The organism is Mycobacterium sp., assembly GCF_035623875.1.
In the GTDB taxonomy this organism is placed as follows: domain Bacteria; phylum Actinomycetota; class Actinomycetes; order Mycobacteriales; family Mycobacteriaceae; genus Mycobacterium.
This window is the reverse complement of the sequence record NZ_DASPSP010000212.1, coordinates 1-50,167: the sequence shown is the minus strand read 5'-3', so window position 1 is coordinate 50,167 and position 50,167 is coordinate 1. Positions and strand designations below refer to the sequence as shown.

44 protein-coding genes and 1 pseudogene are annotated in these 50,167 nt (G+C 64.2%); 26 read left to right on the top strand and 19 right to left on the bottom strand.

Features of this window, described 5'->3' with window-relative positions; translation table 11 throughout:
• Nucleotides 1–1,502: 3-oxoacyl-[acyl-carrier-protein] synthase III C-terminal domain-containing protein (locus VEI45_RS17730; protein WP_324855527.1), on the top strand; the 1,502-nt coding region annotated here is incomplete at its 5' end.
• 82 nt (nucleotides 1,503–1,584) lie between these two features.
• A complete protein-coding gene (locus VEI45_RS17725; RefSeq protein WP_324855525.1) occupies nucleotides 1,585–2,952 on the top strand; it encodes an FAD-binding oxidoreductase in 1,368 nt (455 codons plus the stop codon).
• A gap of 54 nt (nucleotides 2,953–3,006) precedes the next feature.
• Here the strand turns inward: VEI45_RS17725 and VEI45_RS17720 are convergent, their stop codons facing one another.
• Nucleotides 3,007–4,014: an NAD-dependent epimerase/dehydratase family protein gene (locus VEI45_RS17720; RefSeq protein WP_324855524.1), complete on the bottom strand. Its 1,008-nt coding sequence runs from the start codon at nucleotides 4,012–4,014 to the stop codon at nucleotides 3,007–3,009.
• 266 nt (nucleotides 4,015–4,280) lie between these two features.
• Between VEI45_RS17720 and VEI45_RS17715 the strand changes: the two genes are divergently transcribed.
• On the top strand, nucleotides 4,281–5,330 hold the full coding sequence (locus VEI45_RS17715; RefSeq protein ID WP_324855533.1) for an ABC transporter permease: 1,050 nt from the start codon (nucleotides 4,281–4,283) through the stop codon (nucleotides 5,328–5,330).
• A 2-nt stretch (nucleotides 5,331–5,332) separates the two neighbouring features.
• Entirely contained in the window at nucleotides 5,333–6,325 is a 993-nt protein-coding gene (locus VEI45_RS17710; protein ID WP_324855522.1) for an ATP-binding cassette domain-containing protein, read from the top strand.
• A gap of 205 nt (nucleotides 6,326–6,530) precedes the next feature.
• On the opposite strand, the gene fadD6 is transcribed toward VEI45_RS17710, so the two are convergent.
• The gene (fadD6, locus tag VEI45_RS17705; protein WP_324855520.1) at nucleotides 6,531–8,312 is read right to left on the bottom strand and encodes a long-chain-acyl-CoA synthetase FadD6; all 1,782 of its coding nucleotides are present in this window, start codon (nucleotides 8,310–8,312) and stop codon (nucleotides 6,531–6,533) included.
• Between the two features lie 63 nt (nucleotides 8,313–8,375).
• A complete protein-coding gene (locus tag VEI45_RS17700; protein WP_324855518.1) occupies nucleotides 8,376–8,939 on the bottom strand; it encodes a TIGR00730 family Rossman fold protein in 564 nt (187 codons plus the stop codon).
• Between the two features lie 96 nt (nucleotides 8,940–9,035).
• Here VEI45_RS17700 and VEI45_RS17695 point away from each other — a divergent pair, with 96 nt between their 5' ends.
• Nucleotides 9,036–11,321, top strand: coding sequence for an AAA family ATPase (locus VEI45_RS17695; RefSeq protein WP_324855516.1), 2,286 nt, complete (start codon nucleotides 9,036–9,038; stop codon nucleotides 11,319–11,321).
• Here the strand turns inward: VEI45_RS17695 and dapE are convergent.
• Entirely contained in the window at nucleotides 11,318–12,391 is a 1,074-nt protein-coding gene (gene dapE, locus VEI45_RS17690; RefSeq protein ID WP_324855514.1) for a succinyl-diaminopimelate desuccinylase, read from the bottom strand. The two genes, VEI45_RS17695 and dapE, sit on opposite strands and share 4 nt — an antisense overlap.
• A gap of 25 nt (nucleotides 12,392–12,416) precedes the next feature.
• Here dapE and dapD point away from each other — a divergent pair, with 25 nt between their 5' ends.
• Nucleotides 12,417–13,370, top strand: a complete 954-nt coding sequence (gene dapD, locus VEI45_RS17685) for a 2,3,4,5-tetrahydropyridine-2,6-dicarboxylate N-succinyltransferase (protein WP_324855512.1) — start codon at nucleotides 12,417–12,419, stop codon at nucleotides 13,368–13,370.
• Between the two features lies 1 nt (nucleotide 13,371).
• Here dapD and VEI45_RS17680 read toward each other — a convergent pair whose 3' ends face one another.
• Together VEI45_RS17680 and VEI45_RS17675 are read right to left on the bottom strand one after the other, a co-directional pair.
• A complete protein-coding gene (locus VEI45_RS17680; protein WP_324855531.1) occupies nucleotides 13,372–14,694 on the bottom strand; it encodes an MFS transporter in 1,323 nt (440 codons plus the stop codon).
• A gap of 299 nt (nucleotides 14,695–14,993) precedes the next feature.
• A complete protein-coding gene (locus tag VEI45_RS17675) occupies nucleotides 14,994–16,409 on the bottom strand; it encodes an acyl-CoA synthetase (protein ID WP_324855510.1) in 1,416 nt (471 codons plus the stop codon).
• Nucleotides 16,410–16,669: 260 nt separating this feature from the next.
• Between VEI45_RS17675 and VEI45_RS17670 the strand changes: the two genes are divergently transcribed.
• From VEI45_RS17670 to VEI45_RS17640, 7 genes are all read left to right on the top strand, one after another.
• Nucleotides 16,670–17,656: an Acg family FMN-binding oxidoreductase gene (locus VEI45_RS17670; protein ID WP_324855508.1), complete on the top strand. Its 987-nt coding sequence runs from the start codon at nucleotides 16,670–16,672 to the stop codon at nucleotides 17,654–17,656.
• A gap of 43 nt (nucleotides 17,657–17,699) precedes the next feature.
• Nucleotides 17,700–18,068, top strand: a complete 369-nt coding sequence (locus tag VEI45_RS17665) for an STAS/SEC14 domain-containing protein (RefSeq protein WP_324855506.1) — start codon at nucleotides 17,700–17,702, stop codon at nucleotides 18,066–18,068.
• Nucleotides 18,069–18,272: 204 nt separating this feature from the next.
• Complete coding sequence (locus tag VEI45_RS17660; protein WP_324855504.1) at nucleotides 18,273–19,535, top strand: phosphatidylserine decarboxylase family protein; 1,263 nt, start codon at nucleotides 18,273–18,275, stop codon at nucleotides 19,533–19,535.
• Entirely contained in the window at nucleotides 19,532–20,428 is an 897-nt protein-coding gene (locus VEI45_RS17655) for a GNAT family N-acetyltransferase (RefSeq protein ID WP_324855502.1), read from the top strand. Before VEI45_RS17660 ends, VEI45_RS17655 begins: the two co-directional genes overlap by 4 nt.
• Nucleotides 20,429–20,560: 132 nt before the next feature.
• Nucleotides 20,561–21,604: an N-acetyl-gamma-glutamyl-phosphate reductase gene (gene argC / locus VEI45_RS17650; protein ID WP_324855499.1), complete on the top strand. Its 1,044-nt coding sequence runs from the start codon at nucleotides 20,561–20,563 to the stop codon at nucleotides 21,602–21,604.
• On the top strand, nucleotides 21,601–22,521 hold the full coding sequence (argB, locus tag VEI45_RS17645) for an acetylglutamate kinase (RefSeq protein WP_324855497.1): 921 nt from the start codon (nucleotides 21,601–21,603) through the stop codon (nucleotides 22,519–22,521). The genes argC and argB overlap by 4 nt, the downstream gene beginning before the upstream one ends.
• Before the next feature lie 47 nt (nucleotides 22,522–22,568).
• Entirely contained in the window at nucleotides 22,569–23,765 is a 1,197-nt protein-coding gene (locus VEI45_RS17640; protein ID WP_324855495.1) for an acetylornithine transaminase, read from the top strand.
• On the opposite strand, the gene VEI45_RS17635 is transcribed toward VEI45_RS17640, so the two are convergent.
• Nucleotides 23,740–24,570: a universal stress protein gene (locus VEI45_RS17635; protein ID WP_324855493.1), complete on the bottom strand. Its 831-nt coding sequence runs from the start codon at nucleotides 24,568–24,570 to the stop codon at nucleotides 23,740–23,742. The genes VEI45_RS17640 and VEI45_RS17635 overlap by 26 nt on opposite strands.
• A gap of 163 nt (nucleotides 24,571–24,733) precedes the next feature.
• Here VEI45_RS17635 and VEI45_RS17630 point away from each other — a divergent pair, with 163 nt between their 5' ends.
• The gene (locus VEI45_RS17630; protein ID WP_324855491.1) at nucleotides 24,734–25,330 is read left to right on the top strand and encodes a hypothetical protein; all 597 of its coding nucleotides are present in this window, start codon (nucleotides 24,734–24,736) and stop codon (nucleotides 25,328–25,330) included.
• A 54-nt stretch (nucleotides 25,331–25,384) separates the two neighbouring features.
• Nucleotides 25,385–26,272: a universal stress protein gene (locus VEI45_RS17625; RefSeq protein ID WP_324855489.1), complete on the top strand. Its 888-nt coding sequence runs from the start codon at nucleotides 25,385–25,387 to the stop codon at nucleotides 26,270–26,272.
• Between the two features lie 31 nt (nucleotides 26,273–26,303).
• Here the strand turns inward: VEI45_RS17625 and VEI45_RS17620 are convergent, their stop codons facing one another.
• Complete coding sequence (locus VEI45_RS17620) at nucleotides 26,304–28,025, bottom strand: GAF domain-containing sensor histidine kinase (RefSeq protein ID WP_324855487.1); 1,722 nt, start codon at nucleotides 28,023–28,025, stop codon at nucleotides 26,304–26,306.
• A gap of 168 nt (nucleotides 28,026–28,193) precedes the next feature.
• On the opposite strand from VEI45_RS17620, the gene VEI45_RS17615 reads away from it, so the two are divergent.
• Nucleotides 28,194–29,294, top strand: coding sequence for a 3-oxoacyl-ACP synthase III family protein (locus VEI45_RS17615; protein WP_324855485.1), 1,101 nt, complete (start codon nucleotides 28,194–28,196; stop codon nucleotides 29,292–29,294).
• Nucleotides 29,278–30,156 (top strand): 3-oxoacyl-[acyl-carrier-protein] synthase III C-terminal domain-containing protein, encoded by an 879-nt coding sequence (locus VEI45_RS17610; protein ID WP_324855483.1) that lies wholly within the window; start codon nucleotides 29,278–29,280, stop codon nucleotides 30,154–30,156. The genes VEI45_RS17615 and VEI45_RS17610 overlap by 17 nt, the downstream gene beginning before the upstream one ends.
• Before the next feature lie 33 nt (nucleotides 30,157–30,189).
• Here the strand turns inward: VEI45_RS17610 and VEI45_RS17605 are convergent, their stop codons facing one another.
• The 7 genes from VEI45_RS17605 to VEI45_RS17575 all read right to left on the bottom strand — a co-directional run bounded on the left by VEI45_RS17605 (nucleotide 30,190) and on the right by VEI45_RS17575 (nucleotide 37,631).
• Nucleotides 30,190–30,558 (bottom strand): STAS/SEC14 domain-containing protein, encoded by a 369-nt coding sequence (locus VEI45_RS17605; RefSeq protein ID WP_324855481.1) that lies wholly within the window; start codon nucleotides 30,556–30,558, stop codon nucleotides 30,190–30,192.
• Between the two features lie 66 nt (nucleotides 30,559–30,624).
• Nucleotides 30,625–31,608, bottom strand: a complete 984-nt coding sequence (locus VEI45_RS17600) for a 1-phosphofructokinase family hexose kinase (RefSeq protein WP_324855479.1) — start codon at nucleotides 31,606–31,608, stop codon at nucleotides 30,625–30,627.
• A 26-nt stretch (nucleotides 31,609–31,634) separates the two neighbouring features.
• Nucleotides 31,635–33,671: an erythromycin esterase family protein gene (locus VEI45_RS17595; RefSeq protein ID WP_324855477.1), complete on the bottom strand. Its 2,037-nt coding sequence runs from the start codon at nucleotides 33,669–33,671 to the stop codon at nucleotides 31,635–31,637.
• Between the two features lie 109 nt (nucleotides 33,672–33,780).
• A complete protein-coding gene (locus VEI45_RS17590) occupies nucleotides 33,781–34,212 on the bottom strand; it encodes an HSP20 family small heat-shock protein (protein WP_324855475.1) in 432 nt (143 codons plus the stop codon).
• A 399-nt stretch (nucleotides 34,213–34,611) separates the two neighbouring features.
• A complete protein-coding gene (locus tag VEI45_RS17585) occupies nucleotides 34,612–34,896 on the bottom strand; it encodes a hypothetical protein (RefSeq protein ID WP_324855473.1) in 285 nt (94 codons plus the stop codon).
• Between the two features lie 404 nt (nucleotides 34,897–35,300).
• Nucleotides 35,301–36,353 carry a non-homologous end-joining DNA ligase gene (gene ligD, locus VEI45_RS17580; RefSeq protein ID WP_414687517.1) on the bottom strand — a complete coding sequence of 351 codons (1,053 nt, stop codon included), beginning with the start codon at nucleotides 36,351–36,353 and terminating at the stop codon, nucleotides 35,301–35,303.
• A gap of 159 nt (nucleotides 36,354–36,512) precedes the next feature.
• Nucleotides 36,513–37,631 (bottom strand): hypothetical protein, encoded by a 1,119-nt coding sequence (locus VEI45_RS17575; RefSeq protein ID WP_324855471.1) that lies wholly within the window; start codon nucleotides 37,629–37,631, stop codon nucleotides 36,513–36,515.
• Nucleotides 37,632–38,187: 556 nt separating this feature from the next.
• On the opposite strand from VEI45_RS17575, the gene VEI45_RS17570 reads away from it, so the two are divergent.
• Genes VEI45_RS17570 through VEI45_RS17560 form a run of 3 tightly spaced genes read left to right on the top strand, consistent with a single transcriptional unit; the run spans nucleotide 38,188 to nucleotide 41,131 of the window.
• Nucleotides 38,188–39,090, top strand: coding sequence for a universal stress protein (locus tag VEI45_RS17570; protein ID WP_324855470.1), 903 nt, complete (start codon nucleotides 38,188–38,190; stop codon nucleotides 39,088–39,090).
• Nucleotides 39,091–39,137: 47 nt separating this feature from the next.
• Nucleotides 39,138–40,322, top strand: a complete 1,185-nt coding sequence (locus VEI45_RS17565; protein WP_324855467.1) for a site-2 protease family protein — start codon at nucleotides 39,138–39,140, stop codon at nucleotides 40,320–40,322.
• Nucleotides 40,319–41,131 carry a universal stress protein gene (locus VEI45_RS17560; protein ID WP_324855465.1) on the top strand — a complete coding sequence of 271 codons (813 nt, stop codon included), beginning with the start codon at nucleotides 40,319–40,321 and terminating at the stop codon, nucleotides 41,129–41,131. Before VEI45_RS17565 ends, VEI45_RS17560 begins: the two co-directional genes overlap by 4 nt.
• Before the next feature lie 37 nt (nucleotides 41,132–41,168).
• Here VEI45_RS17560 and VEI45_RS17555 read toward each other — a convergent pair whose 3' ends face one another.
• The 4 genes from VEI45_RS17555 to VEI45_RS17540 all read right to left on the bottom strand — a co-directional run bounded on the left by VEI45_RS17555 (nucleotide 41,169) and on the right by VEI45_RS17540 (nucleotide 44,517).
• Nucleotides 41,169–41,762, bottom strand: a complete 594-nt coding sequence (locus VEI45_RS17555; protein ID WP_324855463.1) for a hypothetical protein — start codon at nucleotides 41,760–41,762, stop codon at nucleotides 41,169–41,171.
• A 187-nt stretch (nucleotides 41,763–41,949) separates the two neighbouring features.
• Nucleotides 41,950–42,381 (bottom strand): hypothetical protein, encoded by a 432-nt coding sequence (locus VEI45_RS17550; RefSeq protein ID WP_324855462.1) that lies wholly within the window; start codon nucleotides 42,379–42,381, stop codon nucleotides 41,950–41,952.
• A 220-nt stretch (nucleotides 42,382–42,601) separates the two neighbouring features.
• The gene (locus tag VEI45_RS17545; RefSeq protein WP_324855459.1) at nucleotides 42,602–43,489 is read right to left on the bottom strand and encodes a universal stress protein; all 888 of its coding nucleotides are present in this window, start codon (nucleotides 43,487–43,489) and stop codon (nucleotides 42,602–42,604) included.
• 44 nt (nucleotides 43,490–43,533) lie between these two features.
• Nucleotides 43,534–44,517: an Acg family FMN-binding oxidoreductase gene (locus VEI45_RS17540; RefSeq protein ID WP_324855456.1), complete on the bottom strand. Its 984-nt coding sequence runs from the start codon at nucleotides 44,515–44,517 to the stop codon at nucleotides 43,534–43,536.
• A 151-nt stretch (nucleotides 44,518–44,668) separates the two neighbouring features.
• Here VEI45_RS17540 and VEI45_RS17535 point away from each other — a divergent pair, with 151 nt between their 5' ends.
• The 6 genes and pseudogenes from VEI45_RS17535 to VEI45_RS17510 all read left to right on the top strand — a co-directional run.
• Nucleotides 44,669–46,162 (top strand): AAA family ATPase, encoded by a 1,494-nt coding sequence (locus tag VEI45_RS17535; protein WP_324855454.1) that lies wholly within the window; start codon nucleotides 44,669–44,671, stop codon nucleotides 46,160–46,162.
• Nucleotides 46,163–46,276: 114 nt separating this feature from the next.
• A pseudogene (locus VEI45_RS17530) lies at nucleotides 46,277–46,474 on the top strand (PEP/pyruvate-binding domain-containing protein); the annotation flags it as partial.
• A 37-nt stretch (nucleotides 46,475–46,511) separates the two neighbouring features.
• The gene (locus VEI45_RS17525) at nucleotides 46,512–46,760 is read left to right on the top strand and encodes a hypothetical protein (RefSeq protein WP_324855453.1); all 249 of its coding nucleotides are present in this window, start codon (nucleotides 46,512–46,514) and stop codon (nucleotides 46,758–46,760) included.
• A 7-nt stretch (nucleotides 46,761–46,767) separates the two neighbouring features.
• Entirely contained in the window at nucleotides 46,768–48,549 is a 1,782-nt protein-coding gene (acsA, locus tag VEI45_RS17520; RefSeq protein WP_324855451.1) for an acetate--CoA ligase, read from the top strand.
• Nucleotides 48,546–49,520: a pyruvate dehydrogenase (acetyl-transferring) E1 component subunit alpha gene (gene pdhA / locus VEI45_RS17515; RefSeq protein WP_324855449.1), complete on the top strand. Its 975-nt coding sequence runs from the start codon at nucleotides 48,546–48,548 to the stop codon at nucleotides 49,518–49,520. The genes acsA and pdhA overlap by 4 nt, the downstream gene beginning before the upstream one ends.
• A partial coding sequence (locus VEI45_RS17510; protein ID WP_324855447.1) for an alpha-ketoacid dehydrogenase subunit beta occupies nucleotides 49,520–50,167 on the top strand: 648 nt, incomplete at its 3' end. The genes pdhA and VEI45_RS17510, both read left to right, overlap by 1 nt.

Genomic DNA, 50,167 nt, shown 5'->3' with positions numbered 1-50,167 from the left:
CACGGCTTGCCTGCCTGACTCTCGGTGATGCCGGTGCGGCGGTGATCCTGGAGCGCGGTCCCAACAACCGGGTCGGCTTCCGAGACATCGACATGACCACATTGAGCCGGTACAGCAAGCTGTGCATCGCCAAGGTGACCGACAGCCCGCACGGCGGTGCCATCATGGTCGCCGACTCGGTCACGCAGACCGCGGTCGCGGTCAAGCATTCGGTGCCCTACGTCGCTGCCGTCATGCAGCGGCACGGGTGGCGACCGGAGTACTGCGACCACCTGCTCATGCACCAGACGTCGGCGGCGTCGATCAATGACGCCGTTACCGCCATCAACCGGATGTTCGGGCACACCGCGGTAGGCGGCGGCAACGTCATCAACAACCTGTCTGAGCGGGGCAACACCGCCACCACGACACACTTCGTCGCCCTGATGGACAATATCCGAAGCGGCCGGATCAATTCGGGCGACAACATGGTCTTCTCCATCACCGGATCCGGTCAGACGGTGGGCGCCGCGCTGTACACCTTCGACGACCTGCCCGACCGGATGCGCCGGGGGACCGACGGAGGTCACCGCCACGTCGTGCGGGCCGGCAGCCACCGCAAAAGCGTGCCGGCGACCCCTCGGGTGTGCATCGACAGCGTCGGCGTCGCTCCTGCTTCGCAATCTTCTCCGCCGCGCTCGCTGGAGCTTGCGGTGCAAGCGGCAGCGGCCTGCCTCGACCGCAGCGGTCTGGATCGGACCGAGCTTGGTCTGATCATCCACGCCGGCGTCTATCGCGACGAATTTCTCAGCGAGCCGGCGGTGGCCGCGCTTGTCGCCGGTGAACTCGGGATCAACGACGAAGTGGAGTCCGCGCACGGGCCCAAGACCTTCACCTTCGACGTCCTTAACGGCGCGGTCGGCTTCCTCACCGCCTGCCATGTCGCCGCCGGAATGATCGGGGCGGGAACGACCGACCATGCGATGGTGCTGGCCTCGGAGATCGAAAACAACACCCCGGAAAGCGGCTATCCGTTGAACGGCATCAGCCAGACCGGCTCGGCGGTGTTGCTCGGCAGCAGCGAGGGCTCGACGGGGTTCGGCCGGTTCGTCTTCCAGCACCATCCCGAATACGGCGGGGCACTGGCCAGCTACACCCAGCACCGGGACGGGCGGACCTGGCTGCAGATCGACCGCGATCCCAGCCTGGACGCCATCTACGTCGACTGCATCCCCTCCAGCGTCAAGGAACTTTTGACGCTCGAGGGACTCGACCCCGCCGACATCGCAATTGTGTTCCCGCCGTATCTGTCCCCGCCGGCGCGGCGCGAACTGGCCGCCCGGATCGGTATCCCGAGAGCACGATTCGTCAACGTCGCAGTCGACACTGACCCCTTCACCTCGTCGCTGCCGTATGCGCTGGAGCACGCCCGCCGACACGGGCTGTCACGGCCCGGTGACCTCGCGCTCATCGTGGCCGTCGGCTCGGGTGTCGAGGTCGGTTGCACCACCTACCGCTTCTGATTCCCATGCGTGCACTGGTCACCGGAGGAACCGGGTTCGTCGGGTCGAACCTGGTGGCTGCCTTGATCGATCGGAGACAGCTTTGACATTCACAATCCACGCGGTGCCCGACTTCACCGGCGACGTGGTCCTTCCCGACAGCGCCGCCTACGACTCGGCGCGGGAGGTCTTCAACGGCCTGATCGACAAGCGGCCGAGCGTTGTACTCCGCTGCCGCTCGCGCGCCGACATCGTCGCCGCCATCCGCTACGCCGTCGGCTCCGGAGCCGAGATCGCGGTGCGTTGCAGCGGGCACAGCGTGGCAGGACACTCCTCGACCGATGGCGGTATCGTCATCGACCTCTCGTTGATGCGCGGCGTCGTTGTCGACCCCGAACACCGAATCGCGGTCGTCGAGCCCGGTGCGACCTGGCGCGACATCGACCAGGCCACCTCCCGCTACGGACTCGCCTGCCCCGGCGGGGTGGTGTCAACGACGGGCGTCGGCGGGTTCACGCTCGGCGGCGGCGTCGGCTGGTTGTCCCGGACATACGGGTTGACCTGCGACAATCTAACCGCCGCGGAGCTGGTGCTGGCCAGCGGGGAGGTGCTGTACGTCAGCGAGTCGCAGAACCCGGAGGTGCTGTGGGGACTGCGCGGTGGCGGCGGCAACTTCGGGGTGGTCGCACACTTCGTGCTCGACCTGCACCCGGTCGATCACGTCATCACCGGCGTGCGAGCTTACGACGACTCCGACGCCGACGCCGTGCTTGAACACTTCCGCGCCCAGATGGACAACGCCGGCGACCATCTCGCGTCGATCGTGGACTTCGGGACCGAGGAGAGTTCAGGACGCCGCCTGGTCACGATCCTCGGCTGTTCGACCGGATCCGATGAGGTCGGTCAGGCCGGTATCGGTGCACTGCTGGATGTGGGCGGGGCTACCACCGAACCGGTGACGGCACTGCAGCGCAAACTCTCCTATCCCACCTGGCAGCAGGTACTCGACCACACTGCCCCATTCGGTCGGCTGAACTATTGGAAGTCGGTCTTCCTGACGGAGTTATCCGATGAGGCCATCCGACGCATCGCGCTGCTCGGACGAACTCGCCCCGCGCCGCAAACACGTCTACACCTGATCGGGCTCGGCGGCTTTTCCAGCCGGGTTCCGCCCCAGGCGACAGCCTTTTCGGCCCGCAACCATCCCTACATCGTCCATCTGATCACCACGTGGACCGACCCCGCCGACACCCAACGATGCACGTCGTGGACCAACGAAGCGTACGAAACCTTGCGTCCCCTCGGCCCGGCAAGCGCGTATCTCAACTTCGTCGGCGATGAAGGGCAGGCCCGCATCAGGGCCAGCTTCGGTGAAGTCACCTACCGGCGCCTCGCCAGGCTGAAGGCTCGCCTCGACCCGGACAACCGCTTCGCCCTCAACCAAAACATCGAACCCGCAACGCATACGTGAACCCGGACGCCGAAGCCGGCACCGATGACCACTACCTCGCTCTCTGCTGTGGCATCATGGAATCTCCCCAGACGGGATCATCCCTCGAGTGCGAAACCATATGACCGCGTTGCGGATTGCAGGCTCGATGGGTCCCACTACATAGCGCAGTTCTCGCGCCGCCTTATCGCACCGGTACCGGTAGCGGTCGGTGAACGCGTATCCGACGGATATCGAGTTCACTGTGGTTTCCCGACCGGTGACGACCTCGAACAGGTCGCCGGCCTTACCCGCGATCCATGCGACTGGATAGGGCAGCCGCCTACGCGGCGGGTCGACCCCGACCACCCGTGCCACTAGCTCCAGGTAGTCGCGATACGTCAGCTCCTGGCCGCCCAGGATGTAGCGTTCGCCGCGTTTCCCGTGCAACCAGGCGGCGATCATCCCACGCGCCACCTCGCAGACATCCGCGAAGTTGTTGTATCCCGGTGTCCAATAAGGAATTCTGCGGTTGGCGACCTCGACGATGAGACGGCCGGAACTGGGTCTGGCATCGAGCGGGCCTACCAGATAGGTGGGGTTTACGATGACTGCATCCAACTTGTCGCAGGCCCGCTGCACGAGGATTTCACCACGCCGTTTGGTGACTGGGTAGGCCGATGCCAGCCCGGCCCTGTCCCACGCCCATGGGGTCTGCTCGTCAGCGGGTGTGCCATCGGATGTGGGTCCGATCGTGTTCGCGGTCGAGGTATGGACGACCCGCGGCGTGCTGACGGCAATCGCGGCTTCGACGACAGCTCGCGTCGCATCAACATTGACGGCCGAGATCGCAGGTGTGATCGTTCGCGTGGTCGAAACGCATGCAGCGCAATGGAAGACAACGTCAGCGCCGGCGAACACATTGCGGAGTTCTGCTACCGAACCGAGGTCCGCGCATACCCACTTGATCGGGAGGTCGGCCAGCGAACTCGTATCGGTGCTCGGGCGTCGCGTCGCGGTCACGGTGTGCCCCTGCGCGATCAGTTCGACGGCCAGGTTGGCCCCCAGCAGCCCGCTTGCTCCCGTTACCACGGCGTGTGCCATCGGGTTTTCCGTTCAAAAGAGCATCGCAGTAGTGGATGTCGGCTGCCGCATCCAGCTGTCGACCCAGTTCGGTGGCACAGTCCGGAAGTACGCCATGGTCGACGCCGCATGACCACACTCAACCACCGGAATCACCACGTGACCCCGCCTTCCGTGCTACAAAGAATTGAATACCCGATCCCAGATCTCGCCGCCGCCGAACAAGCGGCGGCGTTCCTTCGAATACTGGGTACATCGGTGAACTGCGAGAGCCGGCGCGCATGCGAATGTTGATCACCGCGTTGCGGGACCTGCAGTGGCGGCGGCGACGCTTCATCACCGCGGCTATCGGCACCGGAATGGTATTCGCGCTGACCTTCATCATCACCGGGCTGACGCACGGTTTTCGTGTCGAGGCCCAGCATGTGGTCGACTCGCTGGGCATTGACACCTACATCATCGAGGCGGGCGCAGTAGGTCCGTTCATGGGCTCGTCGAGGTTCCCGGAGGCAGAAACGGGGGTGGTCGCCCGGCTCCCGGGCGTCGAATCGGCGATTCCGGTGGTCTACGGCAACACGATCCTGCAAGATCGTCGCTCGCCGCAAAACGTGAACGTGTACGGAGTGCCCGAACGCGGATCCGGGATGCCGCCGATCGCAGCGGGACGGGCACCGTCGAGCCCCGGCGAGGTTGCCATGTCGAGCACCCTGGGGCGATCCATTGGCGACGAAGTCGAGATCGGTGCGAGCATGCTGCGGATCGTCGGGCTCGTCGGCAAATCCACTACGCTCGCGGGCCAAGCCAACGCGTTCCTTACCGTCGCGGGGGCGCAGCGGTTGATGTTTTCCGGCCAGCCGGTGATTTCCGCCATCGGCTTGCACGGCACACCCCGCCAGATACCCAACGGCTACCGCATCGTGGATCGCCACGCTGCGGTAGATGACATGGTGCGCCCGCTGCAGGGGGCCCGACTGGCGATGTCGTACATGGCGATTCTGCTGTGGGCAGTGGCGGGCCTGATCGTGGGATCGCTGATCTATCTCTCTGCGTTGGAGCGCACCCGCGACTTTGCGGTGTTCAAAGCTCTCGGCGTCACTACTCAGTCGGTGCTCGCCGGGCTAGCGCTACAGGCGGTGCTCGTCGCGTTGGTCGCCTCGGTGCTCGGTGGGCTGCTCGCGATGGTGCTCGGTCCGCTGTTTCCGATGCTCGTGGTGGTGACCACCTCGGCGTTCCTGTCGTTGGTCGTGACGGCGGTGGTGATCGGTCTGTTGGCGAGCCTGGCAGGCCTGCGCCACGCGGTGGCTGTCGACCCGGCGCTGGCGTTTGGAGGTCCATAGTCGTGGATGATCTCCGCATCAAAGATCTCGTCGTCGAGTACTCCGACGGCGGCGACGCGATCCGCCCGATCGACGGTCTGGATCTGAAGATCACGGCTGGATCGCTGGTGATCGTGTTGGGCCCCAGTGGATGTGGAAAGACGACGTTATTGTCGTGCCTGGGCGGCATCCTCAGCCCGACTAGCGGTTGCATCGAATTCGGCGATGTCGAGGTAACCGCGCTAGACCGCCGCGAGCTGATCGCCTACCGACGCCACACCGTAGGCATCGTCTTTCAGATGTTCAATCTGGTGCCAAGTCTCACCGCGCTCGAGAACGTGATGGTGCCGATGTGGGCAGCTGGGTGGTCGCAGCGGGTGGCGCGCGAACGCGCCCACGAATTGCTGACACGCGTCGGACTGCAGGACCGCATGACACACCGGCCGGGTGACCTAAGCGGCGGTCAGCAACAACGCGTGGCGTTTGCCCGCGCGATCGCCTTGGATCCAAGGCTGATCTTGGCCGACGAACCCACGGCACACTTGGACTTTGTCCAGGTGGAAGACGTGCTGCGGCTACTCCGGGAATTGGCGACAGGTGAGCGCATCGTCGTGGTAGCGACCCACGACACCCGGATCCTGGCACTTGCTGACCGCGTGGTCGCGCTCGTGCCGCCTTTCACCTCGACCGACCGAGAGCCGGAAACCGTCCGTCTCACACCCGGCTCCGTACTGTTTGAACAGGGCAGCATTGGAGACTTGATCTACGTCGTCTCCGAAGGCGAACTGGAAATCGTGCGTGAACCCGCAGGCGGAGGCGAAGAACTCCTCAAGGTCGCCACCCCCGGCGACTACTTCGGCGAGATCGGACCGTTGTTCCGCATGCCCCGCTCGGCCACCGTGCGCGCCCGCACCGACGCAACAGTGGTTGGCTACACCGTGGAGGCATTCCGCGAGCGACTCGGGACGTCCACCGAGCGTCATCTCATCGAGCACCACGAGATCGAGATAAAGTAGGAAACGCCGAGGACGACCACCTCGATCTCGGGATGCACCGCTAGACGAAGCCGCGCCGATGTCACTAGTCGCGATGGTCGCCGGAGTCAGCCGGGGTATCGGTGCAGCTAATGCGGTGATGCTTACCGGGGCCGGGTATCGGGTCGTCGTTAAGCATCGCGCCGGTGCCTCCCCGGCGGACGAGATGGTCGCGCCCTGGCCTGCACTAGCCCTGTGGTCGCTTGCCGGCCGCGACCTCGTCCGGATATGCGTCGTAGAACGGCACATATCCCTCGTCGCGGCCGGCTAACACATACAGCGGGTCCTCGATGTCAGGGCCGTAAGCCTGCTCGCGCAGATCCACCTTGCGGCTCTTGAACGTGGTGGTGTGCTCCATCGAATCAACCACCCGCAGAAACAGCGGCAACGCATACGCCGGCAGCTGGTCATACACGGTGTGGGCGAGTGCCTTTCCGTCGAACTCGGCGCCTTCGCGCAGTTTGACTGCGGCCATCCCCGCGCGACCGCCGGTGCGGGGAATCTCGACACCGAAAACCGCACACTCCTCGATGGACTTGTCGGCCGCCAGCGCCCGTTCCACTTGCGTGGTGGCGACGTTTTCGCCCTTCCAGCGGAAGGTGTCGCCGAGCCGGTCCACGAACGCCGCGTGGCCCATGCCCTGCGGGCTCATCACGTCGCCGGTGTTGAACCAGCAGTCTCCCTCACGAAAGGCGTTGCGCACCAGCTTCTTTTCACTCGCGCCCGGGTCGGTGTAACCGTCGAACGGTTGTAGCCGGTTCACCGGGCTGAGCAACAGGCCCGGCTCGCCGGCGGGCACCCGCTGCACCCGGCCATCCTCGCCGCGCAGCGGCTCGCCGGTGTCGGGGTCGTAGTGCACGTAGGCCAACGGCGCCGGTGAAATGCCCGTCGACTTGGGCACATTGAAGATGTTGATGAACGCGGTGTTGCCCTCACTGGCCGCGTAGAACTCGCAGACCCGCGCGATGCCGAACCGAGTGGTGAACTCGTCCCAGATCTCCGGACGCAGCCCGTTGCCAGCGATCAACCGCACCCTGTGGGCGCGATCGGTCGGCTTGGCCGGCTGGTTAAGCAGGTAGCGGCACACCTCACCGATGTAGATGAACGCCGTTGCGTCGCCGGCGATCACCTCCTCCCAAAACCGCGACGCCGAGAAGGACTTACCCAGGGCCAGCGTTGCCCCCGAGTTGATCACCGATCCGACCGCGACCGTCAGTGCGTTGTTGTGGTACAGCGGCAGGCAGCTGTACAACGTGTCAGAACCCTTCAGCCGCAAGCCCAGCCCGCCGAACGCGGCCAGCGCGGACAACCATCGACGATGCGTCATCACGCTGGCCTTGGGATGACCCGTCGTCCCCGAGGTGAATATGTAGAACGCGGTGTCCTTGGCCAGCACCGCCGACACCGACGCCGGGTTGGTGGTGGGCGCGGTGGCCGCCAGGCGCTCCACCTCCTCGATCGTTACCGGCGCAACACCGGCCCCGCCAGAGTCGTCGACCGCATCGACCAGGTCGGATTCAACGACGAGCACGTTGGCGTCCAGCAACCCCAGGCTGTGCGCCAGCACGTCGCCGCGCTGGTGGTAATTGAGCATCCCGGCGACGGCACCGCATTTGACCACGGCCAGCATCATCAGCACCGCATTGGGTGAGTTCCGCAGCATGATCCCGACGACGTCGCCGCGACCGACACCGCGCGCCGCCAGCACCGCGGCGTAGCGGTTGGCAGTCGCGTTGGCCTCGCGGTAGGTCAATTGCTGTTCGCCGAACCGGATGAACGGCCGGTCACCGAAACGGGCGGCGCGCTCCTGGAACACTTTGCCGATCGAGGTCTTGGAGGTCGGCCGGGCCAGCAGTCCGGTGAGGACGCCGCGGACGATCACCGGAACGTCGGCCAGCACCCCGGGCACCCGGGTTGCGATGTCGAACAGCCCCACCGATGAGCGGGTCCCGGAGTCGTGTTCGGACACTGTTATCCCTCACTTCGCGCAACGGCAGATGGCGGCCAGCCTAGCTTTGCTCGGCGGGCAGGCTTAGCCGGGTCTGCACGCCGCCAGTGCCGCGCTCACTTGGTCGACTACCACCAACCGGTCCAGCGCGACTTGCGAGACATAACCGCTGTCGATCAGTCCGTATAGCCATGCGCGCAGCCCGTCGAAGTGTCCGCCCGGGTCCAGCATCACGACCGGTTTGTTGTGTATACCGAGATACCCGCCGGTCCAGGCCTCAAACAGCTCCTCCAGGGTGCCGATGCCGCCCGGCAGCGCGATGAACGCATCGGCGCGGTCCTCCATGATCTGTTTGCGCTCGCGCATGGTGTCGGTCACGACCAGCTCGTCGGCGTCGGTGTCGGCGACCTCGCGGCGTACCAGCATCTTGGGGATGACGCCGACGGTCCACCCGCCGCGGACCCGCGCGGCGGTGGCCAGCGCGCCCATCGCGGAGACGTTGCCGCCGCCCCAGATCAGGGTCCAACCCCGGTCGGCGATCGCCTCGCCGAGTTCGGCGGCCAACGCCAACAACTCGGGGTCAGTGGGCCCGGACGCGCAATACACACAGACCGCCCACTGATGGGGTGCGTCGCGTTTGGGTTGCACAGTCGAAACCCTAGTAGACGTAGTAGACCACCTTGCCGCGGAGTGCATTTGGGCCTATTGGCATGCCGGCAACACTGCGCGCCATAAAATCCGGCAGTGCCGACTGCTTGGGTTGCCGCGCTGGCGGCCGACGTACTGGACCGGGTCGCGGCCACGTTGGACGATCCCGAGCGATCCGGCGTGGTGCTGGTCGGAGCCGACGGCGTCGGCAAGACGCTGCTCGCGCGCAGCGTCGCCGAAAGGTTCGCCGCGGGTGAGCCGTCGACTGCGGTGCGCTGGGTGGCGGGCACTGCGACGGGACGAAGCGTGCCGTTCGGCGCGTTCGGCGACCTGCTGGAGCTCACCGACGTCGCGGAGACCGGCAGGCCCGCGGAGCTGCTGCGCGCCGCCCACGAGTCGCTGACCGGTGCCGGCGGCGAGCCGCTGTTCGTGTTCGACGACGCACACGATCTGGACCACCTGTCGGCCACCCTGGTGTACCAACTGGCGCTGAGTCGCTCGGCACGATTGGTCGTCACGGTCCGTACCGACACCGAGTTGCCCGACGCGGTCGCGGCGCTGTCCGCCGATGAGCTGCTGACCCCGGTCGAGGTTGCGCCGCTGGACAGGCCGGCGACGGCGGCACTGCTGGAATCGGCCCTCGGCGCGCCGCTGAATACCGCGGCCACCGATGAGGTGTTTCAACGCAGTCAGGGCAACCCGCTGTATTTGCGTCATCTGGTCCGAGACGGTGGCCTGGTGCAGGTCGACGGCGACTGGCGATGCCGCGACGAGAAGCGCGTGTCGCTCGCAGCCCTGATCGACGGCTACCTGTCCGGTCTGCCCGCGCCGGTCCGCACGGTGCTGGACTACCTGGCGGTGGCCGAGCCCCTGCGCCGTGCCGACCTGACGGCGCTGGCCGACGAGCAGGCCGTCGACGAAGCAGAAGCCGCCGGCGCGGTCGCTTCCGATGACCACGAAATGGTGTACGCGGCCCATCCGCTCTACGCCGACCGCGTCCGCGCCGCGCTGGCACCGGCGACCGCGCGGGCATTGCGCGCATCGCTGGTCGAACAGTTGGCTGCTCGACCACTCGGCCACATCGGCGAACAGCTGCGACGGTCGGCGCTGGCCGTCGACAGCGACGCTGCCAGCGCAGTCGCCGACATCGTGACCGCGGCCCAACACGCGCTGCGGCTCGGTGAGCTCGAACTCGCCGAACAGCTTGCGCGCGCCGCACTGGACCGGTCGGGTGGTCTTGCCGCGCGGCTATCGCTGGCCTACGCGCTGGCCTGGCAGGGCCGCGGACGAGAAGCCGGCGCGGTGCTGGAGGCGGTGGATTCCGAGCAGTTGTCGCAGTCCGAGCTGATCGAGTGGGCACTGCCGCGGGCCGCCAACCAGTTCTGGATGCTCAGCGAGCCGGAGCGGGCCACGGCGTTTCTGCAGACCACACGGCACCGGATCTCGGCGCCGAAGGCGTTGGCCACCCTCGACGCGCTCGCGGCGACCTTCGCGATGAACGCAGGCACTCCGCTGCGCGCGTTGCGCATCGCGGACGAGGTGCTGGCCTCGCCGCACGCCGACCAGGTTGCGGTGGGCTGGGCGGCGTCAGCGGCGGCGCTCAGCTCGGCGCGCACCGGCCGGTTCCACGACGTCGAGTCGCTGGCCGGGCGTGCGTTGGCCGCCGACCATCCCGGTTTGCTGAGATTCACCAGCGGCTTCGGCCGGATCACCACCCTGCTGATGGCGGGTCGGCTGGCCGAGGCCCGCACGTTGGCGCAGCGCTACACCGATTTCGCCGAGTTGCAGCAGCCGGGGCGGGCGATCGGTGAGACGTTGGTGGGCTATGTGGCGATCGCCCAGGGTGATTTCGACGCCGCCGTCACGCTGCTGAGCCGGGCCGCCGATCCGCTGGCGCGAACCGGCTATTCCTGGGGTCCGCTGTCGCTGACACTGCTCGCTCAGGCGCTTGGCCAGCAAGGTGAACAACTCGAAGCTGCAAAAGTTTTCAGTCGAGCAGAGTCTCGGCACGGCATGAAATCGACGCTGTTCGCCCCGGAGTTGGCCTTGTCCAAGGCGTGGTCGAAGGCGGCGCGCGGCGACACGACGGGCGCGATCGAAGCCGCCCGTGAGGCCGTGCAGGCCGCAGAACGCGGCGGGCAGTCGGCCATCGCGCTGCGCGCGCTGCAGGACGCGGCACGGCTGGGAGACACCCGTGCGGTGTTCAAGGCCGAACGCTTGTCGATCGAGGTGGACTGCGTGCTCGGCAGGCTCACGCTGGCGCATGCCCGCGCGTTGGCCAACGGTGATGCCGCAGCGCTGGCCGACGTCGCCACCGACTTGGCCGATCGAGGGCTGCAGCCTGCGGCCGCCGACGCGTCGGCGCAAGCGCAGCGCGCTTAGCTGCTCAGATACGCCCTCAGCATCGCCACGGCGGCGGTGATCTGATCGACCGGCACCCGCTCGTCGCGGGTATGCGCCAGGTTGGGGTCGCCCGGCCCGTAGTTGACCGCCGCAATTCCCCGGGCAGCGAACCGCGACACGTCGGTCCACCCGTATTTCGCTCGCACCTGCCCGTCGGCGGCCTCGATCAGCGCCTTGGCCGCGGGCCTGGACAGCCCGGGCAGCGCTCCGGCGGCGAGGTCGGTCTGCTCGATCCGTACGTCGAGGCGAGCGAAAACCTCATGAACGTGGCGCAGCGCGGCGTCCGGCGAGCGGTCGGGCGCGAAGCGAAAGTTCACCGTCACCGACGCCGCATCGGGGATGACGTTGCCCGCAACGCCGCCGTCGATGCGTACCGCCGACAACCCTTCGCGGTAGGTGCACCCGTCGATCTCGACACTGCGGGCCCGATAGTCCGCCAGCCGGTCCAGCACAGCGCCCAGCTTGTGAATAGCGTTGTCACCCAACCACGATCGAGCCGAATGCGCCCGGGTTCCGGTCGCGTGGATGACGGCGCGCAGCGTGCCCTGACAGCCTGCTTCGATGAAGCCGCCGGTTGGCTCGCCTAATATCGCCACGTCGGCCGACAGCCAATCGGGCAACTCGCGTTCTATTCGCCCCAAACCGTTTGCCGCTGAATCGATTTCCTCGCAGTCGTAGAACACCAACGTCAGATCGTGCGCCAGCGTTGAGACCGTCGCGGCCAGATGAAGGAATACCGCGTCACCGGACTTCATGTCGGTGCTGCCGCAGCCGTGCAGCGAATCTGCGTCGCGGCGGCTCGGCAGGTTGCCTGCTGCCGGGACGGTATCGAGATGCCCGGCCAGCAGCACCCGCGTTGGCCGGCCGAGCATTGTGCGCGCCAGCACGGCATTGCCGTTGCGGATGATCTCGTACCCCAAAGCCCGGGGAGTTTGCGCCCGCAGCGCGGCTTCCACCTCGTCGGCGATGCCCTTTTCCTGCCGCGATTCGCTCGGAATGTCGACCAGAGCTGCCGTCAGCTCGATCGGGTCGCCGCGTAGGTCCAGCACGATCCCAGCGTAGTGGGTGAGTAGCGTGGGGCAGGTGACTGCAGCTTCGGGTATTGGGCTGGCGACTTTGGCCGGCAACGGGTCGGTCCTCGACACCTGGTTCCCCGCACCAGAACTGATCGAATCGGGCAACAGTGGCACGGTCCGGCTATCGCTGGCTGAAGTTCCCGACGAGTTGGCGGCGCTGGCCGGACGCGACGATGACCGCGGCACCGAGACCGTCGTGGTACGCACCGTGATCGGCTCGCTGGACGACAAGGCCGTCGACGCCTACGACGCCTACCTGCGACTGCATTTACTCTCGCATCGACTGGTCGCGCCGCACGCGCTCAACGCCGACGGCTTGTTCGGCGTCTTGACCAACGTGGTGTGGACCAGCCACGGACCCTGCGCGGTCGAGGGTTTCGAGAAGGTGCGGGCCCGACTGCGCCGCCGCGGACCGGTCGCGGTGTACGGCGTGGACAAGTTTCCCCGGATGGTCGACTACGTTGTGCCGACCGGGGTGCGTATCGCCGATGCAGACCGGGTGCGGTTGGGCGCGCATCTGGCTTCGGGCACGACGGTGATGCACGAGGGGTTCGTCAACTACAACGCGGGCACATTGGGCGCCTCGATGGTGGAGGGCCGCATCTCGGCGGGCGTGGTAGTCGGCGATGGCTCCGACATCGGCGGTGGCGCGTCGATCATGGGCACCCTGTCCGGCGGTGGCACCGAGGTGATCTCGATCGGCAAGCATTGCCTGCTCGGCGCCAACGCCGGGCTGGGGATTTCACTGGGTGACGACTGCGTCGTCGAAGCTGGCCTCTATGTCACCGCGGGCACTAAAGTCGCTCTGCCCGACGGGACTTCGGTCAAGGCCCGTGAGCTCTCCGGCGGCACCAACATGCTGTTCCGCCGCAACTCGGTGACCGGTGCGGTCGAGGTGGTGTCCCGTGACGGCCGGGGCATCGCCCTCAACGAGGATCTGCACGCCAACTGAGCTAACAGCCGCTGCCGGGCAGCTCCAGCTCGGGAGGCACTCCTGCGACATCAGCACCTCGAGTGGATTGAAGTGCCGTTCGGTTGGTTTCCGGGAGTAGATAGGTGCACGCCAGGCTGGCCAGCAGCAGGATGGCCATCATGAGACCGACCGCCCAGCTGCCGGAGGTTGCCAGCAGCGTGTCGGCGATCAGCGGCGGCAGAGCTCCGCCTGCGATGCCGGCGAGGTTCACCGCCAGCGCTGTACCTGTGTAGCGGTAGCGGGTAGCCAACAGTTCGGGGATGAATGCTGCCGTAGGTCCGGAGCCGATCGCGACGGTGGCGTACATGCCGACGATAGCCACCGCGTACAAAATGGGTTTGCCGGTATCCATCAGCGGGATCACCACAAGCGACCACGGTAGACATGCCGACCATCCCACCAACATCATGCGGCGGCGCCCGACTCGATCGCTCAGACTGGCCGAGAGCGCAACGAACGCGATGCTCGCTAGCCCGCCCAGCACGCCGACGGACAAGATGAGGTTCCGGGAATGCCCCAGGTGGGTGTGGGCGTAGGTGGTCAGATAGGTGCCGGCCATGTAGAAGAAGCTGACGCCGCCGACGACGCTGCCTGCGGCCAGGGTGATCTCACGGCGCTGGAGGCGCAACAGTTCGGTGATCGGCGCTTTGGGTGAGGCGTTGCGGGCTTTTTCCTCGGCGAACACCGGGGTTTCGTCGATGTTGAGCAGCACGTATAAGGCGATGGCGATCAGCGCCGCGCTGATCAGGAATGGTAGGCGCCACCCCCACTGCATGAACGCGGGGCTGTTTTCACCGATGGTGACGTTCACCCCTAGAAAGGTCAAGCTGGTCAGTACCAGCGCGGTGCCGCCACCGAGCGGGGTGAACATGCCGTATAGACCGCGTCTGGCAGCCGGTGCGTGTTCGGTGCTCAACAGCGTCGATCCGGCCCATTCGCCGCCGACGGCAAACCCTTGCAGCAGCCGCAGGGCGATCAGGATCAGTGGGGCTGCCACACCAATCGCCGCCGTGCTGGGAACCAGGCCCACCATCACGGTTGACACGGCCATGATCAGCAGCGTGGCGACCAGGGTCTTTTTCCGGCCCAGCCGGTCCCCGAGGTGCCCTAAGACGGCCGCGCCTACCGGCCGGGACAGAAACGCTGCGGCAAATGTCCCCATCGAGGCGACCGTGGCCATCGTGGGGCCCAGGTTCGGGAAGAACACGGTGGGAAATACCAGCGCCGCCGCGGTGCCGAAAATAAGGAAGTCGTAGAACTCGATTGCCGAGCCGACAAGACAGGCGACCGCCACCCGCTTCATCGGTGTGACGCCAGGGCCGGCTTCAATCCCCGCAGCAGATCCGCCTAGGCGATTCAACTCACCCATGGTGGCTACCCTAACCAGCACCGGGCATATGGCGACGGGTATCCCGTCGCTGTTCGGCTGCATCTGTACACGGTGATGACGGTATGCGAAGGTGCGCCGCCTTGCTCGCTGAAAACGACGCTGTCGTGTCCGCCGCTGCGCCGCTCTCCGCGATGCGGACCAATACGACAGAGAGTTCTGATCGGACGAGTTAGTGCGACCTCGCTTTTGCGAGGACCCAACGCCATCGAATCTTAGCCGCGGGCCAGCAGTTCCTTCTTGATCACCTTACCCATTGCATTGCGCGGCAGCGTGTCCACGATCCTCACCTCACGCGGACGCTTGTGCAGCGAAAGCTGCTGGGCGACATAGTCGATCAACGCATCCGGCTCGGCGTCACCGACGACGAACGCGACGATTCGCTGGCCCAGGTCATCGTCGGGCAGCCCGACAACTGCGACCTCGGCAACGTCGGGATGCCCGAGCAGCGCGGTTTCGATTTCGCCGGCGCCGACACGGTATCCGCCGGACTTGATCAGGTCGACCGATTCGCGACCCACAATGCGATGCATACCGTCGCCGTCCACGACGGCGGCGTCGCCGGTGCGATACCAGCCATCGGTGTCAAACGCCTCGGCGGTGGCGTCCGGCCGATTCAGGTAGCCGTCGAACAAGGTAGGGCCGCGAACTTGCAGCCGCCCAATGGTTTCCGCGTCGTGCGGTACCGGGCCGCTTGCGTCGTCGACCAACCGGGTCTGTACGCCGGACAGCGGCAGGCCGACCCAGCCGGGGCGGCGCGCGCCGTCGGCGCGGGTGGACAGTGTGATCAGCGATTCGGTACTTCCGTATCGTTCGACCGGCGCATGCCCGTGTCGGACCAACTGGTCGAACACCGGCACCGGCAGCGGGGCGCTGCCGGACACCAGCAGCCGCGCCGGTCTTAGCGCCTCGGCGGCCGCCGTGTCGGCCACCACGCGTGACCATACCGTCGGCACACCGAAGTACAGCGTGCCGCCGGCTTCGGAACAGGCCTGCGCATAGGCTTCGGGCGTGGGTTTTCCGGTGTGCACGAAGCGGTTTCCGACTCGCAGCGACCCGAGTAGACCCAGCACCAGACCGTGCACGTGAAAAAGCGGCAATCCGTGCACCAGTGTGTCGTCGGGTGTCCACTGCCAGGCCTGGGCGAGCGCGTCCAGGTCGGCGGCGATCGCCTGACCGCTCAGCTGCACGCCTTTGGGCGGGCCAGTGGTGCCCGAGGTGTAGATGATCAGCACAGTGTCCTGCGGGGACGGCTCGGGATGGCGGTGCCAGGACCGCGCGTGTGTCCGCACCGGGATGTGCGGCAGACCCTCCGGCTCGTCCGGCACCGGGCCGAGCCATGCTTGCGCACCGGAGTCGGTGAGGATGTGGCGCCGCTCGGCCTGCCCGACGTCGGCGGGCACCGGAACGACCGGCACGCCGGCGATCAGGCATCCGGCGATGGCCAACGCGGTCGCGGCGGTCGGCGTGGCCAGGACCGCGATCCGGTCCGCCCCGCCGACGCGTTCGGCCACGGACGTCGCGGCGCCGACGACATCACTGCGGCTCAGCGTGACGTCGCCGATGCGGACGGCGTCACCGATATCGCGGCCGCCGGTAACCGCGGCGGGATCCAGCGAGGTCAGCAGCACGTGTGCAGGCTACCCGCCTTGGTCCAGGGACGTCGCCGCTGCCGCCTGCTGGTGTGCCGCGGTCACAAAAGCGTTGGGCGTGCGGGCCCTTCGTCACGACGCAATGCGTCGTGGAACCCCACTCACGCTGTGCGGCGAATGCCTCGGGCATGGATCGGGACATGGCCGGATGGGCCATGGGTTCGGGGACCTATGGCCCTGGCAGTGCCGACGTCGTCGGACCAGCCTTAGGAGCAACACAAAGATCGGGAGGTCGAGATATGGCTGCCACTTTGGTAGAAGCCGGAGTGATCGAGGATGCGGTGGGGTCGGCGTGCCGCGCCCCATCACAGCACAACAGCCAGCCCTGGCAGTGGGTGTTCAGCGATGGCCGACTCCGGTTATTCCTCGATCCAAGTCGAGTCATGGACACCGACCAGTCCGCGCGACAAGCGCTGATCGGTTGCGGCGCGGCCCTCGATCATCTTCGGGTAGCTATGGCCGCCGCCGGGTGGCGGGCGCACATCGATCGGTTCCCCAATCCCGACAGCCCAAACCACCTGGCATCGATCGACTTCACCCCGATCGAATTTATGACCGAACGAGATCGGCGTCGCGCCGGCGCCATCTGGGAACGTCGTACCGACCGGCTGCCTTTCAGCACACCAACGGACTGGATGTCTTTCGAAACGGTGATGACCAGCAGCATCGACGGCAGCGCCGTCCACGCCGAGATCATTCCCGAAAATTTGCGTCCGCAACTCCTGGAGGCGGCCCAGATGGCGGAGTCCTTGCGGCTGCACGATAGCTCCTACCACGACGAGTTGCATTGGTGGACTGCACCATTCGAGGCAGAAGAGGGCATCCCGCACAGCTCTTTGGTTTCGGCGGCGGAGAGCGACCGGGTTGGTGTCGGACGGGTCTTCCCCGTCATCAGTGGGCCGGAAAGGCGCACTGAAGTTTCCGAAGATCACTCGATGATCCTGGTGTTGTCCACCGACCACGCGAATCGGGCCGACGCTTTGGCTTCCGGCGAAGCGCTTTCCGCGACCTTGCTGGAATGCACGATGGCCGGCCTCGCCACCTGCCCGGTAACACACATTACCGAGCTTCCCGCCACCCGCGACCTGATCCGATCGCTCATGCATCACGACGCCGTACCACAAGTCCTCGTCCGCGTGGGCGTGGTGCCGCTTGCCGAAAAACCGCCGCGGCCCACACCGCGCCGACCGCTGTCCGAAGTCTTGCGGCTGAGGGCTTTCGACTGATACTGCCACTCCTCCATCGACAAAGACCGTTTAGGAGCAAACCATGATCGAGTACGATCTCGATACCGCACATTCCATCCTGTTGGTGCGACCCAAATCCGCGCTCGACACAACAGATTTCGTCGAACTGGCAAAGGCGGTCGATCCCCATATCGAGGCGACCGGCGATCTGGCCGGCCTCATTATCAACGCCCCGGCCTTCCCCGGCTGGGATAGTTTCGGAGCGATGGTCAACCACTTTCGGTTCGTCAGGGATCATCACAAGCACGTTAAGAAGGTGGCGCTGGTAACCGACTCGCACCTCGGGGATGTCGCCGAGCATCTCGCATCCCACTTTGTGTCAGCGGAGATCCGGCACTTCCCCGGTGAGCAGCTTGACCAAGCACGACAATGGATCATCAACAACACTTAACCTGTTGAGCCGCAGTCTGATTCACTAGCCAGCTCGGAACGTGACAGCCGCGGTGAGGCCGTCAGCCCGCGGCTAGTTCCGGCGTACCCGCGAATGGAGTTGGAGTTAAGTGGTGGCGCCATGGCGAGGAATGGAGGACATGACGGCGCCGCACATTGGACGGAATCGCGGTCACGTCAAGGCTGACGCCAGTAGGTTTAGCTTGTGAACGGTTCAACCGACGGCGTGGACGTACGCCGCCGCGCCGGCTGGTTACCGGATAGCCAGGAAGAGTTGGAGTCGTGGCTTTCCGGTCACCGCAGGCGGGTCGAGGCCAAAGGCGAGCACGTCACGCTGCATCCTGTGATCGCCGAGTTTCAGCAGCTGATCGAGTCTGATCCGGTGGTGCGCATGTACCTGCACCGGATGGTCGCCGAGGTGCCCCACCGGAAGCACTACCGCAAATGCCACCTGGACAGCGTTGAGCAGATGCTGCGGCTGATCAACGAGGTGCTCACCATGGCGCCGGAGTTCGGCAAGAACGCGGTGATCACGCCCCTCTGCGCGATTCTCGACTGGACGATGGGCACGCCGGCCGGTTTTGCGGCCTTTCGCGACCCGCGAATCAACGCGATGCTCGAGAAAATCCTGACCGTCTGGTGTGAATTCCTCGACAGCGCGGCGTCGCTCTACGTGCTCAACGATTCGCCGTCGGGTTGGAAGTGTGCCGCGGCGCAGCGTGCCATCGGCATCGAGCAGTTCGAGCACGATCCCCGAGATGCGCACTGGGGCTTCAGGTCTTGGAACGACTTTTTCACCCGGCGCTTCAAGGCGGACGCTCGTCCGCTGGCCTCGCCCGATGACGACGCAGTGATCGTCAACGCCTGCGAGTCGGTGCCCTACCGCTTGGCCACCGGCGTCAAGCGCCAGGATCGCTTCTGGATCAAGAGGCAGCCGTACTCGCTGCAGGACATGCTGGCCAACGATGAGTCGGTTGAGCAGTTCGTCGGCGGAACCGTCTATCAGGCGTATCTGAGTGCGATGAACTACCACCGGTGGCACAGCCCCGTGGCGGGGACGATTGTCAGCGCCTTCCGCCGCGGGGGTACCTACTTCTCCGAGGTCGTTTCGGAAGATTGGGACGCGGTACCCCCGCCGGTTTCGCAGTCCTATCTCGCCCATGTGGCGGTGCGGGCGATCATCCTCATCGACGCCGACAATCCGGTCATCGGGCGGGTGGCTTTCGTCGCAGTCGGCATGGACGAGGTCTCGTCCTGCATGATCGGCGACAATGTGAAACCCGGCTGCCACGTCGCAAAAGGTGAGGAATTGGGTTACTTCCAATTCGGCGGCTCGACGCACTGCCTTGTTTTTCGCCCGGGCGCCATCGCCGACTTCGCACTCGCGGCCGTGCCGCGGTTGCACGACCCCAATGCACCGCTGGTGCTTGTCCGATCCAAGCTGGCGACCGCCAACACGACAGCATGAGCGCTTACAGTTTGCAGCGACAACGGGAGGTCGCTGTGCCTTTGACGCTACGTCCGGCGAGTAAAGCGGACGTGCCGGAGTGCGGCCGGGTCTGCTATGACGCATTCAACACGATCGCCGCCAGACACGGATTTCCGCCCGAATATCCGTCGGTCGAAGTCGCCACCACGCTGGTTTCCGAGTTGATCGAACATCCGGGCTTTTTCGCGCTCGTCGCTGAATGCGACGGACGGTTCGTGGGAAGCGGTTTCCTTGACGAGCGATCGGCAATTGTCGGGGTCGGCCATGTCACGGTCGCACCAGACATGCAGGGCCGTGGGGTGGGCCGCACACTGATGACTGCGCTGTTGCGGCGGTGCGCGGAGCGGCGGGTACCGGGCGTGCGACTGCTGGAGGCTGCCTACAAGAACCGATCGATATGCCTGTACACCAAGCTGGGTTTTGACTTCCGCGAGCCGATCGCGGTCATGCAGGGCGACCCCATGGGCCTGCGTATCCCGGGATACGGTGTCCGGGCCGCCATGGTGGCTGACTTCGAGATGTGCAACGCTCTGTGTTTGCGCGTGCATGGTCACGACCGCCGCGGCGAGTTGAGCGAGGCGCTCGCACACGGCACCGCCAGGGTGGTCGAACGCGGCGGGCGGATAACGGGATATACGACGGGCATTGGCTTTTACGCGCACTCGGTGGCCGAGACCAACGACGACCTGCAGGCGCTGATCGGTGCGGCTGAGGCATTTCCGGGCCCCGGATTCCTTGTCCCGATGCGCAACCCCGAGCTGCTCCGTTGGTGCCTGGCCCACGGGCTGCGACCGGTTCTCGTATTAAATCTGATGACGATCGGGCTGTATTCGGAGCCTCGCGGCGCGTTTCTCGCATCGGTGTGGTACTGATCGCAGGCGTTTGCTTCCGACACCTGTGGTCAAACGTCCGGCTGTATCAGGGTCAAACGGCCCTATGTCGCGCGTCGGGGCCGACTTTAACGTTGGCAAGAAATAAGCGACACAAGACATTAGGGAACCCGAATGGGCGCTACTACGACGATCGCGGTGGCCGGGGCCAGTGGCTATGCCGGCGGAGAAATCCTGCGTCTGCTTTTGGGCCATCCGGCATTCACCCAGGGGCGGATGACCATTGGTGCGCTGACCGCGGCGGGCAGCGCAGGCACCACGCTGGCCGAGCACCACCCGAACCTGCTGCCACTCGGCGATCGAGTGCTGCAATCCACCAATCCAGACGTGTTAGCCGGTCACGATGTGGTGTTCATGGCGTTGCCGCCCGGCAATTCGGCCGCCTTGGCGCAACGGCTCAGCGCAGACACGGTGATCATCGATTGCGGCGGCGACTTTCGGCTGCGCGATTCTGCTGCCTGGGAGCGGTTTTACGGCACGCCGCACGCGGGCAGCTGGCCCTACGGGCTGCCAGAGCTGCCCGGTGCCCGCGACCAGTTGCGTGGCGCCAGCCGGATCGCGGTCCCAGGCTGTTACCCCACCGCCGCGTTGCTCGCGCTGGTACCGGCGGTGGCCGAGGGGCTGGCCGAACCCGCCGTGACCGTCGTCGCGGTCAGCGGCACCTCGGGCGCAGGCCGAACAGCTAAGACCGAGCTGCTCGGCTCCGAGACCATGGGGTCAGCACGCGCTTATAACATCGGTGGTGTCCACCGCCATACTCCCGAGATAGCCCAAGGCCTGCAGTCCGTGACCGAACGGGATGTGTCGGTGAGTTTCACCCCAGTGCTCATCCCGATGACCCGCGGCATCCTGGCAACTTGCACGGCCCGCTGTGTGACGCCGGTGTCGCGCGTGCGCGCTGCCTACGAAAAGCACTACAGTGGTGAGCCTTTCGTGCACCTGCTGCCAGAGGGTCGACTGCCCCATACCAACGCCGTAAGCGGCAGCAATGCCGCCCAGATAGCCGTAGCCGTCGACGAGGACGCCGAAACACTGGTGGCGGTCAGCGCGATCGACAACCTCGTCAAGGGCACCGGCGGTGCGGCGGTGCAGTCGATGAACCTGGCGCTGGGCTGGCCAGAGACTGAGGGCCTCTCGGTGGTCGGGGTGACGCCATGACCAGCGTCACGGCCGAAACCGCACCGCCGGTCGACGGACGGGCAGCCACGTTTACCCGCGACATCAGGGCGCAGGTGCTGGCCGAGGCGCTGCCGTGGCTCAAGCACCTGCACAACAAGATCGTCGTCGTCAAGTACGGAGGCCACGCGATGGCCGACGAGACATTGCGGCGCGCGTTCGCCGCCGACATGGTGTTCCTACGCAACTGCGGCATTCGGCCGGTTGTCGTCCACGGCGGCGGACCGCAGATCAGCGAAATGCTCAAACGGCTCGGCATCGCAAGCGAATTCAAGGGCGGATTCCGAGTCACCACGCCGGAAGTGCTCGATGTCGCGCGGATGGTGCTGTTCGGCCACGTCGGCCGGGAACTAGTGAACCTGATCAACACGCACGGACCGTACGCGGTCGGTATCACCGGTGAGGATGCGCAGCTGTTTACCGCGGCTCGGCGCAGCGTCATGGTTGACGGAGTGCCCACCGATATCGGTCTGGTCGGCGACGTCCAAAGCGTCAATACCGACGCGATAACGGATCTCATGGCGGCAGGGCGCATTCCGGTGGTTTCGTCCATTGCACCGGACGCTGCGGGTGTGGTGTATGACATCAACGCCGATGGCGCCGCCGCAGCCCTGGCGGAGGCGCTGCAAGCCGAGAAGCTGCTCATGCTGACCGACGTCGAAGGAATCTACACGCGGTGGCCCGACCCGGACTCGCTGGTCAACGAGATAGACACGGTGGCGCTGCGCGAGCTGCTGCCATCGTTGCAATCCGGCATGGTGCCCAAGGTCGAGGCCTGCCTGCGCGCGGTCGAGGGCGGGGTGCCGGGTGCGCACGTCATCGACGGGCGGGTCGCGCACTGCGTGCTGGTAGAGCTTTTCACCATCGTCGGCGCCGGAACTACGGTGGTGCGTGCGTGATGCACAAGCGACGATGCAGAACGAAGTGATGCTGAGGAGCGGCGCTTATGACCAGCACTGACGCCCTGTTGAAGCGGTGGGACGCCGTGATGATGCGCTGCTACGGAACCCCGCCACTCGCACTCGCTTCGGGCGCCGGTGCGGTGGTCACCGATGTCGACGGCAACAGCTACATCGACCTTCTCGGCGGCATCGCGGTGAATATCTTGGGCCACTGTCACCCAGTGGTCGTCGAAGCGGCCACCCGCCAGCTGAACACCTTGGGCCACACGTCCAACCTCTACGCACATGAGCCCGGCATCGCACTGGCCGAAGCACTTGTGGACCGGTGGGGGGTCGATGGTGCACGGGTGTTCTTCTGCAATTCGGGCGCCGAAGCCAACGAATGCGCGTTCAAGCTCTCCCGGCTCACCGGCCGAACGAAACTCGTCGCAGCCCAGAAGAGTTTCCACGGCCGCACCATGGGGTCGCTGGCACTGACCGGCCACCCCGAGTTCTCGGAACCGTTTGCTCCGCTGCCCGGTGAGCTCACCCATGTGCCCTATGGGAACGTCGACGCCCTGGCAGCCGCCGTGACTGACGAGACCGCAGCGGTTTTCCTCGAACCGATCATGGGCGAGGCCGGAGTCGTTGTCCCACCAACCGGCTACCTGGTTGCCGCCAGGGAGATCACCGCCGAGCATGGCGCGCTACTGGCGATCGATGAGGTGCAGACCGGGATGGGCCGCACCGGAGCATTTTTCGCCCACCAGCACGACGGGATCACCCCGGATGTCGTGACGATGGCCAAGGGGCTCGGTGGCGGATTGCCGATCGGGGCGTGCCTGGCGGTCGGGCCCGTCGCGGCATTGCTGACACCCGGCTTGCACGGCAGCACCTTTTCCGGCAATCCCGTCTGTGCAGCTGCCGCACTCGCGGTGCTGCGAGTCCTGGCCGAGGATGGCCTGATTGAACGCGCCGACACGCTGGGCGAGTCGCTCAGAGATGGCATCGAGTCGCTGAACCACCCACTGGTAGATCATGTTCGGGGCCGCGGCCTGCTGTGCGGGATAGTGTTGACCCGGCCATCCGCCAAGGCGGTCGAGGCCGCGGCTCGCGAGGCCGGCTTTCTGGTCAACGCCCCGGCTGCGGACGTGGTTCGGCTGGCGCCGCCGCTGGTGATCACCAAGTCTCAGCTCGACCAGTTCGTGGCGAGTCTCCCGGATGTGCTGGACACAGTCATTGGTGTTGACCTCGCACGATGAGCACCGAGCAGTCGGCGTGGGTAGAAATCGGCAGCCTGCGCGCGCCCACCAGCTGCGCCACCTGGTTGGCGTCCGCGCCGTCGATAACCGCCAGTTGAACTCTGCCGATGTAGCCCTCGAGGTATCGAGTGACACTCATGCGCGTGCTGGCCACTTCAACCTGCACGTCGGGATACCGACGCAGCCAGTGGTCAAGGCGCCGGTAGAACTTTTCATCGCCGATCTTGAACAGCGCCCACCGCCAGACGCCCAGCGCGAGGACGGGAGCTCGCCGCACCCGGGCTTCCTCCATGGCCCACCGCATGACCTCGTCGTCGCCGGGTTCGTCGTCGAGGACCGCCGCGATGAAAGCGGCCTCTGGAAGCGGCCCGTCTTCCGTGCGTCGAATGATCGCCACAGGGCATCGCGCATGCTCGGCAAGTGTTGTCGCGGTTGATCCGACCACCCTGCTGGCCACTCGGCTGATCCCCAGAGATCCGACACAGATGAGCGTCGCGTTGCTCGACTCTGCGATCAGGACAGAATCGACGTCTCCACACAGCACCGCAGTGTCGATCTTCACTGGCAAGCCGGTCGCCGCTACCGCCGAACAAGCAGCGCGCAAAGAGGTCTCGGCATAGTTTTTCTCGGCTGGGTAAGCACCCGTCGAAGCGATCGGCCCGTCAGTGATTTGGATGACGTGGACGAGCCGAAGCGGAACATCCTGGTGGACGGCCTCTTTGGCTGCCCATTCGGCAGCTCCGATCGCTGCGTCCGAGCCGTCGATTCCAACGACAACCGGCCCGGGTGAATCGTCACTGGTCATTGAATGCTCCTGATCCGGGATGGACGTCGATGACGCTATCCAGAAGCCGGCCGACGGACAGGAGCAGTAGGACCTTTCACCAGTAGACGTTGGACTCTACGAGAAGGACTTCAGAATTTGCGACGCTGAATGCGACGTCGCAGATAATCCGAGATGAGGCGGCATGCAGAGTTTCGTGATCCGGCCCACCACCTGGCCGGTCCTTCGGCTCTTCAGTCGCAATCCGCTCATCCGGACCAGCGATCGCATGGAATCGGCAGTCGTCACGCTGGCTGTATTACTGGTTGTGATCGCCGCCGCTTGCGCAGGGGTACTGGGAACGATAATTCACGACACCGAGACCCAGAAGTTTCTGCAACAGGCGCAGACGCGACATGCGGTGGTGGCAACGGCCGTTGACGACAGCAAACCAGCGGCTTCAGTCGGAACGACAGCCTCGACGGTGGCCGCTCGCTGGCAGGTGAATGGCACTGAGCACGCCGATGTACTCGGCTGGGATGGTGCCGTCAAGGCCGGCGAGCCGCTGCAGATTTGGGTCGATGCCGACGGCAGTCGAGTCGATCAGCCAACTCCGGTCGAGCGCGCAGCCGTCGACGCGCTATCGGCAGCGGTCGTGGGATGGTTGATCGTGATCCTGGCCGCCGCACAAGTGGTGTGCGCTGTGCGTGCGCACGCGATCCGCATGCGAGACGCTCAGTGGGAGCGAGACATCCGATGCCTCGTCGATGAGGACGGTGGGCGCACCAACCGTTCGCAATGATGAACGTAGTTCAGAGCGGCGGCCACGGGCCGTCGATCGAGTGAGGAGACGCAAATGTCCGCTCCGATGAGCCATTCGGATATCTTGGTTGGCGTAGACGGATCGCCCGCCGCCAAGTATGCCGTCGACTGGGCGGCGCGTGATGCCGCGATGCGCAATGTTCGTCTCACCCTCGTGCATGCCGTTCGGCCCATTGGGCTCACCTTGCCGCCATTGTCGGCGCCGACGGCCTTTACGCGGTGGCAAGTAGAGCAGGGGCAGAAGATCCTTGACGACGCGGTCGAGATCGCGCGGAAAAGTACACCGGATGGCGGTCCGACGCAGATCGACAGCGAGCTGATGTTCTCGCCCGTGGTTCCAACCTTGGTCGATTTGTCCAAGGAAGCCCAAATGGTTGTCGTCGGCTCCCGGGGGCTAGGGCCTATCGCGCGCAGCGTGTTGGGATCGGTGAGCTCCAGCTTGATCCGCCACGCGCACTGCCCGGTAGCGGTCATTCATGACGAGGACCCACTGATGCCTCATCCCGCTGAGGCGCCTGTGCTGGTTGGCATCGACGGTTCTTCGGTCTCGGAGTTGGCGACCGCGATCGCTTTCCAGGAGGCGTCATGGCGGGGCGTCGACCTCGTCGCGTTGCACGTCTGGAGCGACGTCGAGGTCAACGATTTCCCTGCCATCGATTGGCCGGCGATGAAACCGGCCGCTGAGGAGATCCTCGCCGAGCGCCTGGCCGGTTGGCAGGAGCGCTATCCCGACGTGACGGTGCGGCGCGTGGTCGAATGTGACCATCCGACGTATCACCTCATCAGGCAGTCCGAATCGGCGCAACTGGTGGTCGTCGGCAGCCATGGGCGGGGTGGATTCGCGGGCATGTTGCTCGGATCGGTCAGCGCCGCTGTGGCGCACTCGGCTAGGATGCCGGTAATCGTCGCGCGTCAATCGTAATTGCGCGCAGAGGAATTCGGTTCTTCGTCCGCTACCCGGGTATTGGCACCGACCAGCGCAGTGTCGTCTCGCTGTCAGAGCCATTCTCGACAGTGAGGCTGCCTCCGATGTCTTCGGCAATACGACGCATTTCGGCGAGGTTGTTGGCGGTGATTTCGTCGGGCACGCCATGCCCATCGGTGGCAACCTTGATGCTCAGCTCGTCGTCGACCTCGACGATGACGCCGAGCCGGCTAATGTTGGGCTGGCGGGTCGCATCGGCGACGGACGCCCGGACGAAGGCTTCCGCGTGATCCGCGAGAGTTGCATCGACAACGGACACCGGGCCGACGAACTGAACCATTGTGCGTAGACCGGTACCGGAGTACTCAGCGATCGCCTCCTCCAGCCGTTGCCGCAGCCTGGTCGCACCCGAAGGCGCGGTGTGTAGGTCGAAGATCGCGGTGCGAATGTCCTGAATCACTTCTTGCAAATCGTCGACCTGCTCCGACAGACGCCGCTGCACCTCGGGTGATTTCGCCAGCGGCACGGTTGCCTGCATCGCCAGCCCGACAGCGAAAAGCCGCTGGATAACGTGATCGTGCAGTTCGCGTGCAATCCGGTCACGGTCGGTCAGCACGTCTAACTCACGCATCCGCCGCTCCGACGTTGCGAGCTGCCAAGCCAGTGCCGCCTGGCCCGCAAACGCGGCCATCATGTCGAGTTGCTCATCGGTGAAGGGTGGCGAGCCCGCCCGGCGCAGCACAATCAAGACGCCAGCGGCGGTGTCCGCCACCCGCAACGGCAGCAGCAGCGCAGGGCCGGGATCGGTGAAGTCACCAATGACCAGGTCCAGGTTGTCGACCCGCTGCGGAGTGCGGTCTGAAAATACGTCGGCGATGGGTGTGCAGGCCGCCGTCAGCCCGTCCACCTGTGAAATAGACAGTGCGCCAGACGTTTCTGTTATCACCAACTCGGGGGTGCCGGAAGCCGGCGGTTCGGCCTCGACGGGAATGGCGACCATCGTGGCGGTCGCGTCAGCCAGCGTCAGCGCTTTTTCAGCCAGAAGTGCGAAGACCTTAGCCGGGTCGGCGCCAGACAACATCTCGGTTGCGATATCGCGTGCTGCTTCGATCCACGCCTGACGCGCCCGGGATTGCTCGTAAAGCCGCGCATTGGCGATCGCGGTCCCGGCCGCTGCGGCAATCGCCTGCACCAGGACCTCGTCGTCCTCGCTGAACGGTTGGCCATTTGCTTTTTCGGTCAGATAGAGGTTGCCGAAGACCTCGTCACGTATTTTCACCGGGACACCCAAGAAGGTGCGCATCGGCGGGTGGTTGGGCGGAAATCCGACCGACGCAGGGTGCTGCTGGATGTGGTCCAGCCGGATCGGCTGAGGGTCATCGATCAGCACCCCGAGGACACCCCGGCCCTGCGGGAGATGCCCGATCAGCGCGCGGGTCTCGTCGTCGATTCCCTGGTAAACGAACTCAACCAAATCATGACCATGTCCGCGCACCCCTAAGGCGCCGTAGCGGGCGTCGACCAGTTGAATCGCGGTCGCGACAATACTGCGCAACGTCGCATCCAACTCGAGGCCGGAGTTGATGACCAGCATCGCCTCAACCAGGCCGTCCAGCCGGTCGCGGCCCTCGACTATCCTCTCGATCCGGTCTTGGACCTCGGCGAGCAATTCGCGCAGTCGCAGTTGCGACAGGGTTTCGCGGAGTGATGCAGATTCCCGTTCGGCATTCGGCCTCTTCTTGACCGACACGCCCCTATCGTCGCATCCGCATGGCCGGGATGTACATATCTGGCTGCCCGCACCTTCTAAATGGTCGCCTAATGCGCGCCGGTCGTTCGGCTCTGCAAACAAGGGCCGGAATGCCCTAGGTAGTTGCCCGGCAACAGATGACCATATGAAAAACAGGAGGCGACGGCAATGCCAAAACATTGGCTGTTAATGGATACACCCGGTCCCGATGGCGGCCAATTTCGGACCCGCCTCGCGGCGGCTGGTCGCCATCTGCCGGCCACCCACCTGACGACCGACGATTTGATGTCGACCACAACTCATCGCACGCATATCGATCTGGAGCGTCTAACGGGCATCCACGAGCGTCGGGTCTCGATCGGCGAAGAGGATTCGCTAAGCCTTGCCACCTCGGCAGCACTGGACTGTCTTGAAAAAGCACAATGCGATCCGGAGTCGCTCGATGTCGTGATCAATTGCAGCATAACCAAGCTCCGCGACGGAATGAACCAATGGCTTGAGCCTTCAATGGGAAGTGCCGTCGCGCACGCCATTGGGGCTGACAATGCGATGACCTTCGACCTCTCGAACGCCTGTGCTGGAATGTTGAGCGGTGTCACAGTTCTCAACAACTGGATTCGACAAGGCAGTGTCCAGCGGGGGCTGGTGGTCAGCGGCGAATACATCTCGCAGCTGGGCTGGAACGCCGCCCGCCATGTCCGCAACATCATCAGCAAGGAGCTGGCATCCCTGACGCTAGGTGATGCGGGCGCTGCTCTCCTGTTTGAGCGCGCCACCGCGGAATCTGGAGCGATCACCCTCGCTGGATTCACCACGGTGGCGGGCTATAGCCGACTCTGCCTGGCCTATCCCAAAGGGCACGACCCGGGTGCGCGGATGTTCACCGATTCCCGGGGGATCCAGAAGGCGGCGATCTTGAATACCCCGCTGCTGCTCAGAGAAGTCCTGGAAACAGTGGGCATTTCGATCCACGACATCGACCACGTCATCACCCATCAAACCTCCGCGCGCGCGATACGCAAAGGCATGGCCGCGGTGCGCACTTCTTTTGGCGAGGGTCCGCGCCACCCAGCAGTCATCACCGTCGATCGGTATGGGAACACCGCGTCGACCACCCACACCGTTGCCCTGGTGGAAGAGTTGGAGGCCGGCCACATTCGGCCCGGCGATACGGTCGCGCTGGTTGCGCTGGCGTCCGGTTTGGAAATCGGGGTGGTTTTGCTGACTGTCGACGAAGATTTGGTGAAGCGGTATGGGCACGGTAATTGACGGGCTTGACGTTACCCGCGGAAATTGGCGCAGCCGTCGCAGTGCGCTGCAACTGGCGGTTACGGCCGCCAAGGGCTGCCTGGTGCACGCCCAGACGGCGCCCTCGGACCTAGACCTGCTCATCAATGCCGGCATCTATCGCGACCGCAACCTGGGTGAGCCGGCGCTGGCGGCAATCATCCAGGAGGACATCGGCGCCAATCCCGAAGATCCCCACAGCGATGCCCACGGCACGTTCTCTTTCGACATCGCGAACGGCGCCTGCGGCGTTCTGACTGCACTGCAGATCGCCGATGGATTCCTGCGGTCGCAGACGATCTCGCGCGCACTGATCGTCGCGAGCGATGCCGACCCGGGGCGAGGCGCCAGCGAACGGTTCCCATTCTCGCCGGCGGGTGGGGCGTTGCTGTGCAAGTGGTCGAATCAGGACGATGGCCTCGGGCCGGTTCACTGGGTGAACGAACCGGATGACGGTGAGAACTTTCGGGCTTCAATAGATTTCGACATGTCTCGCAATGTGCTGCGCTTTCGCGAATCCCCTGCGATAGCCGCTGAGCTGGCCGCTGCGGGTGTGCAGGCGGTGCAACGTTGCCTCGACGACGCGGCGCTCGACCTATCCGACATTCCGGTGATTATCGCCGCTCCCCCCGATAGCCGCTATCGCGTCGAACTCGCGGCAAAGCTGGGGGTCCCGGTGGAACGCGTTGTCGTGGCTGGCGATGAACACATGCACACGGCTTCGCTTATGGCAGCACTGAGAAGTGAAATCGACACCATCCCGGTAGGCACTCCGGTTATGCTCGTCGCCGCAGGCGCGGGAATCGTGGCTGGTGCCGCGCTATATCGCATGCCGGCCGTCTGACGAAGATTCGTTGGCGGCATGTCCGATCCGCTGTCAGCCGGCGGCCCACTCCTTGGCATGCTCGAGCTCGTCGAGGCTGAACAGGGCGAGCTCGCCGGGGACCATCCACGCCAGCGCATGCAACGTATGTGCGACCCATTCTTTATCGGTCACTACCGCGATCCGCTTGAAGGCCGAATGATGCTGGAAGAGAGCACCGAGGCCCAGCTTGAGGTCCTCGACCAACCCGCCGGGTCCAAAGCCCTCGTAATCGGATGCGATAACCTCCACGATCCTGATCTCACCGTTTTTCACGAGGTTTTCCATGGCCGGCTTGAACTGGCGCAGGTCCTCACCACGCAGCCGGCCGGACACCCGGATGCCGGTCACTCCCTCCGGCATGTCCGACAGCACATCGATCATCGAAATTGCCTTTCTCGGTCGGCCGGAGTCCGGTCCCGATGATCTCGAGCGGCTCGGCCTACACGGTCAACTGCTGACGGCGCTGAGATCCGCCGGCTCGGCGACGAGTTCAAAGAGTCGCTCGACATCACTACGATTGCACACGGCAGTGCCCGGTGTCATCAACATCGCGGCCCCGGCGGCAATACCGAAGCGAACCGACTTCGACAGCGGCCACCCTCGGCTCAGGCCAACCGTGATAGCGGCGACCATTGCGTCGCCGGCACCAACACCGCTGCCCGAACGCATCTTGATCGCCGAAAAACGTTGAGCAGCACTCGGTGTGACCAACAGCGCCCCACGATCACCGAGTGAAACCACGATAACCTGCGCCTGACCACGCTGAATCAGTTCCTGCGCTGCAGCGGTTTGGTCTGCCTCGGTTGCCAATTCACGTCCCACGCATTCACTTAGCTCTCGTACGCTCGGTTTCAGAAGGAACACTCCCGAGGTTATGTGTTGCAAGCCAGTACCCGACGTGTCCAGGACCAGTCGCGTTCCGAGATCACCACAGACATCGGCTATCTGTTGATAGAAGTCGGCAGGCACACCAGCCGGCAGGCTGCCGCTCACCACGACGAACTGGGCGGACCCTGCCACCGCGCGAAGTTCGTCGACGCATCGTGCCCGCTCGGCGAACGTCAACCGCGGCCCAGAGAGCACAAACCGATACTGTTGTCCGCTGGTTTCCTCGTTGACGGTGAAACTTTCTCGTGTGCGGCCGCCGATTTTGACCCGGTGAAACGGAACCCCTTCTGCGACAAGCAGATCAGCGACGACATCACCGGTCGGCCCGCCGGCGGGAAACACCGCGGAGACCGAAGCACCAAGCACGCTTGCAATACGTGCCACGTTGATGCCGCCACCGCCGGGATCATGCCGAGCACCCTGGCAGCGCAGCTTGTCGGTAGGGCGCACCCGGTCCACGCTGGTCGTGATATCGAGCGCCGGATTCATTGTCAATGTCACGATCGTGGCCCGACTTCCGTTGGGCGATGTGGGTACGCTCATCGTTGCTGCTCCCGTCTTGCCCGGCCCTACAGGCCGGTCGGGTAGGTTTCGGGCGTCTCGCCAGCCATCCATTGGCTGGTCACTTCGAGCGGCTCGAGCGCCTGCGTGTTCTCGATGTGAATCATCGCGTCGAACTGATCCGCCGGGCGGACATGGAAGTAGTGGCTCTGTCTTTCAGTCGCCGGCAAATAGATCACGCCGATCGCGCGACCCAATCTCACGACGTCCAACGCGGCACCGGCCGAGCTGTCGGACGAGACGGCGAACGCGGGATTACCGGTCTCGTGGAACAACTCCTCAACGCTCCCCGGTAATGCCGGCCGAACCATCTTCCGCTCGGCGACGGCGCCCCATTCGCTGGCAGCAGTCACCGTGCCGGTGTAGGTGCTGAACCCAATAAGCCGACAGTCGTTGCGGTAGCGTTCGCGGACGAGTTGGCCCAAAGTGAGTTGGCCGTCCGCGGACACCTCGGTCGCCCGGGCGTCACCGACATGGGAATTGTGCGCCCACACCACGATTCGTGCTGGCGAGGCGTCAGGGTGGCGGTCCAAATGGTCCAGCAGCGCCTGCAGCGTCTGGGCCATGTGCTGGTCCCGCAGGTTCCACGACGTCACGCGTCCGCCGAACATCGCACGATAGTAATGCTCGGCGTCGCGCACTACTTGTGCGTTCTGTTCCGCGTAGAACAGTTCGTCTTCGGCGAGCAGTCCGTCGCGGCGCGCGTAGCGCAACGCACTGCGCTGCATGTCGACCAGTTGATCAATGGCCTCTTTTTCGCAGGACAAGCCGGCGCCGAATGCCGCCCGGAACCCGTAGGCCTGGCCGTCATCGGCAGATGATGCATGGTCGAAACAGGCGTAGCGGGCCCGCGCACGGGCCGCGGCCGCAGGGTCGATTTTTTCCAGATAGCTGATCACCTCGTGCATCGATCGATGCAAGCTGTAGAGATCCAGCCCGTAGAAACCGGCTTGGCGGCGACCCTGGGATCTGCAGTGCCGATTATTGACCCGCAGCCACTCGACGAAGTCACGGACCACGGTGTTGCGCCACATCCACGACGGGAAACGCTCGAATCCGCGCAACGCCTCTTCGGCCGTCGTGTCGGTGCCCTGCCCGCGCACGTACCGGTTCACCCGGTAGGCGTCCGGCCAGTCCGCCTCCGCGGCCACCGCACAGAACCCCTTCTCGTCGATCAGCCACTTGGTGATCTCGGCTCGAGCCTGATAGAACTCGTGAGTTCCGTGCGAACTTTCACCGATCAGCACGATCCGTGCGTCACCGATCAACTCGGACAACATTTCTCGAGGCGGCACACCGGCCGGGGCGTCGATGGCGACGCGCCGGATGACGTCGGCCGCCGTCTCCGCGGCCGGGGCCAGCCTCGGTCCGGTTGTCGGGGTGCCGAGCAGGGTGCGGACTTCCTCGTCGCTGACCTGGCTGAAGTCCCAGAACGACGCGCCTACTGCCAGAAACGGTGTGGGCATCGATGCGCAGATCATGTCGTCGACGAGGCCAGCAAATTCCCGGCACGTCGACTCCGGTGCCGCCGGCACCGCGATCACAATCTGCGCCGGTTCGGCCTCGCGCAAGGCTTGCACCGCAGCGAACATGCTGGCGCCGGTGGCCAGCCCATCGTCGACCAGGATGACGGTCTTTCCGGTCACGTCAGTCGGTGGGCGACCGTCGCGATACGCCGCTTCTCGTCGGATCAGTTCGCGTCCTTCACGTTCAGCGACGTCCCGCAACTGTTGTGGGGTGATCCGCAGACCCCGCACCACGTCGTCGTTCAGCACGACGCGGCCACCACTGGCGAGCGCGCCCGCCGCGAATTCTTCATGGCCCGGGACACCGAGCTTGCGCACGACAAATGCATCAAGCGGTGCATGCAGTGCGGCTGCGACCTCCCATGCGACCGGCACCCCGCCCCTGGCCAGACCCAAGACCACGACGTCGGGTCTGTCGCGGTAGGCCTGCAGTAGGCCCGCCAGCACTTGGCCGGCCTCACGACGATTGCGGAACAGCCGGTCTGGCGTGTCCTTGCCCAGGATGATGGCTCCGCTCATTTGACAAGTCCTCACTAGTTCGCGGGTGGCCCCGCGGCCCAGACAACGGGTGGGTGTTTGGCGGGCCCGCAGCCAACGGTGTGTACTGCGGGCCCGCCTCGCAACCGGGTCAGTTGGCAGATGCGATCGGCACGTGCTTTTCCGCCGGCTTGGCTTCTTTGACGGCGACGGACACCGTCAGGATGCCCTTGTCGTAGGTGGCGGTGACGTCGTCTTCGTCGGCACCGGCCGGCAGCGACACCGTGCGGACGAACGAGCCGTAGGAAAACTCCGAACGTCCGTCGAATTCCTTTTTCTCGCTGCGCTCGGCCTTGATCGTCAACTGGCCGTCGCGCAGGGTGATGTCGATGTCCTTTGCTGGGTCGACACCGGGGATCTCCGCTCGTACTTCGTAGCGGCCGTCCTTGATTTCATCCTCGAGCCGCATCAATCGGGTGTCGAAAGCTGGCCGCAGTCCAGAAAACGACGGGAACGCGGAAAACAGCTCTGAGAACTCGGGGAACAACGAGTGCGGCTGCCGTCGAACGGGAAGGGTGCTCATCTTGGTCTCCTGCTGGTGGGTTTGCATTAGCTACCCAGACGATTCGACCACCCACCCTGACACCGCGGTAGGGACGGAAGTCCCGCATTGCCGGGGTCGTTTGTCGGCATTCCGCGGCGGTCCTCCTAAAGCGCTTGCCGCCCAGCACGTCGCGGATCTGCTGGTGCGCCCACACTGCCGGGGGCGCCAGCACTTTAATGGCCTCCGGCCAATTTTGCGTCGGCGAGCAAATATGCCGTCAACGCAGTTCGTCTTGCCAACCAATCAGCCCGCACCAGGATCAACCTCCCCTAGCAGGAGTACCGACTTCAAGAGAGACCGTTAACCGAGCGTGCCATGCCCCGATCGACATAGCACGCCGGTTGTCTCATACAAGAAGCCCGGTCCTGATGTTTGTTTCTATTCGCCGTCCGACTTACTCAGCGCCCGGTCTGCGGTCCGGACTAGCTTCTGGTTGAACTGATATTGAGCAGCCACGAGCTTATCGGCCAGTTCGATCGCAGCGTCGACGATCTTGGTGCGTAGCGGTTGGACCGCGTCCGGAATTGCCTCATCAAGGGTCTGGCGGAATGCCCGTAACGCCTCAGTTGCAGCATGCTGGCCAGCCTTAGCCGACTCACGTACCTCGTCGAGCAGGTCAGTGGAGCGAGATGCTACGGACTGCGACTCAGTGGTTTGCGCCATCTGTCGGATCCTTTCCCTAGTGGGTTTCGATACGGTCTCCACGACGCTATTCGGTGCGGCGGCCAGCCAATACTGACGAAGGTCCCATGTTGAGCCGCCAATGGTCTCCAGTGTCGGCCTGGATGTCAGCGGTGCATGAAAAATCCACTCGGCTGGTGGTCATTCGGATCTAACCAGCAAGGCTGCGCCAGGTATTCGAACGCGATGCGCCGCAATACTGTTCGCTTCCACTTCGGCCACCGACGTCCAAAATTCACGCCCCGTGACCGCGCTACGCCAAGATGCGCGTGCCACGCTATTGGCCTAATATTTAGACATCTCGGAACTTGACCTTCCCCGATACGCCACCTGATCATCGCGATGTCTGACTTGCTCGTCGGCGATCGATCCAGCGGGGACCCAGCTCACACAATCTTCCCAGGTCTTTCCCTCACGACCGCACCAGGCTCCTTATCGGCGCGCAGGCCGGTGTAGCGGGGGTGGCGCAGCTTGCCGTCGCGCGTCCACTCGCTAAATCCGACCTGCGCCACCAGCTTCGGCTGCACCCAATGGACACTGCCTGGAAGGTGTCCTGCACCTACGCGTGCTACCCCCAAGCCACGATTAAACGGTGGCTCGTCCTGTTCTATGGCGCATAGCCTTTCGTGCAGGTTATGCAGTGTCGCCGTATCGAAACCGGTACCCACCTTGCCGGCGTAAACCAGGTCGCTGCCCTCGTAATAGCCGATCAAAAGCGCGCCCAACCCAACTCGGTGGCCTTTGGGTGCTGTATAGCCGCCGATGACGAACTCCTGATCCAATACGCATTTGAATTTCAGCCAATCCGGTGACCGACGGCCCTCTTGGTACCTGGAATCGGCCCGCTTGGCGATCACCCCCTCATCACCGCGCGAGCAGGCTTCTCGATAGGCGGCCACGCCGTCGGTCCACCGGTGTGGTGTATAGCGCAGCGGATCCTTGAATTGAATGGCGTCCTCCAGCAGTCTTTTCCGCCAGATCAACGGCAGCCCAGTGGTGTCGTACCCGTCAAGGTGCAACAAATCGAAAAGACAATAGAACACCGGGATTTTCGACCTCCTGGCCTGCCAGGCGTCGATAATGCCCAGCCGCCCCTGCAGCCGCTCAAAGCTCGTGCGCCGCCCCTGAAAGGCCACCACCTCACCGTCGACAACGAATCGGGAGGTGCACTGCGCGCCAAGCGCATCCGCGAGCTCCGGATAAGTCGCGTTCAGCGGCTGGCGATTTCGCGACAACAACCGAGTTCGGGGACCGTCGCGGAATGCCAGGCAGCGCTCACCATCAAACTTCAGTTCAAAGATCCACCGGGGGTCGGAGAACCTTTTATCGGTCAAGGTTGCCAACATCGCGGCCCGCCAGTCGGGCACCCCCTCGGGGCGAAGAACTGCGCGCAAGTCGTCGGGCAGGCATTCGATCACCACAATTCCTCCAGGATGCATCCAGAAAGCAGCGACTCCCGTCGATCCGCCACGACCCTGATCCGCACACTGCCAGGAGCAGGCAGCGTTTCTGAGCCGGGCAACGTAGCCACGTTGATTACCTGCGTCAAGGACCATCTCACCAAGGTCGCCAGCAGCCTGGACGCAAACCACTATTCGCTATCGGCTCGCAAGTCGGTCGGTCGCGACATATCGCAGCAACGCACCGATCCCGTCTACGGGTGCGATTTTGCCGTCGGCCCAAACTAATGACGCGTCCACCGCGATGGCGGTAAACGGCAACGCCTCATCGGCCCTTGCCACACGTTTCACCGGCTCGCCTAAATTGGACAGCGCATCAGCATCGGGCGCGACCGTGATAAGCGTCTTGCCAGTGACCACAGTGGCGTCGCCCAGCTCACCGATAATCAGCGTCTCGACGTCGCCGTCACGCAGAGCCGCGCAGACAGCGGCAAGCCCTTCGGCCGCCAACCCCGAGCCGCGCCCGATTTCGGCTTCAAACCGATCGCCGATGTCGGTCAACTCGATGTCATGGCGCCGTGCGAACTCCGCAGCCATCAGCTCGCGGACCTCTTCGGAATCGATACCGCTCCTGCGTGTACCGGCATGTAGCTGGGACACCCGTTTGGCCACCCGCTCCGGTAACTCAGCAATCAGGTCTGTGCGTGAACGCACCTCGCCGCACAGGAAGACCACCTCCGGATCCACTTCGTCCACCAGTCGTGTCAGGTAGTCGGCGACTGCACGGCAGTTCATCCGGATGGCTTCTTCGGTGGTGTGCTGGAAGTCGCCGTAACCATTCCACCCGGCGGTGGCCGGCTTGTGCACCGGGTACCCGGCGCCCTCGATGCTGTTGGAGCGGACAGTTTCCCCTTGATCCAAGGTGACGTCCGCACCGAGGTGATCAACCGCGGCGAACACGCAGGTCGGTCGTTGCATTTCGAGTTCGATCAAGGGCACGACATACGGGTAATCCGATAGGCGAATCACCGTAGCCGCTGGTGGACTGACCAAATGCTCGTTTATCAGCACCTGCTCGCTGGTCGCGATTACCGCGCGGCCGAGCCGACCCACGGCCGGTCGATGGTTCAACACGGCCTCTTGGAGCTTGTCGAGGATTTCGGCGCCCACTCCCAGGTGCTCGAGATGTTTGCGGATATCGCGCCATTTCGCTTCAAGGTGCTCGAGAGCTTCTGCGGTGTCGTGTGAGTCGTCAAAATACACCGAGGCAAAAGGACCTTGAGCCTTTACCAGCGACCTGAGTCGTTCTGATCGCACGGCTATCCCTCTCTGCTATTGCGACCTTGTATGTGCATGCTGGCTACGACCGTATGAAAAGCCAACGCGCCCGCGCGAGAGTCGTTAGCCTCTAGATCCGGGCCTTTGGTCTTGCGGCGGACAGTCATGCAGCCAGGCCAACCGGCTACCCGGAGAAGTCATCCAAGGACGACTGACCCCGCATCGACGGGCGAGTTCTCAGGGTCAATTTTGGGCCGCCTTTGACACCCGAATTCCGGAATCGGGACGACAGGTGACCTTTGGCCCTAGGGCACCCAGCAGGCCACTGCGACGGTCATTGATGAGATCTGCCCGACTTGCGGCAACCTAGTTTGACACCGTTCCAAGACCGGTGATGCCACGTTCGGGCAGATCCTCTCATGCCGCCAGCCCTTCGGGTGATGCGCACGCGGGCTCCCTTGCCACGAGCAGTTCCATCGCGAAGAGTCATCCGGCTGCGAGTTTGGGACTAATGACTCCTGCCCGAGACCCGTCAGGGTCCTTAATGTCAGCGGCAACGGGCCCGACAAAAGCCATTAATTTGGGAAGGACCGCAATGTCGAATCGCTCTGTCCATGAGGGAATCGTTGTCGGCGTCGACGGATCGCCGTCATCGGACATGGCGGTGCGTTGGGCCGCACGTGAAGCGGGCATGCGCAACGTTCCACTGAGCATCGTTCATGTCATCGAAAGGCCTCCGTGGGGCATGGTGGCCTTGGGCGGAGGCGCTGTTCCACCTCCCTCCGAAATCAATGAATGGCGGAAAGCAGAAGGCGAGGACATCATCTCGGCTGCAGTCGAGCTCGCCAAGGACAGCGTCCAAAACGGGACTCTTCCGCAACTACACGTCGAGGTGTACTTCTCGGCAACCGGTCCGGCGCTTTTCGATCTATCCACTCACGCGCAAATGATCGTGGTGGGCTGTCGCGGGCACGGCAGGCTGGGTCGCGTTTTGCTCGGGTCGGTGAGCACCGGGCTGATCCACCATGCACATTGTCCGGTGGCCGTGATCCACGACGAAATACCAGTTGCGTCGCAACCTTCACAGCTGCCGGTGGTGGTCGGCATCGACGGGTCGCCGGCCTCGGAGTTAGCGACAGCGATTGCTTTCGACGAAGCGTCCTGGCGAGGTGTAGAGCTCATCGCTCTGCACGCATGGTCCGACGCGCACGTGTCCGACATTCCGAGCATTGAGTGGTCGGCTCAGCAAGCGGTCGGGGAGGAAGCTTTGGCCGAACGCTTGGCCGGCTGGCGAGAACGCTATCCCGACGTTGCCGTCCGGCGCCGGATTGTGTTAGACGCTGCGGCTCGTCATCTCTTGGAGGAGGCTGAGTCGTCACAACTGCTCGTCGTCGGCAGTCGCGGCCGCGGCGGATTTTCCGGCATGTTGCTGGGATCGGTGAGCACGGCCGTGGCGCAAGCGGCCCGCGTGCCGGTGATCGTCGCCCGACACCAGTAATCGAACGACAGAGATCTACTCCCACACCGCTTTTGGAGGTCTACAGCATGGGCGGAATCCCGTTAGGACGTATCGCAGGGTTTCCGGTAAATGCCAATTGGAGCGTACTGGTCATCCTCTGGCTGTTTACCTGGAGCCTGGCCTCAACCCTGCCCACCACCGCCGCGGGTTACTCGGCAGGGTCCTATTGGATCGCCGGTGTATGCGGCGCCACGCTATTGCTCGCATCGTTGCTCGCCCACGAGCTCGCGCACGCGATCGTGGCCCGGCGCGCCGGTATCGAGGTTCTCGGCGTAACGCTGTGGATGTTCGGCGGCGTCACACGTCTGGGCGGTCAAGCCAAGACACCGCAGACCGCGTTCCGGATCGCGGTGGCGGGCCCCGCAACAAGCCTGTTGCTGGCGGCGTTATTTGCCGGCGCTGGAGCAGGATTGCGGACCCTGGGCGTAGAGCACATCACCATCGGCGTTGCGTGGTGGCTGGCTGGAATCAACGCGCTGCTGGGCGTTTTCAATCTGCTCCCCGGTGCGCCGTTGGACGGTGGTCAAGTTCTGCGCGCATGGCTGTGGCGCCGCCACGGTGACCCGACGCGCGCTGCCGTAGGCGCAGCGCGGGCCGGGCGCACCCTCGCGTTCGTCCTGATAGCGTTCGGGCTGCTCGAGTTCCTGGCCGGAGCCATGGTCGCCGGGGTCTGGTTGGCGTTCATCGGCTGGTTCATCTTTACCGCCGCGCACACAGATGAGGCGTCGGCGCTGACCCGCAATGCGCTGACGGGTGTGCGTGTCGGCGACGCAATGACCACCAACCCCCACACGGCGCCAGCCTGGATCACCGTGCAGGACTTCATCGAGCGTTATCTCCTGGGCGACCGGCATTCGGCCTATCCGGTGAAGGACCACAATGGGTCGGTTTCCGGGCTGATCACACTGACCCAGTTGCGTCAAGTGGAACCGAGCAATCGCTCCACCACCCTTGTCGGTGACATCGCCATACCGTTGAGCCGTGTCCCGACCGCAACACCGGACGAGCCCGTCACCGCGCTGCTGGAACGGCTGGCGTCCGGTCAAGGAAACCGTGCACTCGTTGTCGACGGGGCATGTGTCGTAGGCATCGTCACCCCAAGCGATCTCACTCGTTTAATCGATGTGTACCGGCTCGCGAAGCCCGACCTCACCGTCACAGATGATTACCGACGCCATTATCAAGGTGGCGGGGTACGGAGGATGCTATGAGCGACAGGAGAATTCGGCCAGCCGTCATCGTCGGCATAGATGGTTCACAGGCGGCGATCCATGCCGCCGAGTGGGCCGTGGACGAGGCACTCGGCCGTGGGGTCTCGCTACTTATGCTCGCGGCCATCAAGGCCACTCACCCCTCTGCCGAGGACTACCACCGAGACGTAGCACACGCCGAGGCATCGCTTCAGGCGGCACGACTCGCGGTCGAGGCGATGGGAAGACTGGTGAAAGTAGAAACAGACATTCGCCGCGGGCCGCCGGGTGCCGTTCTGGTTTCCGAATCCGACGATGCTGAAATGATCTGCGTCGGATCTGTCGGGATCGGTCGCTATTCCCGGGCGTTGTTGGGTTCGACCGCGACTGAAGTCGCAGAAAAGGCTCAATGTCCGGTCGCGGTGATTCGCTCCCAACCGGACCAGCCGGGACCGGACATCAACTGGATCGTGGTGGAGGTCGGCGACGCGCCTGGACGCGATATCGTCGTCGATCAAGCGATGAGAGAAGCGCAGCTGCGCAAGCTGCCGGTGCTGGCTATCGGCACTGCGCAAGCAGACGCGGCCGAGGCTCCGTCGCACGAACTGGACAACCGCCTGTACCCATGGAGACGGTGGTATCCGGATGTCCACATCTACCCCGTGACAACGGGCGCCCACGTCACGCGTTTCCTGAAGACCATCGATGACCTAGTCCCGATGGCTGTTGTTGGCGCCCCCGACGCCGGAGAACTTGCGCGGATCGTTGGGCCGCAGGTCCATCCCGTCTTCCGGCATGCTCAATCCTCGGTGCTCATCGTCCGCGAGTGAAAGGGTTTCCAGCGGCGATTCGACCGCCAACAAGTGTTTAAACGCCCGCCAGCATCCTATTGATGATGTCTTGAGCCGCCCGCATGTGCTTGTTCCCCTGAGCCATCGACGAGAGAAACTCTCCGTCATAGTCGGCGTGGGAACCCGCCACGACAGCCAGGCACAGATGTGCCGCAGAATGGAAATCCTCGACCGCCGCATGTAGCTCGGCAGTGAGCTCCGGATTGGGGCTTGGTAGATGGCTCTCCATTCCGACCTCCGCAGCATCGTGCACATGCTGGCACGCCGCCGCCAAAGCGCCTGGCTTGAATTGACTGAACGCTTGATCGACGTCTTGTGATGCATGCTGCAGGTCGGTGAAATCTTTCTCCGCCCCGGCCCACCATTGTTGAGGCGCCGTGGTGCTGGGCGTCGTTGGAGCCGACGAAACCGTGTGGTGCGTGTGGTTCATAACAGCCACGCCCGCCGCTGTGCCGGCGAATAAAAGAGCGGCTACGGCCCCGCCGATGAACCATTTCGCCCGGCGTCTCGACTCCACCATTGGCGGCTCGAGGCCCGGATCGATCGGGACGCCGCTTTCCCCAAACGGTCCCCGATCGGGCGGGTTTGGATACTCATAGGAGTAGGTCACCGTGGTGCTTCTTCCCTTTGGGACTTAAGCGCCCAAAATTTATCTTGGTCTTCGTCTTTCGACGGTATGCGCGACGACCGCGGCGAGCGAGAGTCGTTAGCCCTCAGGTAGAGGTGACTTGCCATCCCAGGTGGGCGACCCCTGGCAGGGTCGCCGCCTTCCTCGTTGCCCGCGTCCGAGCCATCAGTCAGGCGGCATGCGGCAGGTCAGGAGCTGAGCTCGCCGATTGTGGCACCGGGCGGGTCCGCGCCGGAGCCCAACCGACGTAAGCCAGATACAGCCCGATAACGACCTCCACAACGGCACCCGCGCGCCACCAACCCATCGCGTCGACTGCGGAGTTGGCCATCGAGAAATACGTGTGGGAGCCGGCCACCAGAAACAGCCCCTTGACTGCGACAAGCCAGCCGATAGCCGACACGATGATCGCTGCGGCGCCCCGCCAGTACGAGTGAAGGGCGATGACCACCAGACCCAGCAGCAGGATGAACGCCCCAGTGACCCAGGACCACAACGGGTCCGCTTCGAATCCTGACAGCATCGCCCGCATATCGGTCGGCCGCAAGGCAGCGGTGGCGGCGATAATAGCCAGGTACGGGCCCATCACACGAGCGAACATGCGCGTCCTGTGCTGGGATTGATGTGAAGATTGCATTGTATTACCTCCATTGAGGGCCGTCATCCGGCGAGATGATAGCCGGTATTGCAATCGAGATCCCGTTGGGAATATCCGACCATTTGAGCGCTGGCATACGACAGAGGCTGAAGTCCCGGCAGCCCTGGGACGTTCGTCACCATGTCAGCGGGACGTGCCTGTGGCCGAGTCGAAAGCTGTTGCGCTACTGCGTGCGTACAACGATTACCGGAACCCTTGCCGACTGGGCGACCGCAGCGCTGACCGCGCCGAGACGCATCCCGGCAAATCCGCCGCGGCCATGGCTGCCGAGAACCACCAGTTGCGCGTGCTGGGATTCCTCGACCAGCCAGCGCGCCGGGGTGTCACAGACCAGCCGTCGACTGATGTGCACATCGGGGTAGCGTTCCTGCCAGCCGGCGAGGCGTTCGGCCAACAGCTCGTCGCCTTCGCCCTGATATGTCCGCCAGTCCATGCCGAGGATCGGGAAAACCCCTACGTCACTCCACGCGTGCAGCGCGACCAGCGCCACTCCCCGCCGCGACGCCTCGTCGAATGCCCATGCCGTTGCGGCTTCGGAGGCGGGCGAACCGTCCACGCCCAGCAGAACGGGCGCTTTCGGGTCGACCGGAGCGGACTCGTTGTCTGCGTGAATGACCGCTACCGGGCAGTGCGCATGCTCAACAACACCCCTGCTTACCGAACCCAGCAGAAGTCGGCCGAACGCACCCCTGCCATGACTTCCCACCACGATCATCTGCGCGTCCTTGGAGGCATCGGCAAGCCCATCCACCGGATGCGAATAAAGCACCTCTGTCCGAATGTCTGGCGGCCGGGGCTGATCCATGGCGGAGCTGAGGCGATTGCGCGCTTGGTCGATGACGTGTCGCGCATTGTCGTCTTGCCATTCGGCCACAGTCGTCTGCTCGGGGCTGACCGGCCAGCTGACAACCACCGGTTGGACGACATGCATCAGAGTGACGAGTTGATGACGCATGGATGCTTCACGGGCCGCCCAGGATATAGCGGCATCTGATTCCACCGAACCGTCGACCCCGACAATTATGCCGTATTTTGTTGGGGCTTCAAACATCTCCTGCTCCTTTGACCACAACCCACAGTGTCACCGCCGAGTAGTCAGCGACGAAATTCCAGGACGTCAGACAATGGTCGCCGAGGCGTCGGTGGTGGAACGACCTCGACGTCCGGCGCGGTACCGACCCGTATCAAGACTTGCGGCATCGCATTGTTCACCATCAAATTTCGGATGATGTCCCGGCTGGCTTCCAGTTCGGTGATATGCGTGAGGGGGCAAGTCGCTAGTCCGGCCATCGTGCACTCCAGCAGCACCTTCGACAGCAGTTGGCCGGCGTGGAGTGCGTCGGCGCGGGTATCCTCCGGCGTGGACAGCACCAGTATCTTTGCCTGGTCCTGCGCGGCGGTGGCGCGCCGGTCGCCGCAATCGCTGGCAGGGAGTCGTCGGTCCACTCCAACTCGATCAGCTTCGGACCGTGACACCAATGCACTCGGCGGGATTCCCTCGGATTTATTGGAAGAAGCTGTCCACCAGTCTAGTTCGCGATGGTAATAGTCGTCGTCACGGCGTAGGGACTCGGTGAGTCGCGACGCGTCGAGTAGCCGCGGGCGGGCGTTGTCGGCCAACACCTCGATGGCGACCAGATCGGACTCGCAAGCGATGTGCAGCATCGTTTCGAATGACTGCCAATCCCTCGGGGGCCCGAATGGCAGTCGGTCGCTGCGGCGCCGCGATATCGCGTCGGCACGGTCGCGCCAGACCCGAGTCACGTATTCGAGCGGCGTGAAGTAGATCGATGCCAGGTGCTCGAGCCTGTTCGGGTTGGGGAACTCCTCGATCTGGGCGTGCCACCCAGCGGCGGCCATCGCGGTTCTGAAGTGATCGAGCACGGCACCGCAGCTGATGATTGCCTCGCGGCCCGAACTGTCGGTTGAGCGCACCACACGATGAGGATCGGTGAACAAGTCAACGGCGGCCGGTGTAGCCACCCAGTGCCAGGGTTGGCTGTTATGTAGCGATGGCGCCCGGCAGGCCAACTCCACTGCCCGCTCGATCACCTCGTGAGCCACTGCCGCTGTCGTCATAGGTGCTACCAGCCCTTTCCTCCCTTCGAGCCTTACGGGTCCGGGCATCGCAGGCCAGGGTCCTTGGTCCCTTGACGACGCGGCGTGCGACCCGGCTGTACAGGTCTTCCGACCGCTTCGCGCGGAATGCGTCGGGTAAGAGAATGTGCTCATGGGGCACACCACGGCCACCAACCAACAAGCAGTCGAGCCGTACAGCGAGGTACACGAGACGCACACCGGGCTCGTCGTGCTCGTCGGGGAATTGGCCTACAAGGTCAAAAAGCCGATTCGCACCGATTTCCTGGATTTCAGCACCCCGGAGCGGCGTGAGCGGGCGTGTCAGCGAGAACTGGAGCTCAATCGGCGGCTGGCGTCTGCCAGCTATCTAGGCGTCGCTCACTTGAGCGCTGATTGGGCCGGCACCAGTGAACCGGTGCTCGTCATGAAGCGCCACCCGGACTCTTCTCGGCTGGCGACGATGGTGCGGCACGGCCAACCGGTCACTGAGTCACTCATGGCGATCGCCCAGGTGCTGGCGAGGTTCCACGAAGGCGCCGAACGGGGTCGGTCCGTCGCTGCGCAAGGCACCGTCGCTGCGGTCAAAGCCCGCTGGGAGGCCAATTTCGTCGAGATGCAGCAGTTTGTCGATACGGTCGTGGACCGACAGCGCCTCGAGGCCGCCGAACGGTTGGCGGCACAATTCATCGCAGGCCGTGGGCTGCTGTTCGCCGGGCGCGTCCACGACGGGCGGATCGTCGATGGACACGGCGATCTGCTCGCCGACGACATCTTCTGCCGTCCTACCGGTCCGGAGATCATGGACTGCCTCGAGTTTGACGACAATCTTCGATACGTCGACACGATCGACGACGCAGCGTTTCTGGCCATGGATTTAGAGTTCCTGGGTCGCAAAGACCTCGGCGAGTTCTTCCTCGACCAATACAGCCGGCTTGGCGCCGACCCGGCTCCCCAGTCGCTTAGGCATTTTTACGTCGCCTACCGCGCACTGGTCCGGGCCAAGGTCGATTGCGTGCGGTTCGCGCAAGGACATAGCGACGCCGCCGCGGACGCATCGCGCCACTTGGATATCGCGCTCGAGCATCTACATGCTTGCTCAATACGGCTGGCTATGGTCGGCGGCGGACCGGGGACGGGAAAAACCACTCTGGCGCACGCTTTAGCCGAGCGGGTTGGCGCAGCGGTGATCTCCACTGATGACGTGCGGCGCGCCATGCAGAATTCGGGCGATATCGGTGGCGAGGCAGGTGCCCTGAACGCCGGCCTGTACTCCGATGAGAACGTCGCCGCCGTCTATGGCGAGGTGTTGCGCCAGGCCCAGATTGAGCTGGCCAACGGCCGATCGGTGATCCTCGACGGCACCTGGCGCGATCCCCACCGCCGCGGCGAAGCGCGGCAGCTGGCTATCCAGACGCAATCCGTCGGACTTGAATTGAAGTGTGAGACGTCAGTGAACTCCGCCGCACGCCGGGTCGCTGCCCGGCCGACGGGAGGCTTATCGGACGCGACGCCGGAGATAGCGACCGCGTTGGCCAACAGTCAGCATTGGCCCGAGGCGCACCACGTCGATACCAGCCAACCGCTATCGGACTCCGTTTGCGCTGCCGAGGAGCTCTGGCGACTGGCAGTCGAGGGTGCCGAATAGCGATTCGGAACGAGGGACTTTCGTCACATCTACTGGTGCCCACTGGCCGGTTCGGGATTAGTCGACGCGCCACTAGCGTCAGCGATGCCCGGAAATGCCGTGCAGGAAGAAGTCATGGAAACCCAAACTTACGTGCGCGATATCGCGTCGCTACGAATCGCTGATGCCGAAGACGCTGGCGGCAAGGGCGCCAATCTGGGTGAGCTGGTGGCCGCTGAGCTGCCGGTGCCCGGAGGCTTCGTCCTGATGAGATCGGCCTACCTCGATTCGATGCAAGCGGGCGGTGTCGACACCGAACTGGCGACACAGCACTATTTGATCCCGTTGCGTTGATCGAAGAAGGACAACCATGATGCACCCCGCCGTCGAACAGCGAAACGCCGAACTGGACGCGATAGCGTGGGGATTTCTCGGCTCAACCTACGCCAGCAAGCGCTTCGTCGAATGGCCGATCGATCGACGCCTGCATGCCTACCTGCGGCACCAGGGACTGAGCAATCTGGCTAACGATGGAACCGTCTGTGCGGTGCTATTGGATCGGGTGATGGCGAACATTGCCTCCGCCTTGGACAGCGGAACACTCCGACCGGACGGGTAGGGCAAGCGTGAAAGTCATCCACAAGACGCCCTCCGATTGGGCGGTCCCGCCGCATCTGAAGGACTACGAGCAGACCCGGGCGATGTTCGATTGGTCGAAGGTCCCACCACTGTGCCCGGGCATGGCCGGTGGCGGTTGCAACATCGCTTATGCCGCAATGGATCGGCACGCCGAAGGCCCGTCGGCTACGCGCACAGCGCTGAGGTTCGTCAGTGAGCAGAGCTGGGATGCCGCGATGGCCACCCGGGATCTTAGTTATGCTGAGCTGGCACGTCTTTCGCGTCGTTTCACGAATGTGCTTCGCTCCCTTGGCATTAACCAGGGCAGCCGGGTTTTCACTATCATGGGCCGCACACCCGAACTGTACATCACGATCATGGGCGCGTTACGCAACGGCTGCGTGGTCTCACCGCTGTTCTCAGCGTTTGGCCCTGAACCAATTGCTACCCGTGTCAATATCGGCAGGGCCGACGTCCTGGTCACAACTAAAGCGATCTACCGGCGAAAGATCGCTGGGATAAGAGAACGGCTTCCCTCGGTACGCCAGATCCTCGTTGTCGACGGCGTCCTGCCCGGAACTATTGACTTTTGGCGATGGATGGACGGCGCAGACGACGATGCGCCGATCACCCCGACCACAGCCGACGACCCTGCCTTACTCCACTTCACCAGTGGTACTACCGGCATACCGAAAGGTGCTTTGCATGTCCACGGCGCGGTCGTCATGCACTACGTGACCGGTCTGTACGCACTCGACCTACATCCCGATGACATCTTCTGGTGCACAGCAGATCCCGGCTGGGTCACCGGTACGTCGTATGGTGTAATCAGCCCGCTACTGCACGGGGTCACCTCGATCGTCGACGAAGCCGAATTCGACGCTCAACGCTGGTACCAAATTCTGCAGAGCCAAGGCGTGACCGTTTGGTATACCGCCCCAACCGCCTTGCGGATGTTGATCAAGGCGGGATCCGAGCTCGCCAAGCAATACCACTTCCCCCACCTGCGGTTCATCGCCAGTGTCGGCGAGCCGCTGAACGCCGAAGCGGTCATCTGGGGAAAACGTGTGCTGGGCTTACCGATTCACGACAACTGGTGGCAGACCGAGACCGGCGGCATCATGATCGCCAATACGCCGGCATTCGACATCAAACCCGGTTCCATGGGGAGGCCACTTCCCGGAGTCGACGCGTACGTGGTGCGCCACGATGATGGTGGCGTATCCGTTGTCGACGAGCCGGACGTCGAGGGAGAGCTCGCACTCGGCCTTGGCTGGCCCTCCATGTTCCGGAGCTATCTGAATGAAGACGAGCGCTACCGCAAGTGCTTCCACAACGGCCTGTATTTAACTGGTGACCTGGTCAGACGCGACGCCGACGGCTACTTCTGGTTCGTCGGCAGAGCCGACGACGTGATCAAGTCGGCCGGACACCTCATCGGCCCGTTCGAAGTAGAGAATGCGCTGACCGACCATCCTGCGGTCGCCGAGGCGGCGGTCATCGGCAAGCCCGACCCGACCGTCGGCGAGGTCGTCAAGGCGTTCGTTCTGTTGAAAACCGGTTACTCGGCCGACGACGAACTGCGGCTCGAATTGCTGGGTCACGCCCGAAAACGTCTTGGCGCCGCCGTCGCTCCGAAGGAGATCGAATTCGTCGAAACGCTACCGCATACCCGCAGCGGGAAGATCATGCGTCGCCTGCTGAAGGCCCGCGAGCTCGGCTTACCGGAGGGCGACACCTCTACCGTCGAGCCGCCCGCCGAGCCCACTAGCAAAACGGTGGCGCTATGACCGACCGCGAATTGGCCCGAACGCTGCTGTCATCGATGATCCGGGTGCGCCGGATGGAAGAAAAGTGTGCAGAACTGTACGGAGAGGCCAAAATACGCGGATTTTTGCACCTCTACGTCGGGCAGGAAGCCGTCGCCGCGGGCTCTTTGAGCGTGCTGGGTCCTGACGACGCGGTGGTGGCCACCTACCGCGAGCACGGCCACGCACTGCTGCGCGGCATCCCGATGACCTCGATCATGGCCGAGATGTTCGGCAAGCAGGAAGGCTGCTCCCGCGGCCGGGGCGGATCCATGCATCTCTTCGACACGACCACCCGTTTCTACGGCGGCAATGCCATCGTGGCCGGTGGCCTGCCGCTCGCGGTGGGTTTGGCACTGGCGGATTCGATGCTGCACCGCGACCGGGTGACCGCGTGCTACTTCGGAGATGGCGCGGTTGCCGAGGGAGCATTCCACGAGTCGCTGAACATGGCCGCGCTGTGGCGATTGCCGGTGCTGTTCTTGTGCGAGAACAACTTTTACGCAATGGGGACCTCGCTGCAGCGTGCCCAGGCCCAGACCGACCTCACGGTGAAGGCGGCGTCGTACACGGTGGAGAGCATCGCAGTGGACGGCATGGACGTCGTTGCCTGCCACGACGCCACGCAACGGGGTGTGGACCATATCCGGAACACCGGCGGGCCGTTTTTCATCGAGTTCCGCACTTACCGATTCCGCGCCCATTCAATGTTCGATCCCGAATTGTATCGGGACAAAGCCGAAGTCGAGCAGTGGCGCACACGCGACCCGATCCCCGCGTTCACCGAGCAGTGCCTGCGCGAAGGTACCCTCGATGCGGCCGACATCGCAACGATCGAACAGGACGCCGACCGTGAAGTCACAGACGCGGTCGCTTACGCCGAAGCCGGAACCTGGGAAAGCGTCGATGATCTCGAACGCGACGTGTTGACTCCAAACGCGGAGGCAAGCTGATGAAGGTCACCTACCGCAGTGCCGTGCACGACGCGTTACGCGATGCGTTGCGCGACGACCCACGGGTGGTGCTGATGGGAGAAGACGTCGGCCGCTACGGCGGAACCTATGCGGCATCCAAAGGCCTGCTTGACGAGTTCGGCCCGGAACGGGTGCGGGACACACCCCTGTCGGAGCTGGGATTCGTCGGCATCGGGATCGGCGCTTCGCTCGGCGGACTTCGGCCGATCGTCGAAGTCATGACCGTCAACTTCAGCCTGCTGGCCCTCGACCAAATCGTCAATACCGCCGCGGCGCTGCGCCATATGTCCGGCGGTCAGTTCTCGGTGCCACTGGTTATCCGGATGGCGACCGGGGCAGGTCGTCAGCTGGCGGCCCAGCACTCGCATAGCCTCGATCCCTGGTATGCACACATCCCGGGTATCAAGGTCGTCGCCCCGGCGACGGTTACCGATGCCTATGGCATGCTTGGTTCCGCGCTGGCCGATCCGGATCCGGTGGTGATCCTCGAACACGTGCAGCTTTACAACACCGCCAGCGACGTCGATGCGCTGACCGCAACCGACATATCGCGAGCGGCAGTGCGCCGCAGCGGATCCGATGCCACCGTGATTACCTATGGCGGGTCACTGCCCAAGGCGTTGGAT

What these genes read in the sequence shown, in the direction of transcription:
- VEI45_RS17610 (WP_324855483.1), top strand. Translation starts at nt 29,278, where the DNA reads ATGGGCACGGTAATTGACGGGCTTGACGTTACCCGCGGAAATTGGCGC.
- argC (WP_324855499.1), top strand. Translation starts at nt 20,561, where the DNA reads ATGGGCGCTACTACGACGATCGCGGTGGCCGGGGCCAGTGGCTATGCC.
- VEI45_RS17595 (WP_324855477.1), bottom strand. Translation starts at nt 33,671, where the DNA reads ATGAGCGGAGCCATCATCCTGGGCAAGGACACGCCAGACCGGCTGTTC.
- VEI45_RS17570 (WP_324855470.1), top strand. Translation starts at nt 38,188, where the DNA reads ATGTCGAATCGCTCTGTCCATGAGGGAATCGTTGTCGGCGTCGACGGA.
- VEI45_RS17540 (WP_324855456.1), bottom strand. Translation starts at nt 44,517, where the DNA reads ATGACGACAGCGGCAGTGGCTCACGAGGTGATCGAGCGGGCAGTGGAG.
- VEI45_RS17630 (WP_324855491.1), top strand. Translation starts at nt 24,734, where the DNA reads ATGCAGAGTTTCGTGATCCGGCCCACCACCTGGCCGGTCCTTCGGCTC.
- VEI45_RS17525 (WP_324855453.1), top strand. Translation starts at nt 46,512, where the DNA reads ATGATGCACCCCGCCGTCGAACAGCGAAACGCCGAACTGGACGCGATA.
- VEI45_RS17670 (WP_324855508.1), top strand. Translation starts at nt 16,670, where the DNA reads ATGGCTGCCACTTTGGTAGAAGCCGGAGTGATCGAGGATGCGGTGGGG.
- VEI45_RS17600 (WP_324855479.1), bottom strand. Translation starts at nt 31,608, where the DNA reads ATGAGCGTACCCACATCGCCCAACGGAAGTCGGGCCACGATCGTGACA.
- argB (WP_324855497.1), top strand. Translation starts at nt 21,601, where the DNA reads ATGACCAGCGTCACGGCCGAAACCGCACCGCCGGTCGACGGACGGGCA.
- VEI45_RS17565 (WP_324855467.1), top strand. Translation starts at nt 39,138, where the DNA reads ATGGGCGGAATCCCGTTAGGACGTATCGCAGGGTTTCCGGTAAATGCC.
- VEI45_RS17550 (WP_324855462.1), bottom strand. Translation starts at nt 42,381, where the DNA reads ATGTTCGCTCGTGTGATGGGCCCGTACCTGGCTATTATCGCCGCCACC.
- VEI45_RS17545 (WP_324855459.1), bottom strand. Translation starts at nt 43,489, where the DNA reads ATGTTTGAAGCCCCAACAAAATACGGCATAATTGTCGGGGTCGACGGT.
- VEI45_RS17680 (WP_324855531.1), bottom strand. Translation starts at nt 14,694, where the DNA reads ATGAAGCGGGTGGCGGTCGCCTGTCTTGTCGGCTCGGCAATCGAGTTC.
- VEI45_RS17585 (WP_324855473.1), bottom strand. Translation starts at nt 34,896, where the DNA reads ATGGCGCAAACCACTGAGTCGCAGTCCGTAGCATCTCGCTCCACTGAC.
- VEI45_RS17635 (WP_324855493.1), bottom strand. Translation starts at nt 24,570, where the DNA reads ATGACCAGTGACGATTCACCCGGGCCGGTTGTCGTTGGAATCGACGGC.
- VEI45_RS17715 (WP_324855533.1), top strand. Translation starts at nt 4,281, where the DNA reads ATGTTGATCACCGCGTTGCGGGACCTGCAGTGGCGGCGGCGACGCTTC.
- ligD (WP_414687517.1), bottom strand. Translation starts at nt 36,353, where the DNA reads ATGCATCCTGGAGGAATTGTGGTGATCGAATGCCTGCCCGACGACTTG.
- VEI45_RS17560 (WP_324855465.1), top strand. Translation starts at nt 40,319, where the DNA reads ATGAGCGACAGGAGAATTCGGCCAGCCGTCATCGTCGGCATAGATGGT.
- VEI45_RS17625 (WP_324855489.1), top strand. Translation starts at nt 25,385, where the DNA reads ATGTCCGCTCCGATGAGCCATTCGGATATCTTGGTTGGCGTAGACGGA.
- pdhA (WP_324855449.1), top strand. Translation starts at nt 48,546, where the DNA reads ATGACCGACCGCGAATTGGCCCGAACGCTGCTGTCATCGATGATCCGG.
- VEI45_RS17640 (WP_324855495.1), top strand. Translation starts at nt 22,569, where the DNA reads ATGACCAGCACTGACGCCCTGTTGAAGCGGTGGGACGCCGTGATGATG.
- VEI45_RS17605 (WP_324855481.1), bottom strand. Translation starts at nt 30,558, where the DNA reads ATGATCGATGTGCTGTCGGACATGCCGGAGGGAGTGACCGGCATCCGG.
- VEI45_RS17665 (WP_324855506.1), top strand. Translation starts at nt 17,700, where the DNA reads ATGATCGAGTACGATCTCGATACCGCACATTCCATCCTGTTGGTGCGA.
- VEI45_RS17615 (WP_324855485.1), top strand. Translation starts at nt 28,194, where the DNA reads ATGCCAAAACATTGGCTGTTAATGGATACACCCGGTCCCGATGGCGGC.
- VEI45_RS17655 (WP_324855502.1), top strand. Translation starts at nt 19,532, where the DNA reads ATGAGCGCTTACAGTTTGCAGCGACAACGGGAGGTCGCTGTGCCTTTG.
- VEI45_RS17535 (WP_324855454.1), top strand. Translation starts at nt 44,669, where the DNA reads ATGGGGCACACCACGGCCACCAACCAACAAGCAGTCGAGCCGTACAGC.
- VEI45_RS17590 (WP_324855475.1), bottom strand. Translation starts at nt 34,212, where the DNA reads ATGAGCACCCTTCCCGTTCGACGGCAGCCGCACTCGTTGTTCCCCGAG.
- VEI45_RS17720 (WP_324855524.1), bottom strand. Translation starts at nt 4,014, where the DNA reads ATGGCACACGCCGTGGTAACGGGAGCAAGCGGGCTGCTGGGGGCCAAC.